Source organism: Oleomonas cavernae, assembly GCF_003590945.1.
In the GTDB taxonomy this organism is placed as follows: Bacteria; Pseudomonadota; Alphaproteobacteria; order Zavarziniales; family Zavarziniaceae; genus Zavarzinia; species Zavarzinia cavernae.
The window spans coordinates 1-55785 of sequence record NZ_QYUK01000008.1; the positions used below are offsets into that span (position 1 = coordinate 1).

A 55785-nucleotide genomic window follows, 5' to 3' on the forward strand; every position below is an offset into this window, starting at 1 on the left:
GCAGCATCGCCAGGACGTCGCACGGTCCTATTGCGAGATCGAGCAGGCCCGCCTGCTGACGCTCAAGGCCGCCGACCACATGGACCGCTTCGGCAACAAGGGTGCCGCGACCTGATCGCGGCGATCAAGATCGTGGCACCCCAGATGGCTCAGACGGTGACCGACCGGGCGATTCAGGCCCATGGCGGCATGGGGGTGAGCGCCGATACGCCGATCGCCGGCTTCTTCACCCTGAACCGGTTCCTGCGCATCGCCGACGGCCCCGACGAGGTGCACCTGTCCCAACTGGGCAAGCTCAAGATCGCGGAATACAACGCGCAGGGAAGGAACGACGGTCATGAAGGCGCTTTGCTATCACGGCGAAAAAGACATCCGCTGCGACCAGGTTAAGGACGCGGCCCCGATGGGGGTAACCGGTGCCGTGGTCAAGATGACCGCCTGCGGCATCTGCGGCAGCGACCTGCACATCTATCACGGCCACGGCTTCACGCCGGACCTGGGCTTCTGCGTCGGCCACGAGGCGGTGGGCGAAATCGCCGAGGTGGGCAGCGGGGTCAAGTCGCTGAAGGTCGGCGACCGGGTGATGGTCTCGGCCGCGGTCAATTTCGGCAGTTGCGGCAAGTGCCCGGCCTGCTTCGCCGGCCTGGCCGCCCAATGCCCGCAGCGCACGATCTCGTGCTACGGCCTGGGTCACGCCCTGCCCGGCTGCCAGTCGGAGGGCATCGCCGTGCCCAATGCCGACAGCAACGCCCTGAGAATCCCCGACGGCATCACCGACGACCAGGCCCTGATGCTGACGACAACCTGCCCACCGCCTATATGGGTTGCCTCAATGCCGATATCGGCCCGGGCAAGACGGTCGCCATCGTCGGCCTGGGCCCGATCGGCCTGCTGGCGATCGAATGCGCCTTCGCCCTGGGCGCCGCGAAGGTCTTCGCCATCGACCTGGTCGAGTCGCGGCGGGCCCGGGCGCAGCAACTGGGCGCCATCCCGGTCGACCCCACCGACCCCGTGGCCTTCGTGCGCGAGGCAACCAGCGGGGCCATGGTCCAATGTTCGGTCGAGGCGGTGGGATCGGACGCGACCATCCAGCTTGCCATCGCCCTGGCCGGCCAGGGCGCCAGCATCTCGGTCTTCGGCGTCAACCAGAACCAGGCGTTTAAGTATCCGCTGTGGACCGCCTTCAACAAGACCCTGACCTTCCGGGTGGCGGGCTGCTTCGTCCAGACCATGTGGCCGCAACTGATCCCGCTGGTCGCCGGCGGCCGCCTGAAGCCCGAACGGGTCATCACTCATCGCATGACCCTGGACCAGGGTGCGGACGCCTACCGCATTTTCGACGGCAAGCTGGACGGCGCGTTGAAGATGGTCCTGGCGGCGTAAGAAAATCCCTCTCCGCCGCGTGCGGGGGAGAGGAGGGGCCCGGCGCGAAGCGACGGGAGGGTGAGGTGGTCGGCGGTACGGACCGCGCCCTACGCCGACCGCCCTCCTCACCCAACCCTCTCCTCCTAGGAGGAGAGGGCTTTTTGATCGAGCGTGTTACACGAACTCGAAATCCGTGTTCGTGATGGTGAAGGCCGAGGCGGCTTGCAGCACGATCACGCTGTCGACATCGGACAGCAGCGTCAGCACCACCTCGGTCGTGCCGTTGCCGGTCACGGTGAAGTCGGACAGGTCGTCGGCCAGGTTGGTGCGCAGCTTGTCCGTGCCGCCCTGCCAGTCGGTCACGGTATCGCGGCCGAATTCGCGGGTGGTGAACTGGAAGCGGTCCAGGTCGGTGCCGCCGGTCAGCGTGTCGTTGCCGGCATCGCCGATCAGCGTGTCGCGGTTGGAACCGCCCGACAGGATGTCGTCGCCGGCCTCGCCGAACAGGCGGTCGTTGTTGCCGCCGCCGAACAGGCGGTCGACATCCTTGCCGCCATGCAGCACGTCGTCGCCGCCCTGGCCTTCCAAAGTATCGCGGGCATCGCCGCCCGTGATCTCGTTGACGCCGCCGTTGCCGCGCAGCCGGTTGGCATCGGTGCGCGAGCCGAGCAGGTTCTCGATTTCCTCCATGCTGTCGCCGACGGCGTCACCCGTCGCGGTCAGGGTCCCGTCGAGGGCAACCGTCACGCCGGTGGACTGGAGATAGCTGGCGATGTCGATGCCGTCGCCGCCGGCCATGCTGTCCGCGCCCTGGCCGCCGATCAGCGTATCGTCGCCCCCGTCGCCCGACAGGATGTCGTTGCCGGCACGCCCGTCGATCACATCGTCGTCGCTCAGGCCCTGGAAGTGGTTTGCCTCGTCGTTGCCGCTCAGGCGATCCTCGAGGGCCGTGCCATTGATGGCTGCGATCGACAGGAAACGGTCGCCCACCACGTCGCCAGTGTCCTGCGTGCGATCGAACAGGTCGAGCGTGATGGCATCGGCGGAGAGCGCATAGGTGACCACGTCGTCGCCCGGCCCGCCGTCGAAGACCTCCCGGCCCGCGCTGCCGATGAACGTGTCGCCGCTGCCCAGGCCCTGGAACGTGAGATCCTGGCCGTTGCCGATGAAGACATCGGAGAAGTTGGTGCCGCGGAACACCTCGATCGAGGAGAAGGTGTCGCCAACCGCGTCACCCCCGGTCAGGGACCCGCCGGGGCGCAGGTCGATCACCACACTGCGGATCGAATTCTCGTAGGAGGCGGTGTCGATGCCGTCCCCGCCCAGCAGCGCATCGGCACCGATGCCGCCGGTCAAGACGTCGTCCTTCAGGCCGCCCTCCAGCACATCGTCGAGGTTGCCGCCCACCAGTTCGTCGGCGCCATCGCCCCCGATCAGCGTCATCGCCAGGCCGTTGGCACCGCGGATGATATCGTCGGCGGTGCTGCCCGTGATCACCTCAATGCTGACGAAGCTATCGCCTTCCGCATCGCCCCGGTTCTGGGTGGGGTCGTTCAGGTCGACGACGATGCGCCCGGGTGCCGTCGAATAAGACGCGGTATCGCGCCCGGCCCCGCCGTTGAGCAGGTCGGATCCGGCGCCGCCCACCAGCGTGTCGTCGGCATCGTCGCCGAAGAGCTGGTCGTTCCAGCCGCCGCCGTCCAGCGTGTCGCTGGCGCCACCGCCGCGCAGGGTATCGTCGCCCAGCGGCCGAACAGGAAGTCGGCCCCGCCGGCACCCAGGAGTTCGTTGTTGCCGTCGTCGCCGAACATGATGTCCGCGCCGCCGGTGCCGATGAAGCGTTCGATACTGTCGAAGGTGTCGCCACCCGCGTCGCCGGTGTTGACCACAGGGTTGGCCAAGTCGAGGATGATGGGCGAGGACGAGGTTTCGTAGGAGACCGTATCGGTGCCGCTGCCGCCGGCAAAGCGGTCGGCGCCGGCGCCGCCAATCAGGGTGTCGTTGCCGTTCAGGCCGGAAAACTCGTTGGCGAAGGCGTTGCCGACCAGCCGGTCGGCGAAGGAGGAACCGATCAGGTTCTCGATGCTGGAGAGGGTGTCGCCCGCCGCCTCACCGCCGACGGTCTCGCCGGTGGCGAGGTTGACCTGCACCGGCTTCTCCGACAGGCGATAGCTAGCCGTATCGGTGCCTTTGCCGCCCAGCAACTGGTCGCCGCTGGTGCCGCCCATCAGGATGTCGTCGCCGTCGCCGCCGTCGAGCACATCCTCGCCGCCGATGCCGCGCAGGTCGTCATTGCCGCCGAAGCCGCGCAGGCGGTTGGCGTTGGCGTCGGCCAACACGAAGTCGCCGGCATCGGTGCCGTCGACATTCTCGACGCCGAAGATCGTGTCGCTGAGATTGGTGGCCGAAGCACTGCCGCCGTTGCCGAAGTCCTGCAGCGAGACGCTGACCGGCCCCGCGATGTCGCGGTAGCTGACCGTGTCGACACTCGTGCCGCCATCGATCAGGTTGATGCCGGTGCCGCCCGCGAGGATATCGTCGCCGGCCACGCCGAAGAGATTGTCGTTGCCGCCCCGCCCCTCGAAGACATTGTTGATGGCGTTGCTGTGGCCGCTGATCACGTCGTTGAAGCTGGAACCGATGATGTTCTCGATGCTGGTCAGGCGGTCGCCCGCGGCAAAGCCGCCGCTGCCCGCGGTGCCGTCGGTCGAGATGTTGATCGCCGCGTTCGAGGCCTGGTAGTCGGCGGTGTCGGTATTGCCGCCGCCGTCCAGCCGGTCGGCGCCGCCGCGGCCATCCAGGAAATCGTTGCCGTTCAGGCCTTTGAGAATGTTGGCGCCGTCGCCGCCGGTCAGCCCGTCGTCGAAGCGCGAACCGGTCAGGTTCTCGATGCTGATCAGGCTGTCGCCCAGTTCGTCGGAGGCGCCGGAAATGATGTTGATGTCGCCGAAGCGCAGGGTGACGAAGACGGCGCTTGGCGCGCTTTCATAGCTCGCCGTATCGCTGCCCGTGCCGCCGTCCAGCGTGTCGCCGCCGCCGCGTCCTTCGAGCACATCGTCACCGCCCTGGCCACGGATGGTCTGGCTGGCGTTGTTGCCGTGGAATTCGTCATTGCGCGAACCCAGTTCGAAGATTTCGGCGCTGTCGTAGCGGACGTCGAAAATGCGGTTGTCGGCGGGATCGTCGAAGGCAAAACCCGAGCGGCCCGTTTCCATGTCGACGAACACGCCCTTTACGCCCACGGGAACAAGGGCTCGGAGTCCGTCGGCTCGGCATCGCTGCTGCCGCTGATGTTGTAGCGCACCGTGTCCGTGCCGGTGCCGCCGCGGATGACTTCGTTGCCGGTGTCGTCGATCAGGATGTCGTTGCCCGAGCCGCCGTCCAGCGTGTCGTTGCCCTGGCCGCCCTGGAGCGTGTCGTCGTCGCCGTCGCCGAACAGGGTGTCGTCGCCACCGTCGCCGATCAGCGTGTCGTCGCCCGAGCCGCCGTGGAATTCGTCGTCGCCGCCGCTGCTCCAGGTGCTGAAGCCGTGCAGGAAGGCATTGAACGGGGTGCGGGCCGGGCCGCCGCTCCGCCGGCGTCATGCGCGGCGATGAAATCATCGCCGCCCAGCCGAAAACGACGTCGTCGCCGCCGCGGCCATAGATCTCGTCATCACCGCTGGTGACGCCGTCGGCGCTGTCGAGCGTGTTGCCGGAAGTCGTCCCACGAATGTCGGCCATTGCCGTCTCCTGTGTTCAGTGCAGACCTGAGTGAGGCCACGCAAACAAACCGGGCTTGCCGGACCGCAGGGGGCGTTGCCTGCCGCAAGCCGCGGCTGGCTACAACACACCGGATTGAACACATTCCCCAACGCGACCGCGTGAAACGCAGCGGCAAGCAACCGTAACAGCGAGGAACCGGGTCGGACAGTCCGCTCTAGCGTGGCGGCGCCTCTCAGCCCTCAGGAACAAGTCGTATCATGGCACCTGTGAGCCGCCTGTCCCCTGGGTAACAGGCTCGAAAACCTGTATCGGCACGTCGAAGCCGCGCAACTGGATGGTCTTGCCCGGGCGCAGCAGCCCGGCCGGGCACCGGGCGGCCGTGCCGGGCCCGACGCAGATCATCGTGCCCAGTTCCTTGTTCGCTGCCTCGAGCCTTGCGGCGGCATTCACCGTGTCGCCATAGGCGGTATAGTCGAGCTTCGAGCCCGTGCCGACATCGCCGACGATCACCTCGCCGGTCTCGACGCCGATCCGCGTATGGCCGAAGCCCAGGGCCGCCGGCACCTCCCGGCGGCGGAACGCCTCGCTCCAGGCGTGGAGCGCCAGGGCGCAGCGCACGGCGGCTTGCGCGTGCCCGGGCTGCTCCAGCGGGGCATTGAACAGGGCATGGATGGCGTCGCCGACGAACTTGTCGACCATGCCGCCATGGGCCACGACGATCTCGGACATGCCGCCGAAATAGGCGTCGAGCATGGCCACCAGCGTCTCCGGATCGGTGCCATGGGTCAGGCCGGTGAAGTTGGCGATATCGGTGAACATGGCCGTCACCTCGCGGCGCTGACCTTTGAGTTTCAGCAGGGAAGGATCACGGGCGATCATCGCGACGACGTGGGGCGAGAGATGCTGCTCGAAGCGCCGGCGAATGTGCCGCTCGCGCCGGTGCTGGAAGGCGAAGGCCAGGATCGCCGTGACCACATAGCCGGTTGCGGCCAGCACCAGGGCCAAAGCGGGCTCGATCAGAACGCCGCCGGCGGCGGCATTGACCACGAACACCGCGAAAGCCGCGATCGCCGCCAGCATGACGCCCGCACCGGCGAGCGGCGGCAGCAGCAAAGGGATGGCCACGCCGACCAGTCCGGCCAGACCCGCGACGATATAGGCGTAGCGCTGGAGCAGCGCCGATGTCCGCGGGACGAAGCCCTGCAGGATCTGCCGTGCGGCGGCGGCATGGATCATGACCGACGGGGTCAGCGACGCGCCCGCTGTCGCCCGCAGGCCCCCAGTTCCGGCGCCGAGCCCCCGATGAAGACGATCGCGCCGGCAAGTGCCGCCACAGGCCCGTTCGCCGCCAGCACGTCACGGGCCGGGATCGCCTTTATCGGCGGGGTCGCAGCCAATGGCGGCAGCCTGAGCATCGCATCGGCGGCCAGGGCGCCGGTGATGCTGCCGGTGGCAAACCGACCCTGCCCGCCGTCGAGTTTGTAGAGCGAAGCGCCCACCCCCACGCGCACGGCTTCGAGCGCGAGTCCAGGGCGGATTTCGTCGCCGACGCCGACGAACAGGGGTAACCGGCGGACGATCCCGTCGCTGTCGCCCGGCAGGGCCAGGCAACCGCTGCCAGTGGCGGCCGCCGCCAGCACCTCGGTCGGTGCATCGGCCCCCGCAAAGCGCCACATCCCGTCAAGGCCTGCGCGGCCGCGCACCAGGACGGGGGCGCCGCGCACCGTCTTGGCCGCCGTCGGCGTCAGGGCAAAGCCCAGCACCGTCGGCCTGCCTCCCAGGGCCTGGGCGAAGCGCCTGTCGTCGTCGTCGAGGCGATCCGCCAAAGCGGCGAGCGACGGGTCCTCGACCATCTGGCCCAGCCGGCGCGCCAGGGCCGCCGGCGAGCGCTGGTCCGGGTCGGCGAACAGAATGTCGATCGCGATCGCGACGGCACCGGCGGCAGCGGCCTTGTCGACGAGATCGGCCAGCAGCGAACGCCGCCAGGGCCAAGCGCCGATGGCACCGGTACTCGCCGCGTCGATATCGATCACCACCACCGGGGTGGACCCTGGCGCCGGTGTCGCCACAAGTTCCATCGCCAGGCCCAGCGTGAGATCCGTCGCCCGCTCCTCCAGGTTTTGCCGGACGTCCGGCAACAACAGGGTGAAGGCGACATAGACGACGAAGCAGGCCATGGCGCCTAGGGCGGCAGCCGCGATTCTCCCGCGCAGCAGCCTAATCATCGGCCGAGTCTGCGAATTGGGCGAGCATGGCGGGATCGCAGAACAGGCGATCGCTGGTGCGTTTGATGGCACCGGCATCCTCGAGCACGCCCAGCGCCATGTTCAGCTTGGACCGGCTGCTGCCGACGAGGCGTGCCAGCTCGCTTTGCGAGTAGCCGAGTTCGAGCGACAGGCGCCGCCCTGGCGGGGCGGTCCGCTGGCCGAGCAGGCCCAGGAGAAAGCGCGCCAGGCGCACCTCGATCTTGTGGAGCGCGATCCCCTCCAGTTGATCGGTGGTCGCCCGCAGGCGGCGGCACAGCAGGTGTATCACCGAGCGGGCCAGCCGGGGCGGGTCTCGAATAGATGGTCGAAATCGGCGGCGGAAATGCCGTAGGCCCGAACCGGCGAAATGGCGGTGGCATCGGCGGTCCGCGGGCCGCTGTCGAAGGCCGCGATCTCGCCGATCAACTCGCCGGGACCGGCGACCCGGAAGCTCAACTCGCGACCGGAAGCGGTGGTCAGGGCAAGGCGCACCAGCCCCTCGGCCAGGAGATAGGCCATGGAGCCGGGATCGCCGACGGCAAACAGCATGCGCCCGCTGTCGAAATGGACCTCCCGGAACGCCTTGGCGCAGATCGCCAGATCCTCGGGCTCGAGGGCGCCGAAGGCCTCGGTCGAGGCAAGCAAGGCTTCGACGAGATCTGCTTCAGCCATCGGCCCCCTCCCGAAACGCGGCAAGACACACGGCGCCGCTCACCGAAGTTGGGCCAGGGCCTCCTCGACCCGCTCGGGCGCCCAGACCTTGGGCGGCGACGGCGGGGCGCCGGGATAGGCGATGTCGGTGCCCTCGCCGGCCTTCAGTTCCACGCTGGTGCCGGCAGCCGTGACCACGACGTGGCCGCGGAGCAGCAGCACGCCGAAGCTTCCCCGGCTGGGGCCGGCGAAGAAATTGGTGCCGCGCACCGCGATCTGGCCGAAGTCGCTGTTGACCTTGATCGGCCGGGCAACGCTTTCGGGATCCTTGTCGAGCATCAGGGCCCCGGCCTCGAGCGAAATTTCCCCGCCCGCTTCGGCCAGGAAATCGTCGATCTTGACCCGGCCGTTCTCGCCGATGGCGATGGTGGTATCGCGGCCCAGGCGGATTTCGATCCGGGACTTGGCGCCCGTGGCCACCGCATCGCCGGTGAAGACGGAATCTTCCGGCGACAGCGGCCGCTGGACGGTTTCCCTGGTCGCCTCGGCACTCCCGCGAAGGTTGAGCACCAGGCCGGCGGCGGCCGTATCAGCGCGGGCAACGTCGCCGGCACCGATCGGCATCAGGCCGATCAGCAGACCGGCCAGGAGCCCTGATGCCGCCCAGGCGGCACGAAGGATTGCCATCCGAGATCTCCCCACCTCAATGCGCACGCCGCCCTGCCGGTGGCGCAACGACGGCGACACCATAGCGCGGTTGTGCCGGGGAAAGAATACAGGGCCGCGCCGCCTGTGATGCGGATCACAGCGGGACGCTACAGGCCCATCACCTTGGCCATGATGTTGCGTTGGATATCGTTCGACCCGGCATAGATCGAGCCGGCCCGGTCGTTGAGGTATTTGGCCATCACGGTCAGGGAATGGTCGGGGCCGATGGGCGCGGCATTGCCGCCCGGCGGCGCGTGGCCCGGGACCGGGCCGGCCGGGTTGATCGCATGGGGCTGGAACGGCGCCGTGTAATAGGCCGCAGCCTCGATCGCCAGTTCGGTCAGGCGCTGGCTCATCTCGGTGCCGCGGGTCTTCATGAGCGAGGCCTGCATGCCCGGGGTGCCGCCTTGGGAGAGAGCCGACATCACCCGATGCTCGGTATATTCGAGCGCCATGATCTCCACCGCGGCCTCGGCGAGTTTCCGGGCGAAGTTGCTGTCATCGATCAGCGCGGTGCCGTCGCCCGCCTGTTCCGCCCGGGCCATGGCGCGGATCTTGTCGAGGCGGACATGGAGCGAGGGGGCATAGGCATTGCCGCCGCGCTCGAATTCCAGCAGGTATTTGGCGACCGTCCAGCCGTCGCCGATGCGGCCCACCACATTGGCCCTGGGGACACGGACATCGGTGAAGAAGATCTGGTTCTGGACATGTTCGCCGGTGAGCATGATCAGCGGGCTGACCTCGATGCCCGGCGTGTCCATGTCGATCAGGATGAAGGTGATGCCGCGCTGGGGCGGGCCGCTCCTGTCGGTGCGCACCAGGCAGAAGATGCGGTTGGCATACTGGCCGTGAGTGGTCCAGATCTTCGAGCCGAAGCAGATGAAGTGGTCGCCGTCGTCGACGGCACTCATCTGCAGGGCGGCAAGATCGGAGCCGGCACCCGGCTCGGAATAGCCCTGGCACCAGAAATCTTCGCCTGAGAGGATGCGCGGCAGATAGAACGCCTTCTGTTCCGCGCTGCCGTGGCCGATCAGCACCGGCCCGCACATGCCAAGCCCCATGGGCGACAGGCCCGGCGCATTGGCCCGCGCCAATTCGATCGCGAAGATATAGCGCTGGATCACCGACCAGCCGCAGCCGCCGTATTCGACTGGCCAGGCCGGCGCGATCCAGCCTTGGGCGTGGAGGATGGTGTGCCATTCGCGCATGGTCTCGCGATCGGTATAGACGCTGGTCGACAGCCGCGCCGCCTCGCGCAGGCGATCGTTCAGCCTGGCATCGAGGAAGCCCCGCACCTCGTCACGGAAGGCCTCGTCCTTGGCACTCAGGGCAAGGTCCATGATCTCTCCTCCACTATTCTTGTCGTTGAATGGTACCGGGAGGGATGCCTCCCCCTCTACTCGGGTTTGTTCGGCTCTAGTTGGCCCCGGCGAAGATGCGCACGAAATTGGGCTGGCCGGTGGCCGCGGTCAGGCCGCCGTCGACGATCAGGTTGGCACCGGTGATGTAGCTCGCATCGTCGGAGGCCAGGAACAGGATCGCCGCCGCCTGCTCCTCCGGCATCGAGGGCCGGCCCAGCGGGATGAGCTGGCGGTAAGCCTCGCCGATGCGGTCGTCGGCCTGCAAGGGCGCGGTCAGCGGCGTGACGACATAGCCGGGCGAGATGCTGTTGGCGCGCACGCCCTCGCCCGCATGGTCGATGGCGATGGCGCGCGTCAGGTTGATCACCGCCGCCTTGGCGGCGTTGTAGGCGGCAAAGCCGTAGTCGGCCGCGGTCCCCGAAATCGACGCGGTGCTGACGATGGCGCCGCGCACCTGCGCCAGGTGCGGCAGGGCGGCACGGCAGGCGAAGAACACGGCATCGAGATCGACCGCCATCACCCGGCGCCATTCCTCGGTCGAGAGCATGTCGACCCGGCCGAACGAGCCGATGCCGGCGTTGTTGACCAGCACGTCGAGCCGGCCGAATTTCTCGACCGTCGAGGTGATCGCCTGGCCCACCTGCAATTCATTGCCGACATCGACCGCCAGCCCCACCGCCTTGCCGCCCGCCTCGCGGATCGCCGCCGCGGTTGCCGCCGCCGCCTCTGCGTTGAGATCGGCGACGACCACGCTGGCGCCTTCCCTGGCAAACCGGCGGGCCGCCGCGGCACCGATGCCGGAGGCCGCCCCGGTGATCAGGACGACCTTGTCTTCAAAGCGTGACATGTCACTTCACCTTCTGATGGGGAATTGGATTGGCGTAACGTTTTGCGTCCTTCCCCGCGACCGAAGCTGAAGCATGGGCATCAGGGGATGAGCGTTCGCCTGATGGTTTCCACCAGGGCCGTCCGCCCCTCGTCCAGGTCGAAGGCATTCCGGTCCACCAGCCACAGCAGGGTAAGGCCGCTCAGGGCGCTTTGAATCATCGCCGCCGCCGTGGCGGGGCTGAGGTTCGCGCGCATGGCGCCGCTGTCCTGCGCGAGGCTGAGATGCGTTTCCAGCCGGGCGCGGAAGCGGACATTGGCCTCGACGAAGAATTCCCGCACCTCGGGGATCACGCCCACCGACTCCGACATCAGCACATAGTAGGCCTGGACCGAGACGACCCGTTCGGGCGCCGCCTTCAACTCGGCCTCGGAGAAGATGCGGACATAGACATCGACGATGCGCAGGATGGCCTCCAGGCCGCTGATCCCGCCGGCCAGTTGGCCGTCCAGGACATCGTCCAGTTCCTGGTGCAGCACGGTGACCAGGGCGCGCACCAGCCCTTCCTTGGAGCCGAACTTCTGGGTGACCAGGCCGCGGCTGTAGCCGGCGCGCTGGCCGATCTGTTCCAGGGTGGTGGCGCCGTAGCCCCTGCGGGCGATCAGTTCCGCCGCAGCCTGCAGCAGCAGGCGGTCGGACTGAGCTCTTCGGTCGCTCTGCGAGCGGCGGGGACGGCGGGCGGAAGGGGCGCGGATCGGCATGGCTCGACCTTACATATTTGTTGACGCGTTAGCAATATGCGTGCTTCGTTGCCGGCAACGGCGCCGCCAAGGCGCCAGATCCGGGAGACGACAGGATGAGCAACCTCAAGACCGGGGGCGAACTGCTGGCCCGCACCCTGAAGGCCGCGGGCGTGAGCAAGATCTTCGCCCTGCACGGCGGGCATCTGGAAGCCTTTTATCGCGGCTGCATCGATCACGACCTGGAACTGGTCGACTTCCGTCACGAGGCCGCCGCCGGCCATGCCGCCGACGCCTATGCAAGGGTGACGGGCAAGCTGGGCGTGTGCGTGATCACGGCAGGCCCCGGCTTTGCCAATGCCATGTCGGCCATCGTCAACGCCAACCTCGACGCCTCGCCCACCTTGTTCATCATCGGCGCGCCACCCCTGCGCGAGGCCGAGACGAACCCGCTGCAAGGCGGCTTCGACCAGATCGCCATGGCGACGCCGGCGACCAAGTGGGCCCACCGCATCACCAACACCGAACGCATCCCCGACCTGACTGCCATGGCCATCCGCAAGGCGACCACCGGCCGGCCGGGCGCCGTGGTGCTGGAACTGCCGATCGACGTGCTGCACATGAGCGTCGAGGATGCCGACGCGACCCCGCCCAACGGCCTGCACGTCCGCCCCCGCCCCGCGCCGTCGCGGGCCGAAACGCAGGCCTGCCTGACCCTGCTCGCCGGCGCCGAGCGTCCGGTGATCATCGTCGGCGGGGGTGCCCGCTTCGCCGATTGCGGTGAGGCCCTGGCCCTGTTTGCCGAACGCAGCGGCATCCCGGTCTGTGCCAACAGCCGCGGCACGGGCCTGCTGCCCGCCGGCCACCCGCTGGACGCGGGCGATCCGGGCAACCTTGCCATCCTGCCGCTGATGGGCCGGCCGGCGCCCGATGTCGTGCTGCTGCTGGGCGCCCGGATGGGCCTTTACCTGGCCGGGCGAAGCGGCCAGGTCGTGCCCCATGAGGCCAAGGTGATCCAGGTCTACGGCGATGCCGGCGAGATCGGCCGCATTCGCGACATCGACGTGGCGGTGGCCGCCGACTGCGGCTCGTTCCTGGATGCCCTGCTGGAACACAGCCGGGGCACCTTCTGGTCGCAAACCGACGCCTGGGCGCAGGAGGTTACGAGCCTGAAGAGCTTCGGCGCCGCCATGTATCCCGAACAGGAGGGGCCGGGCGGCATCCATCCCTATCACGCCGCCGCGGCGGTGGTGGCGGCAGCAGGCAAGGATGCCATCTTCGCGCTCGACGGCGGTGAGGTGCCGAGCTGGGTCGCCGGCCATGTCCAGGCCACAGCACCGGGCCAGGTACTGACCCATGGCTATCTGGGCTGCCTCGGCATCGGGCCGGGCTTTGCCATCGGCGCCCAGGTGGCAGCACCCCAGGCCCGGGTGATCCACGTCACCGGCGACGGCGCCATGGGCTTCCACATCCAGGAGTTCGACACCATGATGCGCTGGGGCTTCCCCGTCGTCACCGTGGTGCTGAACAACCGGGTCTGGGGCATGTCGATCCATGGCCAGCAGATCATGTTCGGCGCCAACTATTCCCTGATCACCAGGCTGGGCTCGACCAGCTATGCCGCCATCGCCCGGGGCTTTGGCTGCCACGGCGAAACGGTCACCCGCCATGAAGACATCGCGCCGGCCATGGCGCGGGCCTTCGCCACCGGCAAGGCGGCCTGCGTCGAGATCATGACCGACCCGGATGTGGTTCACCCCTTGACCGTCAACATGCTGGGTGCGACGACAGCGGGGCGGCCGGAAATAATGATCCCGTATTACGAAAACATACCCGTTCGGGCCGCGGTGGGGAGCGAGACACCATGAAAGCCGTCGTGCGGCGCGGACAGCGCCTGATCTGTGACGAAATCCCCGACCTGACGCCGGGGGCCGGCCAGGTCCTGGTCAAGACCCTGGCCTGCGGCATCTGCGGCTCGGACCTTCATGCCCTGCACCATGCCGACAAGATGGCCGAGCTGGGCCGCCGCTCGGGTGCCGGCGATTTCATGGACCCCAGCCGCGACATCGTCTTCGGCCATGAATTCTGCGCCGAAATCCTGGACCACGGCCCCGGCAACGCCGGCACCTTGAAGGCCGGCACGCGGATCGTTTCCGTGCCCATGACTTTCGGCGCCACGGGCCTGGAACTGATCGGCTATTCCAACACCCTGCCCGGCGGCTTTGCCCAGCAGATGCTGCTGACCGAGGCGATGCTGCTGGAAGTGCCCAACGGCCTGCCCAGCACCCATGCCGCCCTGACCGAGCCGCTGGCCGTCGGCCTCCATGCCGTCAACCAGGCAGCACTTGACGATGCCGGCTGCGCCGTGGTCATCGGCTGCGGGCCGGTGGGCCTGGCCATCATCGCCTGCCTGAAGGCGCGCGGCTTCGGCCCCGTCATCGCCGCGGATTATTCGCCCATCCGCCGCGCGGTGGCCGAGAAGCTGGGGGCCGACAAGGTGGTGAACCCGGCCGAGGAGACCCCTTACGGCCGCTGGTCCGATTTCGGCATTCCCACCAGCCTGGCCGAACATGGCATGGCCCAGATGATGGGCCAGGTGCCGAAACGCGCGGTGATCTTCGAATGCGTCGGCGTGCCCGGCCTGCTGCAGCAGGTGATGGAGGGCGCGGCCCCGCTGTCCCAGATCGTGGTGGTGGGGGTGTGCATGGAAAGCGACAAGATCGAGCCGGCGCTGGCCATCAACAAGCAACTGGACCTGCGCTTCGTGCTGGGCTATTCGCCGATCGAATTCGCCCAGTCCCTGTCCCTGCTGGCGCAGGGCACGGTCGATGCCACGCCCTTCGTCACCGGCACGGTCGACCTGGCCGGCACGCCCGGCGCCTTCGAAACCCTTGCCAAGCCAGAAGCGCACATCAAGATCATCGTCCAACCCAATTGAAGGACCCGACATGGCCCATCAGATCGACATCACGAAAGACTTCGCCATGCCGGTCGAACGGCTGTTCGCCTATCTGGCGGAGCACGAGAACCTGTCCACGGTTTTCGCGCCCGCCAAGATCACCCGCCTGCGCGACGGCGACACCAGCCGCAACGGCACGGGCTCGGTCCGCCGGGTGCAGATGCCGGGCGCCGGCCCCCTGGAGGAAACCGTCACCGCCTATCAGGAAAACGCCCTGATCGAATACAAGATCACCAAGGGCGGGCCCTTGCGGAACCACCACGGCATCATGCGCTTCAGCAGCACCGGGACGGGCTCGAAGCTGCACTACACCATCGACTTCGAGGGCAAGTTCCCCCTGGTCGCCACCATCGTGCGCCTGATCCTGACCCGCGGCATCACCAAGGGCCTGGCCGCCATTCGGTGATTGCACAAGCGGGGTGCGTCCTTCGAGACGGCCCTTCGGGCCTCCTCAGGATGAGGAAAATCTCTTTGGCAAAAAGACTTTCCTCATCCTGAGGAGCCAGGCGAAGCATGGCGTCTCGAAGGACGCATAACGTCTCACCAAGATCAAGCCGTGCGCTTCGACCGGTCGGCCGCATTGGTGGCCGCGATGGCTTCCCGGGCTTTGCGCCAGTCGTCGTCGCCCCACTGGCGCAAGGCATTGAAGTTGGCGCCGCTGGCCAGATAGGCGCCGCCGTCGATGGCAATGGTCTGGCCATTCACATACTCGGACCCCGGCGCCAGCAGATAGACAGCCAGATTGGCCAGTTCCGGCATCATGCCCACCCGGCCCATGGGGTTGCCCTTCATGTCCGAGAAGGACTCGCCGCCCGCGGTGGGGTTCAGGCGCTTGGACATGCCCTCGGTCGGGAAGGGCCCGGGCGCGATCGCGTTGAAGCGGATGCCCTTGTCGCCCCATTCGACGGCCAGGGACTGGGTCATGGCGTTGACGCCCGCCTTGGACATGGCCGAGGGTACGGTGAAGGGCGAGCCGTTCCACACCCAGGTCGCCACGATCGAGACCACCGAGGCCGTGGTGCCTTCGGCGATCCAGCGCTTGCCGCATTCGAGCGTGGTGAGGAACGAGCCGCGAAACACGATGTTGGAGATCGCGTCGAAACCGCGCGGCGAGAGGTCCTGCGTCCGGCTGATGAAATTGCCGGCGGCATTGTTGACGAGGCCGGTCAAGGGGCCGCCGTCGGCCCATATGTGCTCGACCATCTCGGCAATCGCTTCATGCGAGCGGATGTCGCACGGGATGCCCACGACCTTGCCGCCATGGGCCGCCATCAGTTCCGCCGCCGTCTCGTCCAGCAGGCCGCCGCGCCGGCCGCAGATATAGACCTCCGCCCCCAGGATCAGGCAGGCCTCGGCCATCACCTTGCCCAGGCCCGAACCGCCGCCGGTGATCAGGATGCGCTGGCCCTTGAGCAGGCCCGGTTTGTAGAGCAGGTCATCCGGCGTCATGTTTCTCTCCCCCAACGATGCGATCTATACGATCTTGCTGTCTTTCTTGCCCCAATAGGCGTCGCGGATCAGGCGCTTGTAAAGCTTGCCGGTGGGGTGGCGCGGCAATTCGGCCATGAAGTCGATCCGGCGCGGCGTCTTCACATGGGAGAGATTGGCCCGCACGAAGGCCATGAGTTCGTCGGCCAGCGGCTTGTCGGCGTCGCGCCAATCGGCCGGCTGGATCACGGCCACCACCTTCTCGCCCATTTCCTCGTCAGGCGCGCCCACCACCGCCGCGTCGGCGACCTTGGGATGGGTGATCAGCAGGTTCTCGATCTCCTGCGGGTAGATGTTCACGCCGCCCGAGATGATCATGAAGCTCTTGCGGTCGGTCAGGTACAGGAAGCCCTCCTCGTCGACCCAGCCGACATCGCCCAGCGCGGTCCAGCCGTGCTTGTTCCTGGCCTCCGCCGTCTTGGCCGGATCGTTGTGATACTCGAATGCCGGGCCGCCCTCGAAATAGATCGTGCCCTCGGTGCGCGGGCCGACCGGTTCGCCGTCCTCGTCGCAGATGCGCAGGGTGCCCAGCACGGCACGGCCGACCGAGCCCTTGTGGGCCAGCCAGTCGTGCGGGCCGATGGCGGTCAGGCCGTTGCCCTCGGTGCCGCCGTAATATTCATGGATGACCGGCCCCCACCAGGCCAGCATCTGCTCCTTGACCGGGACCGGACAGGGTGCCGCCGCATGGATCGCGACCTTCAGAGAGGAAATGTCGTATTTGGCGCGGATCGCGTCGGGCATCTTCAGCATGCGCACGAAATGCGTCGGCACGAACTGGGCGCTGTCGATCTTGTATTTCTCGATCAGGGCCAGGGCGTGTTCGGGATCGAACTTCTCCATCACCACGACCGTGCCGCCCAGCTTCTGCACCGTCATGCACCAGCGCAAGGGTGCCGCATGGTAGAGCGGCGCCGGCGACAGGTAGACCGTCCCGTCGGGCAGGCCGAACACCGCCTTGGCCAGCATCACCAGGGCGTGGGGGCCTCGATCGGCTGGCCCGACAAGGGCCCCTTCACCCCCTTGGGCCGCCCCGTGGTGCCCGAGGAATAGAGCATGTCGGCACCGGTGGTCTCGCCGGCGATCGGCGTGGTCGGCAGGCCTTCGACGGCCGCATCGTAACTCTCGTAGGCACCGCCGGTGTCGCCGATAACCAGGATCCTGACGCCCGGCAGCCTGTCCTTCAGTTCATCGAGGACCGGCCGCAGGGAAGCGCCGGCGACCAGGACCTTGGCCCCGCAATCCTTGACGATATACTCGACCTCGCTGGTGCTGAGCTTGGACGAGATGCAGGTGAGATAGAGGCCCGAGCGATTGGCCGCCCAGGCGACATCGAAATAGCGCGCCGTGTTCTCCATGAACACCGCGACGACGTCGCCCACCTCGAGCCCCAGCGAGCGGAACAGGTGCGCGCCCTGGTTCGACCGCGCATCCAGCTCGCGGTAGGTTACCACCTCGCCCGACGCCGCCATGATGCAGGCGGCACGGTCTGGATGATTCTGGGCATGGATATAGGGGTGCATGCGCTGGGTTTCCTCTTAATTCCCACTCTTTATCCGTCATGGCCGGGCGAAGTCCCGGCCATCCACGTCGGCAAGCTGCCTAATCTGTCGACGGACTTGGCTCGTCCCGACGTGGATGACCGGGACAAGCCCGGTCATGACGAAAAGACAGACAAATGGCTCGTTGCTCAGGCCAGTTCGAAGCGCAGCGGCAGTTTCTTGGGGCCGTTGACGAACCAGGACTGCGACATGGTCGGCTCGCCGTCGAAGGCGACCGATTTCAGGCGCGGCAACAGTTCCTCGAACAGGATGCGCATTTCCATCTTGGCCAGGTGCTGGCCCAAGCACAGGTGCGCGCCGTAACCAAAGGCGATGTGCTTGTTGGGCTTGCGGTCGACCTGGAAGCTGTAGGGATTCTCGAACACCGCCTCGTCTCGGTTGCCCGAGGCGTAGCACAGCATCAGCCAGTCACCTTGTGCGATCTTGCGGCCCGCAAGTTCGGTGTCGGCGGCGGCCGAGCGCATGAAATGCTTCACTGGCGTGGTCCAGCGGATCGCCTCGTCGACGAAGGTGGGGATCAGCGACGGGTCGGCCTTCAGCTTGGCCCATTGATCGGGATTCTCGCACAAAGCCCACATGCCGCCGGCGGTCGACGACGAGGTGGTGTCGTGCCCGGCGGTCGCCACGATGATGTAATAGCTCATCGCCGCCTGGTCCGAGATCGGTTCGCCGTCGACCTGGGCATTGGCGATGACGCTGGCCAGGTCGTCGCGCGGGTTGGCCCGGCGATCGGCGGAAATCGCCCCGAAATAGGCGCTGAAATCCTCGACCACGGCCATCATCGACAGCACGAAGGCACCTGGATCGCTGAGCGCCGCGCGCGCCGTGTCGGGGTCCTGGGGCCCGAAGATTTCCTGCGTCAGCTTCAGCATGCGCGGCTCGTCCTGCTCCGGCACGCCGAGGATTTCCATGACCACGTGCAAGGGATAGCCGAGCGCGAAGTCGGCGACGAAATCGCAGCGCCCGCCCATGCCGGCCAACCGGTCGACCGCGGCCCGGGCGATGCCGCGGATCTTGTCTTCGAGCTTGCGCAAGCTGGCCGGCATGAACCAGCCCTGGGTCAGGGCGCGGTACTTGGGATGATCGGGCGCGTCCATGTGCACCAGGGTGCGCAGCAGTTGCGGGCTGCCGCCCATGATCTCGCGGACGCGGGCATCGCCGAACTGGTCGACCATGGTCGACGAGCGGTTGCCATAGGGGAACAACTCGTTCTGGCGCCCCACTTCCTGCAGGTCGGCGTGCCTGGTCACCACCCAGAAGGGATCGAAGCCTTCGATCTCGGCCACGCCCAGCGGGTTGTTGGCCCGCAGCCAGCGATAGGTGTCGTGCAGCCGATGGTCGGCATAGGCGGCGGGATCGACCAGCACCTTGCCAATGTCGACGGGAATCCGTGTGTCGGTTGTTGTCATGTCCTGGCCTCTCCCTTGTGCCGTGCGGCTTGTTCGCAGCCGCTGCCGACATCGACCTTATTCGCTGTTTTACGAGACCGGCCCCGTCTTTGGTCTGGGGCGGCCGGATGATGCCGATGACAGGTTTACCGGCTGACCGGCGGTGCCTCGACCGCCTCCCAATGATCCGGTCACGGTGTTTGTTGTGTTCTCTAATGTGATGTTTTAAATAGTAGCTTAAACAGGGCGACGCAAGCCTGTTGTGGGAGGAATGAACATGGAAATCACCGCGGCCGTGGCACGGTCAGGCGAAGCGGACTTCGTCATCCAGCAGGTCGAGTTGGACGCCCCGCGCGAGGACGAGATCCTGGTGCGCATCGTCGGCGTCGGCCTGTGCCATACCGACCTGGTGGCGCGCGACGGCGCCTTCGGGCTCGCCTATCCGGCAGTCTTCGGCCACGAAGGCTCGGGCGTGGTGGACCAAGTCGGCACCAAGGTGAAGAAGGTGAAGAAGGGCGACCGCGTCGCCATCACTTTCCGCTCGTGCGGGGAATGCGCGCGCTGCAAGCGCGGCGAGCCGGCCTATTGCCACACCCTGCCGCTGCTGAATTTCGCCGGCATGCGCCCCGACGGCAGCAAAGCCATCCGTTCGGGCGACGAGCCGGTGACCAGCAACTTCTTCGGCCAGTCGTCCTTTGCCACCTACGCCCTCACCTACGAGCGCAATGTGGTGAAGGTGCCGGGCGGCGTGCCCCTGGAACTAGTCGGCCCGCTGGGCTGCGGCATCCAGACCGGGGCCGGCGGCATCATGCGCTCGCTGGCCTGCGAGGCCGGCTCCACCCTGCTGATCACCGGCGGCGGGGCCGTGGGCCTCAGCGCCGTGATGGGCGCCGCGATCCAGCAATGCGCCACCATCATCGTGGTCGAACCCCATGCCGTGCGCCGGCAACTGGCGCTGGAGCTGGGCGCCACCCATGTGATCGATCCGATTGCATCGCCGGACCTGGCCGTGGCCGTGCGCGCCATCGTCGAGATCGGCGTCGACTATGCCTTCGACACCACCGGCCGGCCCGATACCCTGCAGGCGATCATGGGCTGCCTCGGCCCCCATGGGACGCTGGGCATCGTCGGCGTGCCGCCGCCCGGCACCCCGGTCCCGGGCGACCTGACCAGCGTCATCACCTTCGGCCACATCATCAAGGGCATCATCGAGGGTGACAGCGATCCCGATGTTTTCATCCCCGAAATGATCGCGCATTATCTGGCGGGCCGCCTGCCCTTCGACAGGCTGATCCGCACCTATCCCCTGACCGAGATCAACAAGGCCATTGCCGACCAGCATCACGGCGACTGCGTCAAGGTCGTGCTGCTGACCGGCCAGACAGAAAACTGAAGGGAGAGAGCCGATGAATTTCGATGCCGACTACACCATGACGATCGATGGCCAGGGCGTTGCCGGGGCCAGCACGTTCCCCGTCATCAACCCCGCCAACGAGCAGGTCATCGCCCAGGCGCCGGACTGCTCGCGCGAACAGCTCGATCTGGCCGTCGCCGCCGCCCGCAAGGCCTTCCCGAAATGGCGCGCCACCCCGTTCGAGGAGCGCCGCGCCCTGCTCCAGGCCATGGCCGGGGCGATCTTCGCCAATCTCGACGGGCTGAAGCGCCTGCTCACCCTGGAGCAGGGCAAGCCCTTCGCCGACGCGGAATTCGAGGTTGGCGGCGCCGGCTTCTTCCTGCAGGGCACCGCCACCATGGACCTGCCGGTCACCGTGAACGAGGACAGCGCCGAGCGGCGCAGCGAAACCCGTCATGTTCCCATCGGCGTGGTCGGCGCGATCTCGCCCTGGAACTTCCCCGTCATCCTGGCGATCTTCAAGCTGGGCCCGGCCCTGTTCGCCGGCAACACGGTGGTGCTGAAGCCCTCGCCCTTCACGCCCCTGACCACGCTGAAACTGGGCGAGATCCTGCGCGACGTCCTCCCCCCCGGCGTGCTCAACGTCGTCACCGGCGGCGATGCCCTGGGGCCCTGGATGACCGAGCACAAGGGGATCGACAAAGTCTCCTTCACCGGCTCGACCCAGACCGGCCGCCGGGTGATGCAAAGCGCCTCGGCCTCGCTCAAGCGGGTGACCCTGGAGCTGGGCGGCAACGACGCCGCCATCGTGCTGCCGGACGTCGACGTGAACAAGGTGGCGCCGGAGCTGTTCTGGGCCGCCTTCCGCAACAACGGCCAGATCTGCATCGCCTCCAAGCGCACCTATGTCCACAAGGATGTCTACGAGCCCCTGTCCAAGGCGATCGTCGACTATGCCCGGACGATCAAGGTGGGCGACGGCTCCGAGCAGGGCACCCTGATCGGCCCGATCCAGAACAAGCAGCAGTACCAGCGGGTGAAGGACCTGATCGCCGACAGCAAGGCCCAGGGCCACAAGTTCCTGCTGGGCGGCGAGGATCATGACGGCCCGGGCTACTTCGTGCCCTTGACCATCCTGGACAATCCGCCTGAGGATGCGCGCATCGTCAACGAGGAGCAGTTCGGCCCGATCATGCCGCTCCTGAAAGTCGACTCGATCGAGGAAGCGATCGCCAAGGCCAATGCCAGCGAATACGGCCTGGGCGGCTCGGTCTGGTCGGCCGACACGCAAAAGGCGCTGGCGGTGGGCGAACAGCTTGAGACCGGCACGGTGTGGATCAACGAGACCCAGCACCTCAGCCCGACAGCGGCCTTTGCCGGTCACAAGCAGTCAGGCGTCGGCGTCGAGAACGGCGTGGAGGGGCTGCTCGAATACACCAACGCCCAGACGATCGTTGTCAAGAAAGCCACGGCCGCCTGACAGGTGGCACCTCCCTCTCCGCCGCTTGCGGGGGAGAGGGAAGGGGCCCATCGCGTCAGCGATGGGAAGGGTGAGGTGGCCGGCGGGACGGATCGAGTTCTATGCCGACCACCCTCCTCACCCAACCCTCTCCTCCCAGGAGGAGAGGGCTTTCTGGTTACATCCGCTCGATGATCGTGGCCGGGGCCATGCCGCCGGCCGCGCACAGGGTGGCCATGCCGGTGCTGAGATCCCGGCGTTCCAGCTCGTCGAGCAGGGTGCCGAGGATGATCGCGCCGGTCGCGCCGATCGGATGGCCCAGGGCCATGGCACCGCCGTTGACGTTCACGATCGCCGGATCCAGCCCCAGGTCGCGCATGAATTTCAGCGGGACGACCGCGAAAGCCTCGTTGATCTCGAACAGGTCGATGTCCTTGATGCTCATGCCGGCCAGGGCCAGCGCCTTCTGGGCCGCCGGCACCGGCGCGTTCAGCATCAGCTCCGGGCTGTTGCCCGCCGTCGCCACCGCGCGGATGCGGGCCCGCGGCTTCAGGCCGTGGGCCTTGGCATAGTCGGGCGAGGCCAGCACCAGGGCGCCGGCACCGTCGACCACGCCGGACGAATTGCCGGCATGGTGAATGTGCTCGATCCGGACATCGGCATAGGACCGCTCGACCAGCGCCTTGTAGCTGGTGCCTTCCTCGTCCAGCGGCCGGTCATAGACCGCGGCGAAGGCGGCCTTGAGCTGGGACAGGCCCTCCAGCGTGGTGCCGGGGCGCGGGAATTCCTCGTGGTCGAGGGCCAGGCGGCCGTCGTCGTGATAGACGGGGATCAGGCTCTTGCTGAAGTAGCCGTGTTTGATCGCCTGCTCGGCGCGGCGCTGGCTTTCCAGCGCCAGCTTGTCGGTGTCTTCGCGGCTGAAGCCCTCCAGCGTCGCGATCAGGTCGGCGCAGATGCCCTGGTGCGGCTGGGGATGGATCTCGCGCAGGTGGGCGTTGTCGCTGTCGATGAACGGCTTGCCGCCCAGGGTGGAGCCATGGGACATGGACTCGACGCCGCCGGCGACCACCAGATTCTGCATGCCCGACATGATGCCCATCGCGGCGAGGTTCACCGCGGTCAGGCCCGAACCACAAAAGCGATCCAGCGAAAAGCCCACCGCCGCATTGTCCCAGCCGGCATCGAGCGAGGCCATGCGGGCGATACAGGCGCCCTGCTTGCCGGCCTGGGTGCCGCAGCCGGCGATGACGTCGTCGATGTCGCGGCTGTCGAGATTGTTGCGCTCGCCCAGGGCTTTGAGCACCGTCGAGAGGATGCGCTGCGGGTGCACCTCCGACAGGGCCCCCTTGCCCACCTTGCCCACGCCGCGCGGCGTGCGAGCCGCATCGATGATCCAGGCCTCTTGCATCAATCTCTCCTGCCGTTTTCCCGAGGAAGGGTTCTTAGTGCCGTAATTTAAATACGTATTTAAATTATTGCCGACCGGCTTGCAAGGCACCTCTGCCCTGCATTGGTTGACGCAGGCGCCGGCTGCCCCTAGGAAAGGCACCGAGAAAAGGAGTAGACCCAAAATGTCGAGTGAGATCCGCGAGCTGGCCCTCAATGCCCGCGCCTGGCCCTTCGAGGAGGCGCGCAAGCTGCTGGCGCGGATCGAGAAACAGCCCAAAATCCTCGACAAGGGCTATGTCCTGTTCGAGACCGGCTATGGCCCCTCGGGCCTGCCGCATATCGGCACTTTCGGCGAGGTTTCGCGCACCACCATGGTGCGCCACGCCTTCACCTTGCTGTCCGACATCAAGACCCGGCTGTTTTCCTTCTCGGACGACATGGACGGCCTGCGCAAGGTGCCCGACAACATCCCCAACAAGGAGATGGTCCGCGCGCACCTGGGCAAGCCGCTGACCCAGGTGCCCGATCCGTTCGAGAAGTTCGAGAGTTTCGGCCACCACAACAACGCCATGCTGCGCTCGTTCCTCGACCGCTTCGGCTTCGAGTACGAGTTCCAGTCGGCGACCGACTGGTACAAGTCGGGCCGCTTCGATGCCGCCATCATCGAGGTGCTGCAGCACTACGACGCGATCATGGCGATCATGCTCCCCACCCTGGGCGAGGAGCGGCAGCAGAGCTATTCACCGATCCTGCCGATCAGCCCCAAGAGCGGCCGCGTCCTCCAGGTGCCGATCCTGGAGCGCAGGCTGGATGCCGGCACGGTGGTGTTCGAGGACGAGGACGGCACCCTGACCGAGGTGCCGGTGACCGGCGGCCATTGCAAGCTGCAATGGAAGGCCGACTGGGCCCTGCGCTGGCATGCCCTGGGCGTCGACTACGAGATGAACGGCAAGGACCTGATCCCCACCCGCAAGCTGTCGGGCGAGATCTGCCAGGTGCTGGGCAGCAACATGCCCGAGGGCTTCTCCTACGAGTTGTTCCTCGACGACAAGGGCCAGAAGATCAGCAAGTCCAAGGGCAACGGCCTGACCATCGAGGAATGGCTGACCTATGCCAGCCCCGAGAGCCTGTCGCTCTACATGTACCTGCAGCCGCGCACGGCCAAGCGCCTGTACTTCGACGTGATCCCGCGCCACGTCGACGAGTACCTGGACCACCTTGCCGCCTATCCGGGGCAGGAGCAGGCCAAGCAGCTTGAGAACCCGGTGTTCCACATCCATTCGGGCAAGCCGCCGGTGGGCCGCCTGCCCGTCACCTTCGGCCTGCTGCTGAATCTCGTCGGCGTCGCCAATTCGGAAGACAAAGCCGTGCTGTGGGGCTTCATCCAGCGCTATGCGCCGGGCGCCACGCCGGAAAACCAGCCGATCCTGGATCATTTGGTGGGTGGCGCGGTCGCCTATTTCCGCGACTTCGTGAAGCCGACGCGGGTCAACCGCCTGCCCAACGACGTCGAGCGGGCGGCCTTGAGTGAACTGGCCGACTACCTCGAAAGCAACCCCGCCGATCGCAGCGCCGAGGGCCTGCAGAACGAGGTCTTCGAGATCGGCAAGCGGCACCCCTTCCCGTCGCTGCGCGACTGGTTCAAGGGCTGCTACGAGGTGCTGTTCGGGGTCTCCCAGGGGCCGCGCATGGGCTCGTTCATCGCCCTGTTCGGGGTCGAGAATACGGCAAAGCTGATCCGCCAGGGCCTGGCCGGGGAACTGGTCAGCGCGCCGGCGGCGGCGTGAGCACGATATACAAAATCCTGGATGCGGCGGCCTGGGAGACATTCCAGGCCGCCGGTTCCTTTGCCGGCGCGCCGGTCGATCTGGCCGACGGCTATATTCATTTTTCGGCCGGCCATCAGGTGGCGGGGACGCTGGAGAAGCACTTCGCCGGGCGCGTCGATCTATGGCTGGTCGCGATCCATCCCGGCCTGCTAGGCGATGCATTGAAGTGGGAAGTATCGCGCGGCGGCGACTTGTTTCCCCACCTCTATGCCGCGCTGCCCCTGTCGGCCGTGATCACGGCGGCACCGTTGGTCCTGGGTGCTGATGGCCGCCATATCGCCTCATGGCCATTGCCCGGCGAGGACCGAAACGGTGCCTCGGCCTGATCGGCCAGGGCGGCGCTGACACGCCGCGCCACCCGCAGCAGCAATTCGCCGACCCGCGCCGTATCGGCATCGTCGGCCGGCGCCGCGATCGCCGCCACCACCTGCTCGGCCGGGCCGAAGACGGGGGCGGCGACCCGCAAGGCCCCCAGCGCACCGGCCCCGGCATGGACGGTGAAGCCGACCCGGCGCTGGACCCGCAGGGCATGGCGGAAAGCGCTCCAGTTCTCGCCCAGGCCGGCCTTGGCAATGGCGTGGCCGGCAACGTCATGGAAGCGGCGCAGCCGCCGCAGGCTGTCATGGGCCAGCAACATGCGCGCCGCGGCGCAGTCGAGCAGCCCGGTCGACAGGCCGCGCAGAAGGTCGGGCGGTATTGCGGTACCCGGCAGGGTCTCGACATGGGTGACCACGACCCGGTCGCGGAACGGCTCGACCACCGCGACGACGCCCACCTGGCGGGCCAGTTCGGTCAGGTGCGGCCGGGCCGCCGCCAGCAGCGGGTCGTGCTGGCGGATCAGGCGGTCGAGGCCGATCACCGCCGGCCCCAGCGTATAGGCGCCGTCGGGGCCGGAGGCGACCAGCCCGGCCGCGGCCAGGCTCTTGAAATAGCGATAGATGGTCGAACGGGAATAGCCGGTCCTGGCGATTGCCTGTTCGACCGTCCAGTGCGGCCGGTCGCTGGCGAACAGGTCCAGAAGGCGCAACATCCGATCGAGACTGCTCATCCCACGCTCCCGCAAAGGCGGCGAGGCGCGGGCGAGCGCCTCATCCTTCCTGTGATACGTGGTTGCGCAGCAATCCGATCTGTTCGATCTCAACTTCCACGCTGTCGCCCGGAATCAGCCAGGGTGGCAGGGTGCGTCCGGCGGCGACGCCGGCCGGCGTGCCGGTCGCAATGACATCGCCCGGCCGCAGGGTGGTGAAGGACGACAGATAGGCGATCAGGGCCGGGATCTTGAAGATCATGTCGGCGGTGCGGCCACGTTGCCGTTCCACCCCGCCGACCCGGGTCACCAGGGTCAAGGCATGGGGATCGGCGACCTCGTCGGCGGTGACCAGCCAGGGGCCGAAGCCGCCGGTGCCGGGGAAGTTCTTGCCCGGGATGAACTGGCTGGTGTGGCGCTGGAAATCGCGCACCGAGGCATCCTGGAAACAGGCATAGCCCGCGACATGCGCCATGGCATCGGCGGCCCGGACATGCCGGGCCGTGCGGCCGATGACCACGGCGAGTTCGCCTTCGTAATCGAAATCCTTGGAATTGCCGGGGCGCACCAGGGCCCCACCATGGCCGACCAGGGTGTCGGCAAAACGGGTGAAGACGGTGGGATAGGGCGGCGGCGCGCGGCCCATTTCGGCCGCATGGTCGGCATAGTTCACGCCGATGCACAGGATCTTGTCAGGCACCGGCACCGGGGGCAGCAAGGTCACCTCGTCCAGGGCGAGATCGGCGCTGGTCCGGGCGACCTCGGCCGCCGCCAGCCCCAGGGCATGGGCGAGGCAATCCTTGATCGTCGCGCCATCGGGCCCCAGTCGCGCCGAAAGATCGACGATGCCGCCATCCTTGACCGCGCCATATCCCTGGCGTTGCCCCTGGACGAAACTGACCAATTTCATGCGAGAATCCTTAGAACAGCCCTCAGCCCCTCATGCAGCAAAGCCCATGACGCTGCCCATCGTCCACCACGCAGGTTTCGCCCCTGCCCTGCCCCAGGGGCATCGCTTCCCCATGGCCAAGTTCGCCGCCCTGTTCGCGGAACTGGAGCGGCTGGGCCTGACACCGCCCGGCGCCGTGCACACCCCAGACCTGATAACCCACGAAAACCTGCTGCGGGTCCACGCGCAGGATTACGTCGATGCCGTTATCGCCCGGGCGGTGCCGGCGGCGGTGGAGCGGCGCATCGGCCTGCCCATCGATGACGGCGTCGTCCGGCGCGCCCTGCTGGCCAGCGGCGCCACCCTGCTGACCGCCAGGCTGGCGCTGGCCCACGGCCTCGCCTGCAACACCGCCGGCGGCAGCCATCATGCCCGGCCGGACGGTGGTGCCGGTTTCTGTGTCTTCAACGATGTCGCCGTCGCCATTCGCACGCTGCAGGCCGAAGGGCGGATCGCCCGTGCCCTGGTGGTCGACCTCGACGTTCACCAGGGCGACGGCACGGCCCTGATCTTCCAGGACGATCCCTCGGTCTTCACCCTCTCGATCCACTGCGGCGCCAATTTTCCGGTGCGCAAGGAGCGCAGCGACCTCGACATCGACTTGGCGCCGGGCACCGGCGACGGCCCCTATCTCGCGGCCGTCGGCCATGGCCTGGCGGCGGCGCTGGCAGCGGGGCCTTACGACCTCGTGTTCTACAATGCCGGGGTCGATATCCACGAGGACGACCGCCTGGGCCATCTGGCGGTCAGCGATGCCGGTATCGCCGCCCGCGACCGGATGGTGATCGAGGCGATCCGCGGCCGGGGCCTGGCGCTGGCCGGCGTCATCGGCGGCGGCTATACGACCGACGTGGAAGCCCTGGCCCGGCGCCACGCCATCCTGCACCGCACCGCCGCCCGTGAGACGCGCCGCATTGCAGCGAAAGATAATCGGCAAGCGGCCGTCACTGATTGATCGCGCTCAAGGCGGCACAGGTGTAAATGTAATTCCTCTCTGCGGAACTTTAGTGGCGCTCGGGCTTTTTCCGACAAGAACGACGCACCAGATCGTTCGCGACAAAGGAGACAGCAATGCAGGCCAGGCCTTTGATCGCAGTCGTCGGCGCCGGTATTGCCGGCCAGACGGCGGCGGCGGTCCTCTCGGGCGCCGGTGCGCTCGTGACCGTCTATGACAAAGGCCGCGGCGCGGGCGGACGATTGGCGACCCGCCGCGACAGCGGCCTGCAATGGGACCACGGCGCACAATATTTCACCGCGCGCGACCCGGCCCTGAAGGCCTTGCTGGCCAGTCTGACCGCCAAGGGGCTGGTCGCCCCGTGGCGCGGCAACATCGGCACCCTGGGGCCGGCCGGCTTCGTGCCCGGCAGCGGCGCCGAGACCCGCTTCGTCGGTACCCCGCGGATGAGCGCCCTGGTCCGCGCACTGGGCAGCGGCGCCACGGTCTACAATATCGAAATCCGTGACATTGCCACCCGCGGCTCGATGCTGACCCTGACCGATCGCCATGGCGAGCACTTTGGCCCCTACGACGCGGTGGTGGTTGCGACCCCCGCGCCGCAGGCCGTCCCCCTCCTGGCCCTGGTGCCTCCCCTGGCCTCGCGCGCCGCCGGGGTCGACACGGTGCCTTGCTGGGCCTTGATGCTGGCCTTCGATCGGCCTTTGGGGCTGCCGTTCGATGGCGCCTTCGTCGACCCTGCCCTGGCCCAGGGCATGATCGGCTGGATCGCCTGCGACAGCGGCAAGCCGGGCCGCCCGGCCATCGCGGGCGAAACCTGGGTCGTGCATGCGTCGCCGGAATGGAGCGAGGCCCATGTCGAGGCACCGCCCGACGTAGTGGCGCCGCTGCTGCTGGCAGGCTTCGCCGCGGTGACCGGCAGCAGCGCCACCCCGCACACCACCCTCACGCACTGCTGGCGCTACGCCATGACCACCAGGCCCGCCGGCCTCAATCACCTGCTCGATTCGTCGCGGCCGATCGGCGCCTGTGGCGACTGGTGCCTGGGCGCCCGCATCGAAGGCGCCTTTCTGTCGGGCAACAGCCTGGGCGCCGCCCTGGTCGAACGCCTGGGCCTGGCGCCCGCTCACGCCTCCAGTTCGGCGTCCCAGTAGAGAAAGTCGTTCCAGGAATGATGCAGGTAGTTGGGCGGGAACGAGCGCCCGTTCTGCTGCAACTGATTGACCGACGGCACGAAGGGCTTCTGGCGCAGGTGCATGCCGGTTTCCCGCAGCAGGCGCCCGCCCTTGTGCAGGTTGCAGGGCGAACAGGCGGTGGTGACGTTTTCCCAGGTCGTGCGCCCGCCCTTGGAGCGCGGCAGGACATGGTCGAAGGTCAGGTCGTCGCCATCACCGCAATACTGGCAGGCGAAGCGGTCCCGCAGGAAGACGTTGAACCGGGTGAAGGCGGGATACTTGGCGGGTTGCACATAGGTCTTGAGGCAGACCACCGAGGGCAGCTTCATCTCGTAGGTCGGGCTGTGAACCGTGCGCTCGTATTCCGAGAGGATGTTCACCCGCCCGAGGAAGACCGCCTTGATGGCATCCTGCCAGGACCACAGGCTCAAGGGGAAGTAGCTCAAAGGCCGGTAGTCCGCGTTCAGCACGAGCGCGGGACATGCCTCTACCGGATGGGACATCGCGTTCATCGAAGGCCTCGCCTACCGCACCTGCCGCGTTACCAGTACCGCACAAACTATAGGCAATTGTGACAAGCATTGCGGTCTGGTGCCAGCAAAATACTACATGCGGTATGACGCGGTTATGACGCCCCCGTATTTCCCTTGCTTTTTAGATCAGCGATCGAGCAGCACGCGGCACAGGAATTCGCCGCCCAGGGCCAGCCCCTCGGGTCCGATGCCGTGCGGAAGCCCCTTCTCGACATGCCATTGCACACCGATCTCGGCGGCCTTGAGTGCGGCCACGGCACGATGCAGGGCGGCGACCGGCACCACGGTGTCGCTGTCGCCATGGATCAGCAGCACCGGCGGGCGGGCGGTCAATTCGGCCTCCAGGATCGGGCCGACCCCGGCCAGCGCGCCCGAATAGCCAAGGATCCCGGCCGCGGCCCGGGGCCGGCGCAGGCCGACGTGAAGGGCCATCATGCAGCCCTGGCTGAAGCCGACCAGGGCCAGGTTCTCGTCGGTCAGGCCCGCCTTGGCCAATTCGTCGTCGAGAAAGGCATCCAGCACCGGCGCTGCCCGGCGGGCACCGGCCAGGCGTTCCTCCTCGCTGAAATTGGTCAGCGAGAACCACTGGCGGCCGAAGCCGGCCATGGTGCAGGGCTCGGGGGCGTCGGGGGCGACGAACAGGGCATCGGGCAGCATGCGCTGGAGGTGCGGGGCAAGGCCGATCAGATCCTCACCGTCCGCCCCAAAGCCATGGCACAGCACGATGAGTTGCCGGGCCGGGCGCCCGCCGCTGGGGCCAGGCGCGGTCCGTCGATCTTGATCATGGGGAGATACTCCTAACGCGCGTCGCGGGTGCCATAATCATGCTTTCGAATCGCCGCGGGAAAAACCCGTAATGCTCCCGCCTTTGATCGTGACGCGCTTCGCCCCCAGCCCGACGGGGGACTTCACCTGGGCCACGCCTATGCCGCCTGGATCGCGCACGACGCGGCACGCGCCGCCGGCGGCCGCTTCCTGCTGCGGCTCGAGGATATCGACCAGACCCGCTGCCGGCCGGCCTTCGAGGCCGCGATCATCGACGACCTGACCTGGCTGGGCCTCCGCTGGGACGGCCCGATTCGCCGGCAGTCCGAGCATTTCGCCGACTATCGCGCCGCCCTCGACCGGCTTGCGGCCCGGGGGGTGATCTACCCTTGCTTCTGCACCCGCACCGAGATTGCCGCGGAAGTGGCCGCCAGTCCCAGCGCGCCGCAAGGCCCGGCGGGCGCGCTCTACCCGGCACCTGCCGGCACCTCTCCCCCGCCCGCCGGGCCGAGCGCCTGGCCGAGGGCAAGGACCACGCCCTGCGGCTGGACGTCGCCCGGGCCCAGGCGCTGGCAGGCCATGAGCTGACCTGGATCGACCAGAAGGCAGGGGTCCAGGCCGCCCGGCCCCAGGACCTGGGCGACGTCGTCCTGGCCCGCAAGGAAACCCCGACCAGCTATCACCTGGCGGCGACGGTCGACGACGCCCTGCAGGGCGTCACTCTGGTCACCCGGGCGGTCGACCTGTTCCCGGCCACCCACATCCACCGCCTGCTCCAAGCCTTGCTCGACCTGCCCACCCCCGACTATCGCCACCACGGCCTGGTGGTGGGCGACGACGGTGCCCGCCTGGCCAAGCGCGACCGCGCCCTGACCCTGGCCGCCATGCGCGAAGCCGGCGCCACGCCGGCGCAGTTGCGCAAAAGGCTGGGCTTGCATGAAGCGCCAATTGAACTAGACTAACAGGACTTAGTTTAGCGAGAACGCAATGCGGACGGTCAACATCCACGAGGCGAAAACCCATCTTTCGCGCCTGATCGAACAGGCGGCGAGGGGCGAGTCATTTGTCATCGCCAAAGCGGGCAAACCCATGGTGAAGGTCATGGCGATCGACGCGCCGGAGGCCCGCGCGATGAAACGGGTGGGCTTCCTGGCCGGCGAGATTGCCGTTCCCGACGATTTCGACCAGATGGGTCGCGATGAAATCGAGCAATTGTTCGACGGTCAGGCATGAAACTGCTGTTCGACACCCAGTTGCTGCTATGGGCGGCCGGGCAGCCGGACAAGCTTTCCGATGCGGCCCGAGAACTGATCGAAGCCCCCCAGACCGAACCCATGTTCAGTGCCGCCAGCCTGTGGGAGATCGTCATCAAGCATGGTTTGGGGCGGTCGGATTTCCGGGTCGAGCCACATCAATTCCGTCGCGGCCTGCTCGACAACGGCTACCTCGAACTTGCCGTGGACGGTCGGCACGCCTTGGCGTTGATGGATCTGCCGCCCCTGCACAAGGACCCGTTCGATCGCATCCTGCTCGCCCAGGCGATTGCCGAAGGGATCCCTCTCGTCACAGCCGACGCGGTGCTGGCGGCCTATCCGGGGCCGGTGCAGCGGGTCTGACACAGCCTCTCGACGGCGCCGGCCGCCTCCCCTACCTTGCCGGGCATAAGAGGAGAGGATGCGTCGATGAAACGCCAGAAGATGGTCGAGTACGGTGCCCCGCTGTGCGAAGTGGTCGAACCCGACCCGGTGCCCCAGGGTAGCGAGGTTCTGGTGCGCGTCACGCGCTGCGGCGTCTGTCATTCCGATGTGCATATTCACGAGGGCTTCTTCGATTTAGGCGGCGGCAATCGCGCCGACATCCGCGCCAACCGCAAGCTGCCCTTCACCCTGGGCCATGAGATCGTCGGCACCGTCGTCGCCACCGGCCCGGCGGCCGAGGGGGTGGCGGTCGGCGATGCCCGCGTGGTCTATCCCTGGATCGGCTGCGGCGCCTGCCCGACCTGCGCCCGGGGCTGGAACACCTGTGCCCCAAGAGCCGGCACCTGGGCGTCAACGTCGAAGGCGGCTTTGGCGATACGGTGCTGGTGCCGCACCCGCGCTATGTGCTGGATTACGCCGGGATCGACGAGAATCGCGCCGGGCCGCTGGCCTGCTCGGGCCTGACCGCGTTTTCCGCGCTGCACAAGATTCCGCCAGCCGGCGCGGGCGATCCCCTGCTGATCATCGGCGCCGGCGGCGTCGGGCTGATGGCGATCCAGATGGCCAAGGCGCTCTACCCGCAAGCACCGCTGATCGTGGCCGAGATCGATCCGGTGAAAGCCGAGGCGGCCCTGGCCGCCGGCGCCGCCGCCGTCCTCGATCCGCGCGAGAAAGAGAGCCTGACCCGCCTGCAGCGCGAATTCGGCGGCGTCCACGCGGCCTTCGATTTCGTCGGCGCCGAGTCCACCTTGCAGCTTGCCGTCAAGGCCCTGCGCCGGGGCGGCAGCGCGGTGGTGGTCGGCCTGTTCGGCGGCGCCTTCACTCTGCCCATCCCGATGTTCCCGTGGAACGGCATCGCCGTGATGGGATCCTATGTCGGCAGCCTGGCCGAGCTTACCCAACTGCTGGCCTTGGTTCAGTCGGGCAAGGTCGCCGCCATTCCGGTCACCCTGCGGCCCATGGCGCAGGCCAGCGACGCCTTGGCCGACCTCAAGGCCGGCAAGGTGGTCGGCCGGACAGTGCTGACGGTGTGACGTGGCTCACTGATCGGCCATCGTGATAGCGCTACTGCTGAAACCGACCTTGTCGGCGAGGCACACACGGTTAACATGTGCCGCGGAGCCGATGATCGAGTCGGCATCCCAAACAGGAGGGGAATTCCCATGCGTCGTCTTGTTCTCGCTGGAGTCGCCATCGTGGGCCTCGCAGCCCTTTCGGCTTGCGGCAACAGCACCTGTGACGATTTGAAGGCCCAGGCCACCAAATTGGCCGAGGACGCCCAGAAGCTGACCGCCGATACCACCGCGGCCGGCACCGATGCGACAAAGCTCGCCGAAATCCAGAAGCGTGCCCAGGAGCTGGCCACCAAGGGCACGGATCTCAGCGCCAAGATCGTCGCCGAGAAGTGCAGCTGAGCCACTTCAACGCCAATTCGTGAACAAGGCCCACCTCGCGGTGGGCCTTGTTTCGTTCAGGCAGCCACGGGCAGCGGCTGCCGGCTTCTGATCATCAGGGAAATGACCGCCGCCGCCAGGCCCGTCAGCCCGGCCAGGACGAAGGCCTCGAGATAGTTGCCCTGGATGGTGCGCATATAGCCGGCGAAGAACGCCGCGCTGGCCGCCCCCAGTTGATGACCGGCCACCACCCAGCCGAACACCACCGGGGCATCCACTTCGCCAAAGGCCTCCGTCGTCAGCCGCAGGGTCGGCGGCACCGTGGCGATCCAGTCCAGGCCATAGAACACCGCGAAGATCGACAGGCTGTAGAACGAGAAATCCGAGAACGGCAGGTAGATCAGCGACAGGCCGCGCAGGCCGTAATAGACGAACAGCAGCTTGCGCGGGTCGTAGCGGTCGGTCAGCCAGCCCGACAGGGTGGTGCCGACCAGATCGAAAATCCCCATCACCGCCAGCAGGCCCGCCGCCTGGACCTCCGGGATGCCCTGGTCGCCGCACAGGGCGATCAGGTGCGTGCCGATCAGGCCGTTGGTGGTGAAGCCGCAGATGAAGAAGGTCGCGAACAGGTACCAGAACACCCGCCGCTTCATGGCCCGGCGCAGCACGCCGAAGGTGCGCGACAGCAGGCTGCCGGCGGCCGGCGGCACCGCGGCTTCGTCGGCCTCGGCGCCATAGGGGCGAACGCCGATGTCACGCGGCCGTTCCGGGACCAGGAACCAGGCCAGCGGGATCAGGACCGCCGAAGCGATCGCCACCGCCAGGACCACCGGTTCCCAGCCGCCGGCCTGGGCCAGGGCGGCCAGGGCCGGCAGGAAGATCAAGGTGCCGGTCGCCGTGCTGGCGGTCAGCAGGCCCATCATCAGCCCGCGATTCTTGACAAACCAGCGGTTGACGATGGTCGCCCCCAGGACAATGGCGACACAGCCCGAGCCCAGCCCCGAGAGCACGCCCCAGGTCAGGACCAGGTGCCAGGGCTCGGTCATCAGCAGGCTGGAGGCGGTCGATGCCGACATCAGCGCCAGGGCGCAGACCAGGGTCCGGCGCACGCCGAAGCTGGCCATCAGGGCCGCGGCGAAGGGCCCGACGAAACCGTAGATGAAGATGCCGATGGCCGCCGAAAGCGAGATCGTGTCCCGGCTCCAGCCGAACGCCTGTTCCAGGGGCAGGATCAGCACACCGGGCGCGGAACGCAGGCCCGCCGCCGCCAGGAGGCAGAGGAAGATCACCCCGATCACGACAAAAGCGTAGTTCTGGCCAAACGGCCGCCGACGGATTATATTCATGTGACTGACCGGTACGTAGCAGACGGTCACGATCTATACGTACCGGTCAGTCACATCGTCAAGCGGTTTGGTGAGCAGGGCAGCATGGTAAAATCGTCAATGCCGGTACCGGCCGTACCGCCCCAGCGGGCGGCGGACCGGATTCGCGCCATGGCGCGCGAGCTGTTCTATCGCCAGGGCATCCGCGCCGTCGGCGTCGACGAGATCGTCAATCGCGCCGGTGTCACCAAGCCCAGCCTGTATCGCAGCTTCGCCTCCAAGGACGAGTTGGCGGCCGCCTATCTCCAGGACTACGACCGCGAATTCTGGGAGCGTTTCGACGATGCCGTCGCCGCCCGGCCGGGCGACCCGCGGGCGCAGCTTGCGCTTTTTTTCGAAGGTGTGGGGACGCGGGCCGCCTGCCCGGCCTATCGCGGCTGCGGCCTGACCAATGCCGCCGTCGAATATCCCGAACCCGATCACCCCGCCCGCCTGGTGGCCGAGGCCAACAAGCGCGAATTGCGCCGGCGCCTGCGGGAAATGGCGGCGCAGATAGGCGCGCCGTCGCCCGATACCTTGGGCGACGGCCTCCACCTGCTGCTCGAAGGCGCCTATGTCACCGGACAGTTGTTCGGCGACGGCGACGGGCCGGCCGGCGCCCTGGCGGAAGCCGCTGACCGCCTGATCGAGGCCAGCCTTACGCCGCGCGCACCAGGCCGATAACCGACCCCTTGAGGTAGAAGGTTTCCGGTCGTTCGATGAACTGACCGGTGCGACTGCCATCGGTTCCCGGGTACGGGTGATAGGGCTCCATCGCCGTGACCGTGCGCTTGGACGCGTCCTGGTCGAAGATCACGTTCATGTGCGTGCCGCCCAGCAGGGGGTAGGTGAAGACGATGATCACTGGCCGGTCGCCCAGCAGCAGGGGCGAGTTGGCGAACATCGAGGTCGGCGAATAGGCCGACTTCATCATGAAGCGCGCCTCCTTCGCCATGCTGTTCATGAAGGTGTTGTGCGGCATGCCGCCGTCGTCGTCGCAGTATTTGGTGTACTGGACGATCAGGTCCGTCTGGGTCAATTGCGGCCGCCCGCCCCCCAGCGCCTTCAACCACCAGGACGTGCTGGCGGCCCAGCACGCCATGTTGTCGAACTGACCGACAGGCTTGGTGTCTTTCCAATTGGCCACGATTTCCCCCCGAACGCATTGCGCCGACGATCAGGACACCACGAAACGCGGCAGGGGAAAATGACCGTCGTCACAAGTAGCCCTCTCCGCCTCCCAGGAGGAGAGGGCTTGCGGTGTGCGTCAGGCGGCGATCGGCAGGGTGTCGATCAGGTCGACGATGTCGGCCATGATGTCGGTCATCTGGTAGTCCTTGGGGGTATAGACGCGGGCGACGCCCGAGGCCTTCAGCTTGGCCTCGTCTTCCGGCGGGATGATGCCGCCGACCACGACCGGCACGTCGACCAGGCCCACCTCGCGCATCTTCTCCATGACGTCGGCCACCAGGGCGACATGGCTGCCCGAGAGGATCGACAGGCCGATGACATGCACGCCTTCTTCCAGGGCGGCATTGACGATCTGCGCCGGGGTCGAGCGGATGCCCTCGTAGACCACTTCCATGCCGGCATCGCGGGCGCGCACGGCTATCTGCTCGGCACCGTTGGAATGGCCGTCCAGGCCGGGCTTGCCGACCAGGAATTTCAGCCGCCGGCCCAGCTTGGCCGAGACCGCGTCGACCTTGAGGCGCACGGCATCGAGATCGCCCGCCGGCGCCGAGGCCGCCCGGGCGACACCCGTGGGCGCACGATATTCGCCGAAGACCTCGCGCAAGGTGGCCCCCCACTCGCCGGTGGTGACGCCCGCATGGGCGGCGGCGATGGAGGGTTCCATGATGTTGCGGCCTTCGACCGCGGCCCGGCGCAGCTCGGCCAGGGCAGCCTTCACCTTGGCGTCGTCGCGGCTGGCGCGCCAGGCCTTCAGGCTTTCGATCTGGTCATGCTCGGCCTTGTCGTCGACCACCAGGATCGAGCCGGCGTCGCCGCCCGAGAGCGGGCTGGGCGCCGTCTCGATGAACTTGTTCACGCCGACCACGGTCATCTCGCCCGATTCGATGGCGGCGAAACGCTTGGCGTTGCTCTCGACCAGGCGCTGCTTCATGTAGGAGGCTTCGACCGCCGGGATGGCGCCGCCCATGGCCTCGATCCGGGCCAGTTCCTCGCTCGCCTGCGCCTTGAGTTCGGCGACCTTGCGGCCGATCTCGGTCGAGCCGTTGAAGATGTCGCCGAATTCCAGGAGGTCGGTTTCGAAGGCCAGGATCTGCTGGCAGCGCAGCGACCACTGCTGGTCCCACGGGCGCGGCAGGCCCAGCGCCTCGTTCCAGGCCGGCAACTGCACCGAGCGGGCACGGGCATCCTTGGACAGGGTAACCGCCAGCATCTCCAGGAGGATGCGGTAGACGTTGTTCTCCGGCTGCTGCTCGGTCAAGCCAAGGCTGTTCACCTGCACGCCGTAGCGGAAGCGGCGGAAGCGCTCGTCGGTGACGCCGTAGCGATCGAGCGTGATCTCGTCCCACAGTTCGGTGAAGGCGCGCATCTTGCACACTTCCGTGAGGAAGCGGATGCCGGCATTGACGAAGAACGAGATGCGTCCCACCACCTTGGGGAAGTCGGCGGCGGGCACCTGGCCTGCCTGTTTCACCGCGTCGAGCACCGAGGTCGCGGTGGCCAGGGCATAGGCCAGTTCCTGCACCGGCGTGGCACCCGCTTCCTGCAAATGATAGGAGCAGACGTTCATCGGGTTCCACTTGGGCACTTCCTTGTAGGTGAAGGAAATGACGTCGGCGATCAGGCGCATCGAGGGCTGGGGCGGGAAGATGTAGGTCCCGCGCGACAGATATTCCTTGATGATGTCGTTCTGGGTCGTGCCTTGCAGGTCCGAGCGCTTGACCCCCTGCTCCTCGGCCGCGGCGATATAGAGCGCCAGCAGCCAGGCCGCCGTCGCATTGATCGTCATCGAGGTGTTCATGCGGCCCAGCGGGATGCTGTCGAACAGGGTGCGCATGTCGCCCAGGTGGCTGATCGGCACGCCGACCTTGCCCACCTCGCCCCGCGCCAGCACATGGTCGGCGTCATAGCCGGTCTGGGTCGGCAGGTCGAAGGCTACTGACAGTCCTGTTTGTCCGCGCGCCAGGTTTGTGCGATAAAGAGCATTGGACGCGGCAGCCGACGAATGTCCTGAATAGGTGCGGATCAGCCAGGGCTCGTCCCGCGACACTTTGGCCGCCCCGGTTTCGGCTGCTTCACGCTTCATGTCACCCATCGCTGAAATCCCCAGTCTCGCAACTTTGTGGCTCGAAAAGCGCCGTTTCCAAGGTGGACGTTGCTCTTTCGACCCATGTTCAATGCCATATTATTCAATTAGCATGTTGTGCGACGCAAAATAAACTTGCAACTGATCAACGCCCGATCCAAAACTCCGCCCCTATCCGGAGTCTCGGCAGAAGGCAGAAAAACCGAGAGCACAACCGGCAAGCGGGAAGAAAAATCAGCCCGACGACACAACCCGACGGAGCGTGAGGAATTTTAGCGATGGCGGTGAGCACGACGAGCCAGGTCCAGACGACCGCGGACACCCGGCCGATCAAGGATCTGTACGAAGTAGGCGAGATTCCGCCGCTGGGTCATGTCCCCGCGAGCATGTACGCCTGGGTCATCCGGCGCGACCGCCAGGGCCCGCCCGAACAGGCGATGCAGCTTGAAGTGATGCCCACGCCCGAAATCGGCGAAGACGAAGTGCTGCTGTTCGTGATGGCCGCCGGCGTCAATTACAACGGCGTCTGGGCCGGCCTCGGCATCCCCGTGTCGACCTTCGACGTACACAAGAAGAACTACCACATCACCGGCTCCGACGCCTCGGGCATCGTCTGGAAGGTCGGCGCCAAGGTGAAGCGCTGGAAGGTCGGCGACGAGGTCGTGGTTCACTGCAACCAGGATGACGGCGACGACGAGGAATGCAATGGCGGCGACCCGATGTTCTCGCCCAGCCAGCGCATCTACGGCTACGAGACGGCCGACGGCTCCTTCGCCCAGTTCACCGTGATCCAGGCGCGCCAGTTGATGGCCCGCCCGCGCCACCTGACCTGGGAAGAAAGCGCCTGCTACACGCTGACGCTGGCCACCGCCTACCGCATGCTGTTCGGCCATCGCCCGCACATCCTGCGCCCGGGCCACAACGTCCTGGTCTGGGGCGCCTCGGGCGGCCTGGGCTCGATGGCGATCCAGCTCATCTCGATCTCGGGCGCCAATCCGATCGGCATCATTTCCGACGAGTCCAAGCGCGAGTTCGTGATGTCGCTGGGCGCCAAGGGCGTGATCAACCGCAACGACTTCAAGTGTTGGGGGCAGTTGCCCAAGGTCAATTCGCCCGAATATGACGCCTTCATGAAAGAGGCGCGCAAGTTCGGCAAGGCGATCTGGGACATCACCGGCAAGGGCAACGACGTCGACTTCGTCTTCGAGCATCCCGGCGAAGCAACCTTCCCCGTCTCCACCTTCGTGGTGAAGCGCGGCGGCATGGTGGTGTTCTGCGCCGGCACGTCGGGCTTCAACATCACCTTCGACGCGCGCTTCGTGTGGATGCGCCAGAAGCGCATCCAGGGCAGCCACTTCGCCAACCTGATGCAGGCGAGCCAGGCCAACCAGCTCGTCATCGAACGGCGCCTCGACCCGTGCATGTCGGAAGTGTTCTCGTGGGCCGATATTCCCCGTGCGCACACCAAGATGTGGAAGAACCAGCACAAGCCCGGCAACATGGCGGTTCTCGTGTCCGCCAAGTACCCCGGCCTGCGCACGATCGAAGACGCGATCGAGGCCGGCCAGTCGGCCTGACCCGATCCGCTGATACAAGTCTAGGAGCGAGAAGATGAGTTTGGCCGCCACTGCTGCAACCCCTGCCGACATCGTCATCACCGACCTGTTGGGCAAAGGGGCCCAAGCGGTGGAGGCGGCCGATCGTCTTCTCGCCCATGCCAAAAGCGCCGTGCTCGACAAGGTCGCGGTGAACGGCAAGGTCTCTGCCGCCAAGCTCGAAGCCGAACAGTTCGCGGCCCACGGCCTGGCCTGGCTCGCCACCTATGTGGAAAGCCTGCGCCAGCTCCTGCACTGGGCGGAGACGCTGAAGGTCGACGGCAAGCTCAGCCGGCTCGAGACCCTGATCCTCCAGGCGGGCTTTGGCGAATACTGCGCCCAGATCGAGGGCGGCATTCCCATGAGCCAGGGCGAAGTGGTTCGCCCCGCCGACTACGGCCTGACCGACGAGCAGGTCGGCGTCTACCTGGCCGACGCGGGCGTTGCCGCCTTCATCCATGCCGGCAATACCGCGGCCGTGCGGGCCGAAATCGCCGATGGCATCAAGGACGGCCTGGCCTCGGGCTTCGGCGACTTGGGGCTGGACGAGACCATGGCGATGGTGCGCGACAGCTTCCGCCGCTTCGCCGAGGACAAGGTCATCCCCTTCGCCCACGAATGGCACCTGAAGGACGAGTTCATCCCCCTGTCGGTGATCTCGGAACTAGCCGAGCTGGGCGTCTTCGGCCTGACCCTGCCCGAGGAATTCGGCGGCCACGGCCTGGGCAAGACCGCCATGTGCGTGGTGACCGAGGAGCTCTCGCGCGGTTACATCGGCGTCGGGTCCCTGGGCACCCGCGCGGAGATCTTTTGCGAGCTCGTCATGGCCGGCGGCACCCAGGACCAGAAGGAAAAGTGGCTGCCCCTGATCGCCAGCGGCGAATTGCTGCCGACCGCGGTCTTCACCGAACCCAACACCGGTTCCGACCTCGGCTCGCTGCGCACCCGCGCGGTGAAGGACGGCGACGTCTACAAGGTGACCGGCAACAAGACCTGGATCACCCACGCGGCCCGCGCCGACGTCATGACCCTGCTGGCCCGCACCGACACGACCGAGCCGGGTTACAAGGGCCTGTCGATGTTCCTGGCCGAGAAGCAGCGCGGCGACGACGCCAGGCCCTTCCCGACACCGGGCATGACCGGCGGCGAGATCAAGGTGCTGGGCTACCGCGGCATGAAGGAATACGAGATCGGCTTCGACGGTTTCGAGGTGAAGGCGCAAAACCTGCTGGGCCAGCAGGAAGGCCAGGGCTTCAAGCAGTTGATGACCACCTTCGAATCCGCCCGCATCCAGACCGCGGCACGTGCCGTCGGCGTCGCCCAGGCGGCGCTGGAACTGGGCCTGCGCTATGCCCTCGACCGGGTGCAGTTCGGCAAGCCGATCTATGCCTTCCCGCGCGTCTTCGGCAAGCTGGCCTGGGCCGCGGTCGAAATCATGATCGCCCGCCAGATCACCTTCTTTGCCGCGCGCGAGAAGGATGCCGAGCGGCGCTGCGACCTGGAAGCCGGCATGGCCAAGCTCTTGGCGGCCCGCGTCGCCTGGGCGACCGCCGACAACGCCCTGCAGATCCATGGCGGCAATGGTTACGCCGAGGAATACCCGATCAGCCGCGTGCTGTGCGATGCCCGCATCCTGAACGTCTTCGAGGGTGCCGCCGAAATCCAGGCCAACGTCATCGCCCGCCGCCTGCTGGAAGGCGGCAACTGACCAAATCTCCCTCTCCGACGCCACACGACGGAGTGGGAAATTCTACATCGTCATCCCGGCGCAGGCCGGGATCCATTCTGGGGCAACGCGCGACGTCGCAATGGATCCCGGCCTGCGCCGGGATGACGGATGTGGGGCCTTGGTAGCCCTCTCCGCCCTTCAGGGGGGAGAGGGTTGGGTGAGGTGGGTCGACGGCGCAGGGCGCGCTCTTCCCAACCACCACCTCACCCTTCCCATCGCTGACGCGATGGGCCCCTTCCCTCTCCCCCGCAAGCGGCGGAGAGGGAGAACGACGGCGAAGCTGCTGACGCTCGGCCGACCGCAGGGGCCCACCACGTCCTTTCCGGGCGACGTGATCATCGATACACTGCAAGGACGCACCGTGACGGGATCATCGACATGTTCCTTGCGCTTGCCGCAATCCTCGCCGCGCTTGCCATAGCGCCGGCGGTCGAGATTGCGAAAGCGCTTCGCTGGCGCGATTGGCCCCGTGCCCGGCGATGGACGCTGTACGGTACCCCCCTCGTTGCCGGGGCACTCGTCGCCGCATGGTTCGGCATTCACGATCCGGTATCGCCACATCACAATAATGGCTTTGGGCCGGAGTGGTCCTGCCATGACCCGGGTACGGGGGAGCCGGTCTGCATCAAGCAGACACCGGCCGCGCCGTAAGTCACCCTTCCCGTCGCATGGCGGGAAGGGTGTTGTCACTCAAACCGGTGCGACGGTCGCCAGGGCCATGCCGGCCTTGATGAACATCCAGATCACCACGGCCGCGCCGCCCAGCCACACCAGGGTGCGCAAGGGGGCGATGCCGGCGAGATAGATCACGGTGTAGACCAGGCGAATGGCGATGAAGATCATCGCCCACTGGTCGAGCCAGGCCCGGTCGATACCGGCGATCAGGCACAGGATGACGGCGGCGGCAAAGCCCGGCAGGGCTTCGAAGTGGTTGTTCTGCGCCCAGTAGGCGCGCAGCCGCCAGCCGGTCTGGGTCGCCGCCCAGTCGCGCGGCCTGGCATTGTCATAGGAACCGACGGACGAGAATTTAGACAGGCCCATGGTCACCGGCGGCAACAGCACGGCGATCAGGATACAGAGTACGGCGATAGACATTTGGGTTAGCCCCCTCGTTGTTTTTTGCGCAACGAGTGACAAATAGCAGGCCGGCCGCAGCCGGCAAGAGGCATCGAGGGCTCACAGGCCGAATGTCCGCCCGGGCAAGGTGCCCACCGTCTCGAGCGTGAACGAGCCCTTGGGGCCGCGTAGCGTCGCGGAAAGCTGGGGTTCGCCGGCCGTCACCACCACCTCGATGCCCAGCGCGCCGAGCAGCCGTCTCACATCGTCGGATTTCGGGCTGCGCAGGGAAAACGACACCAGCGAGAGCCCGGCCGGCGCCACCAGGGAGGGATGGGGCGAGCCCTGCCAGTCGATCAGGAAAGGCACCAGCACACCGAACGGATGCCCGCCGATTCCCAGGATCGACCAGGTGAGGCGCACCCCGTCGGGCCGTGTCCGTTCCATGGCGACCGCGCCGGGGCTGGCCAGGCCCAGGGCGGGCAGGCGTGTGGCACGGTCCGGCAGGTCGGTGCCGGTCGCGGCCCAACCGATCAGGCCGGGCCGGTCATAGGCCTCGATCAGCCCGCCCAGGGTTCCGGCCCTGTCCTGCGCCGGGTCCGGTGCCAGGATTTCGAGATACAGCCCCGGTCCCAGGGCGGCCAGGGCGTTGCGCGTGCCAAAGCCCGGATGGCGGCCGCCGACCGCAGCCCGAACCCCGGACAGGGCCTCGAGCGCGTCGATGCCGGCGCCAAGATCGCCCGCAGCCCAGATCAGATGGTCCAAGCGGTCGGCTCTCATGGTTGTCCTCCACGCCAGCGTTTGAAGCGGCCGATCAGCATCAGGTCGTTCTGCATGACCGCGACATCGAGCGGCGAACGGCCGGTCAGGCGCCCGGGCCGGCGCGGATCGGCCCCGGCCGTCACCAGCATCAAGGCGATCTCGCGCGCACCGAAATTCACCGCCCGCATCAGGGCCGTATCGAAGGGCAGCCCGGATTCGGCGTCGAGGTCGACGCCGGGCACCTTGAGCAATTGCTCGACGGCCTTGATCCGGCCGGTTGCCGCCGCCCGGATCAAGGCGCTATCGCTGCCCTCGTAGCGCCGCCCCTCCAGATAGGTCACGGCGAAACACAGCCGCCCGTTGACATCGGCGCCGTCAGCGATCGCCGCCGCGATGCCCGCCGCGCTGTCGTCCCACACCGCCTTGAACAGGGCCCTGGTGGCCAGCCCCCTTGCCACGCGCGCGGCCGAGCCGTGGAGGCCTTCGGCCTTCAGTTGCGCCACCTCGCCCTCGGCCCCCCAGGCCATCAGCAGGTCGATCAGCGCCTCGTTGCCGAAGGCTACGCGGCCGGCCGCCAGCAGCGCATGCTCGCCCCCCTCGCCCGCCGCCATCACCGGCACTTCGAAGACCAGCAGGCGGCGCACCGCATCGATCGCGCCGGCCCCGGCCGCGGCGCACAGGGCCTTGCCGCCCAGGACGGACAGATCGGCACCAGCCCGGATCAGCGGCTCGAAGGCACTGGGCCGGTTACCCCTGGCCGCCGCGATGAACAGATTGTCGAGGCTGGCCAGGTCGAGCGTTTCGAGGTCCGGTGGCAGGTCCATCGGCTTCAGCCGGTCGGCGATCGCGTGCTGGCCGGCCCTGGCGGCGCGGCCGGCGGCGGTGAAACCTTGCGGATCGCGGAGATGGCGATCGGCGCGGGCATCCAGCAGATGATCGAGCGCCATCGACTGGCCGTTCACCGCGGCATGGAACAGCGGCGGCCAACCCAGGGCATCCGGGGCATTGGGATCGCAATCGCCCAGGGCCCGCAACACGGCGATGGAACCCTGCGCGGCTGCGGCGCCGTAGACTTCGGCCTCCATCTCCGCGAAGGGGGCGCCACGGGCGATCAGCTTCTGCATCAGGTTGCCGCGGTTGGTCCGTGCCGCCGCCAGCAGGGCGTGATCGAGGCGGTCGCCCATGGCCACGCCGGCATCGATCAATTTCAGCGCCTGCTCGTCGAAGCCGTTGACGACCCGGGCGATCACCTCGCCCGTGGTGCCGGGCACCGCATCCTCGATCGCCTGACGGCGCTGGGCGGCCAGCGCCTGTTGGCGCTCGGCGATATCAAAGGGAACCGGGGTCGCCATCGCCTGCCTCCCGGGCCAGGATCGCGGCCAGCCCCTCGCGATAGGTCGGGTAGGCCAAGCGCACGCCCAGTTCCCGGTGCAGGCGCTGGTTGGAGACGCGCTTGGACTCGGTCCAGAAGCTGCGCCCCATCGGGCTCAGTTCCGCGGCCTCGAAGGGCACGCGGGGCGGCGGATCCATGCCGATCAGCGCGGCCGCATATTCGATCACTTCCCACGGCGGTGCCGGCTCGTCGTCGCAGACATTGTAGGCACGGCCCGGCGCCGGCCGATCGATCGAGGCTTCCAGCACGGCGGCGATATCGTCGACATGGATGCGGCTGAAGATCTGGCCGGGCTTGACCACGCAGCGGGCGGTACCGGCGCGCAGCCCGACCATCGGGTTGCGCCCCGGGCCGTAGATCCCCGCCAGGCGGAACAGGTGCTCCGGCAGGCCGGTGCCTGCCCAGGCCGCCTCGGCCGCGACACGGCGCGCGCCCCGATCCGTGCCGGGATCGAGCGGCGAGTCCTCGTCGACCCAATTCCCGCCACGATCGCCGTATACGCCGGTGGTCGAAAGATAGCCGGCCCATTCGATGCCGCCGAGCAGCAACAGGTCATCCCCATGCAGATCGATCACCGGATCGCCGCCGCCATCGGGCGGCACCGAGGACAGAATATGGCTCGCCCCCGCCAGCGCCCCGGCAAAATCGGCCAGCGGCCGGCCCCGGTCGAAAAGGTGGACATCGAAGCCTCGGGCCTGCAAGGCCGGCACCTTGTCGGGCGTGCGCACCGTGCCGGCGATGGCAAAGCCGCGCGCGCGCAACCGGCCGGCCAGGGCCAGCGCACTGTAGCCGAGGCCGAAGCAGAACAGACGGGGGCCGTTGGATTTCATGCGCGGTCTTGCATCAGGCGAAGCGACGAAGGACTGTAGGCGCCATGCAGCCACTGAAACAAGTAACGCGCGCCGCCGCCGTGCTGGCCCTGATGCTGGCGGCCACGCCCGCCCTGGCCATGACCTACAGCGAATGCGTCGCCATGATCGACAAGGCGCCGGGCGATGCCTATTCCGCCGCCCTGGCCTGGACCAAGACCACGGACGATCCCGCGGCCCAGCATTGCACGGTGCTGGCCGAGGTGGCGCTGAAGCGTTACGGCGCCGCGGCCGACCGCCTCAACCGCCTGATCGACCAGATCGGGGACCAGCATGAGTCGGCGGCGCTGCTGGGCCAGCTCGGCAATGTGCGGATGCTGGACGGCAAGCCGGACCTGGCCGTCCGGGCCTTCGACCGGGCCTTGAGCGTGACGCCCAACGATGCCCAGTTGCTGGCCGACCGCGCCCGCGCCCACGCCGCCCTGCGCCACTGGCCGCAGGCGGTGCGCGACCTCGATGCCGCAACCCAGATCGAGAACGACGACCCCGAGCTGATGCTGCTGTTCGCCACCGCCCTGCGCGAGCTGGGCAAGCTGCCGGAAGCCCGGACCGCGGCCGACAAGGCCCTGGCGCTCGCCCCCAAGGATCCCGCCATCCTGCTGGAACGCGGCCGCATCCGCCTGCTCGCCGGCGACCGCGACGGCGCCAAGGCCGACTGGCAGGCGGCCCTGGCCGTCGCCCCCAAGGGCGATATCCGCGATGCGATCGCCGCCAGCCTCAAGACGCTCGAGACCAGGACGAAATAGGGGCCGCTCTCCACTTTCGTCATCCCGGACTTGATCCGGGATCCATCGTGACATGAGGCCCTGTGCACCAGGACCAAGTGCTCGCGCGGTATCGGCATGGATCCCGGATCAAGTCCGGGATGACGCCAGGGGTGGGGAACGGCGGTGTCCAATGTCACAAATCCAGTTCCCAGGTCTGGCCGACCAGATCCTGGCCGAAGCTGCGGTGGTGTTCGGTCTCGGTCAGGCGGAAGCCGGCGTCGACGTAAAGCTTGCGGGCGGCGTGGAGGATGTCGTTGGTCCATAGCCTGACCCGGGCGTAACCGGCATCGCGGGCAAACGCCAAGCATTCGGCGACCAGGGTGCGGCCCAGGCCGTGGCCGCGGGCGGCGGGATCGACCAGCAGCATGCGCAGCTTGGCGACCGCATCGCTGTCTTTGACCAGAAAGATGCAGCCGACGCGCTCGCCGGCCAATTCGGCGATCCAGCAGCGTTCTTTCACGGGGTCGAATTGCTGGATGAAGCGCGCGGCAATCTCGGCCACGAAAGCCTCGAAGGTTTCGTCCCAGCCGTATTCCTGGGCATAGAGCGCCCCATGGCGACCGATGACCCAGCCCATGTCGCCCGGCCGATGCGGACGCAGGGTCATCACCGGGCGGCGCGCGGCCCCCGGCGGCGCCAGCAATTGCTGGATCGACACCATCGCCTGCACCAACCTTGCCTGGTCCTGTGGCGCCAGGGGCTGTAGCAGGTCGGCGGCGGCCTGCTGGGACCGCCGGTCGAGCGCGGCGAATGCCGCCTGCCCCTCCCCGGTCAGCACCACATGCGCGCGCCGGCGATCGGCCGGCGCGGGCTCGCGCCGGATCAGGCCGCGCCGCTCGAACTGTTTCAGCATGCGGCTGAGATAGCCGGCATCGATATTCAGGCGCTCTTTCAGATCGACGGCACTGATCTCGCCGCCTTGCGCCAGTTCGTAGAGGACGCGCGCCTCGGTCAGGGAAAAATCGCTGCCCAGCAAGCTTTCGCCCAGGATGCCGCCGGCACGGGTGTAGAAGCGATTGAAGCGCCGAACCTCGCCGGCCAGATCGGTCATGAACGACTCCTCATTGATTGCTGAATTCAACCAAATTAGTTGATTTTGTCAATCAATAGGGCGATGCCATTCCTCGCGAACCTCCCCATCAAGCTCGGCCGACAATCGCTGATCGGCGGCGGCAAGAGGATCGGGCGACAGGCGGCGATAGGCCCACACAGCCATGCCGCGCACCAGGGGGCTTTCGTCGTCGAGCAGGCGCTCGACCGCCGGCAACAGCGACACGTTGCCCGAATTGCCGATGGCGATCGCCACGTTGCGCAGGAAGCGGTCGCGGCCGATGCGCTTGATCGGCGTGCCGGCGAAGCGGGTGCGGAAGGCGGCATCGTCCAGGGTGGCGAGGTCGGCCAGGGCCGGTGCGGTCAGGTCCAGGCGCTCGGCCAGCTTAGTATCGTGGCTGGCTTGCGCCCATTTGTTCCAGGGGCACACCGCTAGGCAATCGTCGCAGCCGTAGATGCGGTTGCCCATCGCGACGCGGAATTCGGGCGGGATCACGCCGCCGTATTCGATGCTGAGATAGGCAAGGCACCGCCTGGCATCCAGGCGATAGGGGGCGGGAAAGGCATTGGTCGGGCAGATGTCGAGGCAGCGGCGGCAGGTGCCACAATGATCTTCCTCGGACCGGTCGGCCGGCAGGGGCGCGGTGGTGAACAGGGCACCCAGGAACAGCCACGAGCCGAACTCCCGGCTGACCAGGTTGGTGTGCTTGCCCTGCCAGCCCAGGCCTGCCGCCTGGGCCAAGGGTTTTTCCATCACCGGCGCGGTATCGACGAAGACCTTCACGTCGCAATGCAGGCGGCTGGCGGTCCATTGCGCCAGCATCTTCAGCCGCCCCTTCATGACGTCGTGATAGTCCTTCATCCGGGCATAGGCGGCGATCAGGCCACGGTCGCGCGCCTCCAGCAGCGCCAGGGAATCGGATTCCGGGCCGTAGTTCTGGGCAACCATCACGATCGCGCGGGTCTGTGCCCACAGCACGCGGGGGTCGGCCCGCCGTGCCGCGGTCTCGGCGAGCCAGGCCATCTCGCCCTGGTGCCCCTCGGCCAGCCAGCGGTGCAGGTCGCCGTCGCGCCCGGTTCGCGCCAGGGCATCGGGCGTGGTCACGCCGATACGGTCGAAGCCCAGCCGGCGCGCCTCGGCCTCGAGGGCGTCGCGCGGGGACTTGGGCGTCATCGGCGTGGTCAGAAATCGAGGTCGGCGTAGTGCGGCGGGGGCGGCATGCCGGCGACATGGTCGGCCAGCAGCGGCCGGAAACTGGGCCGCGACTTCACCCGCACATACCAGTCCTTGGCACGGGGATGGGCGTCCCAGGGGACGTCGCCCAGATAGTCGACGCAAGAGATGTGCGAAGCCGCCGTGATGTCGGCCAGGCCGAATTCGTCGCCCCCCAGCCAGCGCCGCCGCTCGGCCAGGTGGGCGATATAGTCGAGGTGATAGTTGATGTTTTGCTTGCCCAGCCGGATCGCCCCGGAGTCCGGGTTGCCGAGATTGTAGAAGCGCCGGTTCACCTTCTCGAACACCAGGTTCAAGGTCACCTCGACATAGAACTTGCCGTCGAACCAGGCTGCTAGCCGCCGCGTCTCGGCCCGGCTGGCGGGATCGAAGCCCAGCATGCGGCGATCGGGATAGATCTCGTCCAGATATTCGACGATCGCCCAACTGTCGACGATAGTCAGGCCGTTGGCATCGACCAGCACCGGCACCTGGCCCGCCGGATTCAGTGCCAGATATTCCGGCCGGCGTTCCCAGACCCGTTCGACCTTGAGGTCGAAATCGAGGCCCTTTTCCTTGAGCACAAGGCGGACCTTCCGCGAGAAGGGCGACAGAGGCAGATGATAGACGACGCGCATGGCGGCGACTTTAGGGGCCGGCTTTCTGCGCGACAAGTGTCGTTAGCACGGGCGTCAAGCAGTTCAGGCAGATAATGAAGCCGGCCAGGTCCGTAAAGGCTGCCGCCTGCTCAACCACCGGTCGCCCCTGCTCGATCAGGGCGGCATCGATCATCAGATTGTCGCCCAGGCCGAAACGCTCGACTTCCAGCCCGTCGCGATCGTATTTCCCCTGCGTCAACGGGGCGCCGTTCCAGGCGATCACCCGGTCGAAATAGCGGTCGGCCACATTGCGATAGGCGGCGGCCGGCTTGCCCAGGCCTAAGGCAAAGCCCAGTTCCCAGACGGTGCCGGCATCGGCGCTGGGGCCGCGAAACGGTGTCAGATTGGCGATAATGGCGTCGGCCCGCCGGATCAGGGCGACATTGGCGGCGAAGATCGCCGGCCCGGTCGGCTCGACCGCGCCGTCGAGCGGGAACAGGCCGGTCCAGCCACGTTCGCTGCACAGGCGTTGCTTGGCCCGGCCGAGGTCGAGGGCGTCGGGATGGAAGACTTCCGGGCCGGCGAGATAGATGGTGGGGGCCATTTTCGCGGTTCCGAGGTTCCCCTCCTCACCCAACCCTCTCCTCCGAGGAGGAGAGGGCTTTGTCGCCCCCCTCCGCCCTTCAGGGGGGAGGGGTTGGGGGAGGTGGGTGCTTCAGGTTACGCCCGCTTGGCCACCGCTTCGTCCGACAGCGGATGGGCCAGGCGGCTGATCATCTCCTTGGGGCAGATCTGCCAGAAGCGATCGATCTCGCGGTCCCAGTCCGACAGCAGGCGCTGGGCGATGGGCGAGCCGGTCTCGGCATGGTGGCGCACCACCAGGTCCTTCAGCACCTGCGCCCAATGGCTGGAGGCAAGGCGCTGATAGACCACCGACTCCTCGTTGATGCGCAGGGGAAGTCGTCATGTGCATCGTAGACGAAGGCCATGCCGCCCGACATGCCGGCGCCGAAATTGTCGCCGACCGCGCCCAGGATCACCGCGGTGCCCCCGGTCATGTATTCGACGCCGTTGGAGCCGCAGCCTTCGATCACCGTGGTGGCGCCCGAGTTGCGCACGGCAAAGCGCTCGCCCGCCTGGCCCGAGGCGAACAGATAGCCGGCCGTGGCACCGTACAGCACCGTGTTGCCGATGATCGTGTTCTCGTGCGGGACCAGCGAGGTCGAGGTCATCGGCCGCACCACGATGGTGCCGCCCGACAGGCCCTTGCCGACATAGTCGTTGGCATCGCCGAACACCTGCAGGGTGACGCCCTGCACCGCGAAGGCCCCCAGCGACTGGCCGGCGGAGCCGCGCAGGCGCACGGTGATGTGGCCATGGTCGAGGCCGGTCATGCCGAACTTGCGCACGACATGGGACGACAGCCGGGTGCCGATGGCACGCTGCGTGTTGCGCACCGTATAGGTGAGCTGCATCTTCTCGCCACGCTCGAAGACCGCTTCCGCGTCCTTCACCATCTGGGCATCCAGGGTGTCGGGCACTTCGTTGCGGCCTTGAACCACGCAATGGCGGGCATAGGGGCCTGAGTCCGGCGTGACCAGCAGCGGGTTCAAGTCGAGGTCGTCGAGGTGATGATGGCCGCGGCTGACCTGGCGCAGCAGGTCGGTCCGGCCCACCGCCTCGTCGAGCGAGCGCAGGCCCAGGGAGGCCAGGATCTCGCGCACTTCCTCGGCGATGAACGAGAACAGGTTGACCACTTTCTCCGGCGTGCCGTCGAACTTGTCGCGCATCGCCGGGTCCTGGGTGCAGACACCGACCGGGCAGGTGTTGGACTGGCACTGGCGCACCATGATGCAACCCATGGCGACCAGGCTGGCCGTGCCGACACCATATTCCTCGGCCCCCATCAGGGCGGCCATGACCACGTCGCGGCCGGTCTTGATGCCGCCGTCCGTGCGCAGCTTCACCGAATGGCGCAGGCGGTTCAGGGTCAGCACCTGGTTGGCCTCGGTCAGGCCCATTTCCCAGGGCAGGCCGGCATATTTGATCGAGGTCTGGGGCGAGGCGCCAGTGCCGCCGACATGGCCCGAGATCAGGATCACGTCCGCCTTGGCCTTGGCCACGCCGGCCGCGATCGTACCGATGCCCGAACCCGAGACCAGCTTCACGCAGACCTGCGCGGTCGGGTTGATCTGCTTCAGGTCGTAGATGAGCTGGGCCAGATCCTCGATCGAGTAGATGTCGTGATGCGGCGGCGGCGAGATCAGCATGACGCCGGGCGTCGAATGGCGCAGGCGGGCAATCTCGACCGTCACCTTGAAGCCGGGCAACTGCCCGCCCTCGCCAGGCTTGGCACCCTGGGCGACCTTGATTTCCAGCTCGCGGGCATTGTTGAGGTACAGCGCGGTGACGCCGAAGCGTCCCGAGGCCACCTGCTTGATGGGCGAATTGGCATTGTCGCCGTTGGCGCGCGGGCGGAAGCGTTCCTCGCCCTCGCCGCCCTCGCCCGAGTCGGCCTTGGCGCCGATCCGGTTCATGGCGATGGTCAGGGTCTCGTGCGCCTCGGGCGACAAGGCCCCCAGCGACATACCGGGCGTCACGAAGCGCTTGCGGATCGAGGTGATGGATTCCACCTCCTCGATCGGCACCGGGCGGCCGGCCGGCTTGAATTCCAGCAGGTCGCGCAAGGAAACCGGCGGCCTGGCATGGAGCGCCTGGGCATATTTGCGGTACAGCGAATAGCTGTCGGTGCCGACCGCCTGCTGCAGCAGGTGGATCAGGTTGCCTTCCCAGGCGTGCAATTCGCCGTTGCGGCGATAGCGGTAGAGGCCGCCCACGGGCAGGGACGCCACTTCCGGGTCATAGGCCCGGGCATGGAGTTCCAGCACCTTCTTCTGGATGCCGGGCAGGCCGATGCCCGAGATGCGCGACATCATGCCGGGGAAGAATTCCGCGACCAGGGCACGGCTCAGGCCCACCGCCTCGAAATTGTAACCGCCGCGATAGCTGGAGACCACCGAGATACCCATCTTGGACATGATCTTCAGGAGGCCCTGGTTGATCGACTCCTTGAAGCGGGCGATGCACACCTCGAGCGACAGGCCGGGGAACAGGCCCCGGGCGTGACGGTCGCCGATGCAGGCCTCGGCCAGATAGGCGTTGACCGTGGTCGCCCCGCAGCCGATCAGGACCGCGAAGGTATGGGTATCCAGGCATTCCGCCGCCCGCACGTTGAGCGAGGTGAAGGTGCGCAGGCCCCGGCGCACCAGGTGGCTGTGCACGCCGCCCACGGCAAGGATCATCGGGATCGCGGCCCGTTCGGCCGAAATCTTCTCGTCGGTCAGGATCAGGTGGCCATAGCCCTGGCGCACCGCGTCTTCCGCTTCCTGGCGGATGCGGGCCACGGCCTGGCGCAGGCCGTCGCTGCCGCTGTCGACGGCAAAGGTGCAGTCGATCTCGGCCAGCGAATCGCCCATGAACTTCTTCAGTTCCTCGAGCTCGCCGGCGCTGACCACCGGGCTTTCGAGCACCAGCACATTGGCCTGGCTCGAATCCTGGACCAGCACGTTCTTCAGGTTGCCGAAGCGCGTCTTCAGGCTCATCACCCGATGCTCGCGCAAGGGATCGATGGGCGGGTTGGTGACCTGGCTGAAGTTCTGGCGGAAATAGTGGTGCAGCGGCCGGTGCTTTTCCGACAGCACGGCCAGCGGCGTGTCGTCGCCCATCGAGCCGATGGCTTCCTTGCCCTCGTCGACCATGGGCTGAAGGATCAGCTCCATGTCCTCGTGGCTCAGGCCCGCGGCAAGCTGGCGGACGCGCAGCGCCTTGGTATCGAAGGGCTTGGGCTCGCCCTTGGCCGGCCTGATCTTTTCGTCGAGCTCGACGATCGACTTGGTCCATTCGACATAAGGATGCTGGGCCGCCAGCGTGTCCTTCAGCTCGCGATCGTGATAGAGCCGGCCCTCGCCCAGGTCGACGGCGATCATCTGGCCGGGGCCCAGGCGGCCCTTCTCGACCACATTGGTCTCGGGCAGCAGGACCATGCCGGTCTCGGAACCGATGACGAGGAGGCCGTCACGGGTGATCGTGTAACGCATGGGGCGCAGGCCGTTGCGGTCCAGGCCGCCGACGATCCAGCGCCCGTCGGTCATAGCCAGCGCCGCCGGGCCGTCCCAGGGTTCCATCACCGAGTTGGCATAGGCATACATGGCGCGGTGCGATTCCGGCATGGTCGACTTCTTCGACCAGGCTTCCGGCACCAGGAAGGTCTTGGCCAGGGGCGCCGAACGGCCGGCGCGCACCAGCACCTCGAAGACGTTGTCGAGCGCGGCCGAATCCGAACCGCCGGGCTGGATCACCGGCTTGATGTCGTCGGAATACTCGCCGAAAGCCTCCGAGACCATGCGGATCTCGTGGCTCTTCATCCAGTTGATGTTGCCCTTCCAGGTATTGATCTCGCCGTTATGGGCCAGCATGCGGAAGGGCTGGGCCAGCTTCCACTTGGGGAAGGTGTTGGTCGAATAGCGCTGGTGATAGATCGCGAAGGACGAGACGAAGCGGTCGTCGACCAGGTCGGGATAGAAGGTCGACAGGTCCGCCGCCAGGAACATGCCCTTGTAGATGATCGAGCGGCACGACAGCGAGCACAGGTAGAAATCGGTCGAGATATTGGCTTCCAGCGCGCGCTTCTCGATGCGGCGGCGGATGATGAACAGCTTGCGTTCGAACTCGTCGTCCGAGAGCCCTTCCGGGTGCTCGATCATGATCTGCTCGATCTCGGGCCGGGTCGCATTGGCTTTCTCGCCGATCACCGTGACGTCCACGGGCACCTGGCGCCAGCCATAGATGTAGAAGTCGAAGTTCAGGATTTCCTGCTCGACGATGGTCCGGCAGGCTTCCTGCTGGCCAAAATCGGTGCGCGGCAGGAACACCTGGCCGACCGCCAGGCCGCGGTCGCTGGGCTCGTGGCCGGTCGAGCGGACGTGATCGGTGAAGAAATCCTGCGGGATCTCGATGTGGATGCCGGCGCCATCGCCGGTCTTGCCGTCGGCATCGACCGCACCCCGGTGCCAGACTGCCTTCAGGGCCTCGATGCCGGCACGCACGACCTCGCGCCGCGGCTTGCCGTCGATGGCGGCAACCAGGCCGACGCCGCAGCTATCGCGCTCGTCGGACGGCACATAGAGGCCTTGGGCCTCGAGACGTTCGGTTTCCTTGCGCCAATGGGCGACGAAATCCGAACCGCTTTCAATCTTGTGTGCCATGGATCGTCCCTCCGCTGTCCGTCAGGAGGCCTTGGCCAGGCGGGCATCCGCCTTGGCCTTCAAATACAGGTGCATCTGGTCGGCCACGTCGCGGCCGTCGCGGATCGCCCAGACCACCAGGCTGGCGCCGCGCACGATGTCGCCGGCGGCGAAGACGCCGTCCAGGTTGGTCATCATGGTCTTGAAGTCGACCTTCACCGTGCCCCAGCGCGACACCGAGAGTTCCGGCGCGCCGAACAGGGTCGGCAGTTCCTCAGGATCGAAGCCCAGGGCCTTGATCACCAGGTCGGCCGGCATGTTGTAGGACGAGCCTTCGATCACTTCCGGCGCCTGGCGGCCGCTGGAATCGGCCAGGCCCAATCGCATGCGATGGGCCTTGACGCCGCTGACCTTGCCGTCGCCCAGGAATGCCTGGGGTGCCGACAGCCAGACGAACTCGACGCCCTCCTCCTCGGCATTCTTCACCTCGCGCATGGAGCCCGGCATGTTGTCCTTGTCGCGGCGGTAGAGGCACTTCACGGACTTGGCGCCCTGGCGCACGGCGGTGCGCACGCAGTCCATCGCCGTGTCGCCGCCGCCGATGACCACCACATGCTTGCCCTTGGCGTCGAGATCGCCTGAGTCGAACTCGGGCACCTTGTCGCCCATGCCGACCTTGTTGGAGGCGGTGAGATAGGTCATCGCCGGCACCACACCGTCGAGGGCGGCGCCCGGCACCGCGACGTCGCGCGCCTTGTAGACGCCGGTCGCGATCAGGAGGGCATCGTGGCGCGCGCGCAATTCGTCCAGCTTCACCTGGTCGCCGACGGCGACGTTCAGGTGGAAGGTCACGCCCTGGTCTTCCAGCAGCTTGGCGCGGCGGCTCACCACATGCTTTTCCAGCTTGAAGCCGGGAATGCCATAGATCAGCAGGCCGCCGACGCGGTCGTAGCGGTCGTAGACATGGACCTCGTAGCCCTTGGCGCGGAGTTGTTCCGCCGCCGCCAGGCCGCCGGGGCCGGCGCCGATGATGCCGACCGACAGGCCCAGTTCGGCGCGCGGGGTGCGCGGCTTCACCCAGCCCTGTTCCCAGGCCGTCTCGGTCAGGAACTTCTCGACCGAGCCGATGGTGACCGACTCGAAATCCTTCTCGATCACGCAATTGCCTTCGCACAGGCGATCCTGCGGGCAGATGCGGCCGCACACTTCCGGCATCGAATTGGTCGCCTGGGACAGCTCGTAGGCTTCCTGCAGGCGGCCTTCGGCGGTCAGCTTCAGCCAGTCGGGAATGTTGTTCGAGAGCGGGCAATGGATCTGGCAGAACGGGATGCCGCATTGCGAGCACCG

Annotated in this window: 53 protein-coding genes and 5 pseudogenes (1 of these 58 only partly in view); 24 read left to right on the forward strand and 34 right to left on the reverse strand. The window is 67.2% G+C overall.

Translation table 11 applies throughout. The features are described 5' to 3' along the window. The first annotated feature begins 30 nt into the window (after positions 1 to 30). From D3874_RS29800 to D3874_RS28960, 3 genes and pseudogenes are all read left to right on the forward strand, one after another. A complete protein-coding gene (locus D3874_RS29800) occupies positions 31 to 390 on the forward strand; it encodes an acyl-CoA dehydrogenase family protein (protein WP_408899952.1) in 360 nt (119 codons plus the stop codon). Positions 391 to 430: 40 nt separating this feature from the next. Further along, positions 431 to 703, forward strand: a pseudogene (locus tag D3874_RS31775) (alcohol dehydrogenase catalytic domain-containing protein); the annotation flags it as partial. Between the two features lie 116 nt (positions 704 to 819). Next, positions 820 to 1383, forward strand: coding sequence for a zinc-binding dehydrogenase (locus D3874_RS28960; protein ID WP_199698857.1), 564 nt, complete (start codon positions 820 to 822; stop codon positions 1381 to 1383). 156 nt (positions 1384 to 1539) lie between these two features. Here D3874_RS28960 and D3874_RS00190 read toward each other — a convergent pair whose 3' ends face one another. The 12 genes and pseudogenes from D3874_RS00190 to D3874_RS00235 form a co-directional block, all read right to left on the reverse strand. Then, positions 1540 to 3012 (reverse strand): calcium-binding protein, encoded by a 1473-nt coding sequence (locus tag D3874_RS00190; RefSeq protein ID WP_119775166.1) that lies wholly within the window; start codon positions 3010 to 3012, stop codon positions 1540 to 1542. Continuing rightward, positions 2919 to 4607 carry a calcium-binding protein gene (locus D3874_RS28270; RefSeq protein WP_233559770.1) on the reverse strand — a complete coding sequence of 563 codons (1689 nt, stop codon included), beginning with the start codon at positions 4605 to 4607 and terminating at the stop codon, positions 2919 to 2921. The genes D3874_RS00190 and D3874_RS28270 overlap by 94 nt, the downstream gene beginning before the upstream one ends. Next, positions 4598 to 4900 carry a calcium-binding protein gene (locus D3874_RS31780; protein ID WP_408899953.1) on the reverse strand — a complete coding sequence of 101 codons (303 nt, stop codon included), beginning with the start codon at positions 4898 to 4900 and terminating at the stop codon, positions 4598 to 4600. Before D3874_RS31780 ends, D3874_RS28270 begins: the two co-directional genes overlap by 10 nt. Before the next feature lie 73 nt (positions 4901 to 4973). After that, a pseudogene (locus D3874_RS31785) lies at positions 4974 to 5087 on the reverse strand (hypothetical protein); the annotation flags it as partial. A 237-nt stretch (positions 5088 to 5324) separates the two neighbouring features. After that, positions 5325 to 6305 carry an adenylate/guanylate cyclase domain-containing protein gene (locus D3874_RS00205; protein ID WP_119775168.1) on the reverse strand — a complete coding sequence of 327 codons (981 nt, stop codon included), beginning with the start codon at positions 6303 to 6305 and terminating at the stop codon, positions 5325 to 5327. Positions 6306 to 6316: 11 nt separating this feature from the next. After that, the gene (locus D3874_RS00210) at positions 6317 to 7294 is read right to left on the reverse strand and encodes a CHASE2 domain-containing protein (protein WP_158595750.1); all 978 of its coding nucleotides are present in this window, start codon (positions 7292 to 7294) and stop codon (positions 6317 to 6319) included. After that, entirely contained in the window at positions 7287 to 7604 is a 318-nt protein-coding gene (locus tag D3874_RS28275; RefSeq protein WP_158595751.1) for a helix-turn-helix domain-containing protein, read from the reverse strand. Before D3874_RS28275 ends, D3874_RS00210 begins: the two co-directional genes overlap by 8 nt. Continuing rightward, a complete protein-coding gene (locus D3874_RS28280) occupies positions 7601 to 7987 on the reverse strand; it encodes a Crp/Fnr family transcriptional regulator (protein ID WP_158595752.1) in 387 nt (128 codons plus the stop codon). The genes D3874_RS28275 and D3874_RS28280 overlap by 4 nt, the downstream gene beginning before the upstream one ends. A 39-nt stretch (positions 7988 to 8026) precedes the next feature. Beyond that, positions 8027 to 8653, reverse strand: coding sequence for a FecR family protein (locus D3874_RS00220; RefSeq protein ID WP_158595753.1), 627 nt, complete (start codon positions 8651 to 8653; stop codon positions 8027 to 8029). Positions 8654 to 8781: 128 nt separating this feature from the next. Then, positions 8782 to 10014 carry an acyl-CoA dehydrogenase family protein gene (locus tag D3874_RS00225; protein ID WP_119775177.1) on the reverse strand — a complete coding sequence of 411 codons (1233 nt, stop codon included), beginning with the start codon at positions 10012 to 10014 and terminating at the stop codon, positions 8782 to 8784. A gap of 76 nt (positions 10015 to 10090) precedes the next feature. Further along, positions 10091 to 10882 carry a meso-2,3-butanediol dehydrogenase gene (locus tag D3874_RS00230; protein ID WP_119775180.1) on the reverse strand — a complete coding sequence of 264 codons (792 nt, stop codon included), beginning with the start codon at positions 10880 to 10882 and terminating at the stop codon, positions 10091 to 10093. Between the two features lie 80 nt (positions 10883 to 10962). Then, positions 10963 to 11622, reverse strand: coding sequence for a TetR/AcrR family transcriptional regulator (locus D3874_RS00235; protein WP_119775182.1), 660 nt, complete (start codon positions 11620 to 11622; stop codon positions 10963 to 10965). A 95-nt stretch (positions 11623 to 11717) separates the two neighbouring features. Here D3874_RS00235 and D3874_RS00240 point away from each other — a divergent pair, with 95 nt between their 5' ends. Genes D3874_RS00240 through D3874_RS00250 form a run of 3 tightly spaced genes read left to right on the forward strand, consistent with a single transcriptional unit; the run spans position 11718 to position 14966 of the window. Beyond that, a complete protein-coding gene (locus tag D3874_RS00240) occupies positions 11718 to 13469 on the forward strand; it encodes a thiamine pyrophosphate-binding protein (RefSeq protein WP_119775184.1) in 1752 nt (583 codons plus the stop codon). Continuing rightward, a complete protein-coding gene (locus D3874_RS00245; RefSeq protein WP_119775186.1) occupies positions 13466 to 14539 on the forward strand; it encodes a zinc-binding dehydrogenase in 1074 nt (357 codons plus the stop codon). The genes D3874_RS00240 and D3874_RS00245 overlap by 4 nt, the downstream gene beginning before the upstream one ends. A gap of 10 nt (positions 14540 to 14549) precedes the next feature. Further along, positions 14550 to 14966, forward strand: a complete 417-nt coding sequence (locus tag D3874_RS00250; protein ID WP_119775188.1) for an SRPBCC family protein — start codon at positions 14550 to 14552, stop codon at positions 14964 to 14966. A 143-nt stretch (positions 14967 to 15109) separates the two neighbouring features. On the opposite strand, the gene D3874_RS00255 is transcribed toward D3874_RS00250, so the two are convergent. The 4 genes from D3874_RS00255 to D3874_RS00265 all read right to left on the reverse strand — a co-directional run bounded on the left by D3874_RS00255 (position 15110) and on the right by D3874_RS00265 (position 19019). Next, complete coding sequence (locus D3874_RS00255; RefSeq protein WP_119775190.1) at positions 15110 to 16009, reverse strand: SDR family oxidoreductase; 900 nt, start codon at positions 16007 to 16009, stop codon at positions 15110 to 15112. Between the two features lie 24 nt (positions 16010 to 16033). Further along, positions 16034 to 17017, reverse strand: coding sequence for an AMP-binding protein (locus tag D3874_RS31010; RefSeq protein ID WP_274380561.1), 984 nt, complete (start codon positions 17015 to 17017; stop codon positions 16034 to 16036). Continuing rightward, complete coding sequence (locus D3874_RS31015) at positions 17017 to 17571, reverse strand: AMP-binding protein (protein WP_199698859.1); 555 nt, start codon at positions 17569 to 17571, stop codon at positions 17017 to 17019. The genes D3874_RS31010 and D3874_RS31015 overlap by 1 nt, the downstream gene beginning before the upstream one ends. A gap of 167 nt (positions 17572 to 17738) precedes the next feature. Then, positions 17739 to 19019, reverse strand: a complete 1281-nt coding sequence (locus D3874_RS00265) for a cytochrome P450 (RefSeq protein WP_119775192.1) — start codon at positions 19017 to 19019, stop codon at positions 17739 to 17741. 256 nt (positions 19020 to 19275) lie between these two features. Between D3874_RS00265 and D3874_RS00270 the strand changes: the two genes are divergently transcribed. Next, positions 19276 to 20391: an NAD(P)-dependent alcohol dehydrogenase gene (locus tag D3874_RS00270; protein ID WP_119775194.1), complete on the forward strand. Its 1116-nt coding sequence runs from the start codon at positions 19276 to 19278 to the stop codon at positions 20389 to 20391. A gap of 13 nt (positions 20392 to 20404) precedes the next feature. Further along, positions 20405 to 21832: an aldehyde dehydrogenase family protein gene (locus D3874_RS00275; RefSeq protein WP_119775197.1), complete on the forward strand. Its 1428-nt coding sequence runs from the start codon at positions 20405 to 20407 to the stop codon at positions 21830 to 21832. A 157-nt stretch (positions 21833 to 21989) separates the two neighbouring features. Here the strand turns inward: D3874_RS00275 and D3874_RS00280 are convergent, their stop codons facing one another. Then, a complete protein-coding gene (locus D3874_RS00280) occupies positions 21990 to 23219 on the reverse strand; it encodes an acetyl-CoA C-acetyltransferase (RefSeq protein ID WP_119775199.1) in 1230 nt (409 codons plus the stop codon). A 163-nt stretch (positions 23220 to 23382) separates the two neighbouring features. Between D3874_RS00280 and D3874_RS00285 the strand changes: the two genes are divergently transcribed. Next, positions 23383 to 24987, forward strand: a complete 1605-nt coding sequence (locus D3874_RS00285) for a lysine--tRNA ligase (protein WP_119775201.1) — start codon at positions 23383 to 23385, stop codon at positions 24985 to 24987. After that, positions 24984 to 25208, forward strand: a pseudogene (locus D3874_RS31450) (DUF952 domain-containing protein); the annotation flags it as partial. The gene D3874_RS00285 and the pseudogene D3874_RS31450, both read left to right, overlap by 4 nt. A gap of 26 nt (positions 25209 to 25234) precedes the next feature. On the opposite strand, the gene D3874_RS00295 reads toward D3874_RS31450, so the two are convergent. Beyond that, the gene (locus D3874_RS00295; RefSeq protein WP_119775206.1) at positions 25235 to 26077 is read right to left on the reverse strand and encodes a helix-turn-helix domain-containing protein; all 843 of its coding nucleotides are present in this window, start codon (positions 26075 to 26077) and stop codon (positions 25235 to 25237) included. A gap of 40 nt (positions 26078 to 26117) precedes the next feature. Next, on the reverse strand, positions 26118 to 26966 hold the full coding sequence (locus tag D3874_RS00300; protein WP_119775208.1) for a fumarylacetoacetate hydrolase family protein: 849 nt from the start codon (positions 26964 to 26966) through the stop codon (positions 26118 to 26120). 46 nt (positions 26967 to 27012) lie between these two features. Between D3874_RS00300 and D3874_RS00305 the strand changes: the two genes are divergently transcribed. Further along, the gene (locus D3874_RS00305) at positions 27013 to 27960 is read left to right on the forward strand and encodes a histone deacetylase family protein (RefSeq protein WP_119775210.1); all 948 of its coding nucleotides are present in this window, start codon (positions 27013 to 27015) and stop codon (positions 27958 to 27960) included. A gap of 116 nt (positions 27961 to 28076) precedes the next feature. Next, positions 28077 to 29114: an NAD(P)/FAD-dependent oxidoreductase gene (locus D3874_RS00310; RefSeq protein WP_119775212.1), complete on the forward strand. Its 1038-nt coding sequence runs from the start codon at positions 28077 to 28079 to the stop codon at positions 29112 to 29114. Here the strand turns inward: D3874_RS00310 and D3874_RS00315 are convergent. Both D3874_RS00315 and D3874_RS00320 read right to left on the reverse strand, forming a co-directional pair. Next, positions 29087 to 29647, reverse strand: a complete 561-nt coding sequence (locus D3874_RS00315) for an HNH endonuclease (RefSeq protein WP_119775214.1) — start codon at positions 29645 to 29647, stop codon at positions 29087 to 29089. The two genes, D3874_RS00310 and D3874_RS00315, sit on opposite strands and share 28 nt — an antisense overlap. A 147-nt stretch (positions 29648 to 29794) precedes the next feature. Then, positions 29795 to 30391 (reverse strand): alpha/beta hydrolase, encoded by a 597-nt coding sequence (locus tag D3874_RS00320; RefSeq protein WP_233559771.1) that lies wholly within the window; start codon positions 30389 to 30391, stop codon positions 29795 to 29797. A gap of 213 nt (positions 30392 to 30604) precedes the next feature. Here D3874_RS00320 and D3874_RS32345 point away from each other — a divergent pair. From D3874_RS32345 to D3874_RS00350, 7 genes and pseudogenes are all read left to right on the forward strand, one after another. Then, a pseudogene (locus D3874_RS32345) lies at positions 30605 to 30796 on the forward strand (glutamate--tRNA ligase family protein); the annotation flags it as partial. 26 nt (positions 30797 to 30822) lie between these two features. After that, complete coding sequence (locus tag D3874_RS00325) at positions 30823 to 31395, forward strand: glutamate--tRNA ligase family protein (RefSeq protein WP_338016674.1); 573 nt, start codon at positions 30823 to 30825, stop codon at positions 31393 to 31395. Positions 31396 to 31420: 25 nt separating this feature from the next. Further along, a complete protein-coding gene (locus tag D3874_RS00330; protein WP_119775219.1) occupies positions 31421 to 31666 on the forward strand; it encodes a type II toxin-antitoxin system Phd/YefM family antitoxin in 246 nt (81 codons plus the stop codon). Beyond that, entirely contained in the window at positions 31663 to 32049 is a 387-nt protein-coding gene (locus tag D3874_RS00335; protein WP_119775221.1) for a type II toxin-antitoxin system VapC family toxin, read from the forward strand. Before D3874_RS00330 ends, D3874_RS00335 begins: the two co-directional genes overlap by 4 nt. 66 nt (positions 32050 to 32115) lie before the next feature. Continuing rightward, positions 32116 to 32595, forward strand: coding sequence for an alcohol dehydrogenase catalytic domain-containing protein (locus tag D3874_RS00340; RefSeq protein ID WP_119775223.1), 480 nt, complete (start codon positions 32116 to 32118; stop codon positions 32593 to 32595). Continuing rightward, positions 32511 to 33164 carry a zinc-binding dehydrogenase gene (locus tag D3874_RS00345; RefSeq protein ID WP_147385466.1) on the forward strand — a complete coding sequence of 218 codons (654 nt, stop codon included), beginning with the start codon at positions 32511 to 32513 and terminating at the stop codon, positions 33162 to 33164. The genes D3874_RS00340 and D3874_RS00345 overlap by 85 nt, the downstream gene beginning before the upstream one ends. 129 nt (positions 33165 to 33293) lie before the next feature. Then, positions 33294 to 33545 (forward strand): hypothetical protein, encoded by a 252-nt coding sequence (locus D3874_RS00350; RefSeq protein ID WP_147385467.1) that lies wholly within the window; start codon positions 33294 to 33296, stop codon positions 33543 to 33545. Positions 33546 to 33601: 56 nt separating this feature from the next. On the opposite strand, the gene D3874_RS00355 is transcribed toward D3874_RS00350, so the two are convergent. Then, positions 33602 to 34870, reverse strand: a complete 1269-nt coding sequence (locus tag D3874_RS00355) for an MFS transporter (RefSeq protein ID WP_119775230.1) — start codon at positions 34868 to 34870, stop codon at positions 33602 to 33604. A gap of 84 nt (positions 34871 to 34954) precedes the next feature. On the opposite strand from D3874_RS00355, the gene D3874_RS00360 reads away from it, so the two are divergent. After that, the gene (locus D3874_RS00360; RefSeq protein WP_119775233.1) at positions 34955 to 35572 is read left to right on the forward strand and encodes a TetR/AcrR family transcriptional regulator; all 618 of its coding nucleotides are present in this window, start codon (positions 34955 to 34957) and stop codon (positions 35570 to 35572) included. Here the strand turns inward: D3874_RS00360 and D3874_RS00365 are convergent. Together D3874_RS00365 and D3874_RS00370 are read right to left on the reverse strand one after the other, a co-directional pair. Further along, entirely contained in the window at positions 35547 to 36035 is a 489-nt protein-coding gene (locus tag D3874_RS00365; RefSeq protein ID WP_119775236.1) for a hypothetical protein, read from the reverse strand. The genes D3874_RS00360 and D3874_RS00365 overlap by 26 nt on opposite strands. Positions 36036 to 36155: 120 nt before the next feature. Next, a complete protein-coding gene (locus D3874_RS00370; protein WP_119776610.1) occupies positions 36156 to 38162 on the reverse strand; it encodes a protein meaA in 2007 nt (668 codons plus the stop codon). 278 nt (positions 38163 to 38440) lie between these two features. Here D3874_RS00370 and ccrA point away from each other — a divergent pair, with 278 nt between their 5' ends. From ccrA to D3874_RS27770, 3 genes are all read left to right on the forward strand, one after another. After that, the gene (ccrA, locus tag D3874_RS00375) at positions 38441 to 39739 is read left to right on the forward strand and encodes a crotonyl-CoA carboxylase/reductase (RefSeq protein WP_119775239.1); all 1299 of its coding nucleotides are present in this window, start codon (positions 38441 to 38443) and stop codon (positions 39737 to 39739) included. Positions 39740 to 39773: 34 nt separating this feature from the next. After that, positions 39774 to 41465, forward strand: a complete 1692-nt coding sequence (locus tag D3874_RS00380; protein WP_119775242.1) for an acyl-CoA dehydrogenase family protein — start codon at positions 39774 to 39776, stop codon at positions 41463 to 41465. A gap of 399 nt (positions 41466 to 41864) precedes the next feature. Next, a complete protein-coding gene (locus D3874_RS27770) occupies positions 41865 to 42137 on the forward strand; it encodes a hypothetical protein (protein ID WP_147385468.1) in 273 nt (90 codons plus the stop codon). 39 nt (positions 42138 to 42176) lie between these two features. Here the strand turns inward: D3874_RS27770 and D3874_RS00385 are convergent, their stop codons facing one another. The 4 genes from D3874_RS00385 to D3874_RS00400 form a co-directional block, all read right to left on the reverse strand. Continuing rightward, a complete protein-coding gene (locus D3874_RS00385) occupies positions 42177 to 42581 on the reverse strand; it encodes an MAPEG family protein (RefSeq protein ID WP_119775245.1) in 405 nt (134 codons plus the stop codon). A gap of 81 nt (positions 42582 to 42662) precedes the next feature. Further along, on the reverse strand, positions 42663 to 43322 hold the full coding sequence (locus tag D3874_RS00390; protein ID WP_119775247.1) for a VOC family protein: 660 nt from the start codon (positions 43320 to 43322) through the stop codon (positions 42663 to 42665). Continuing rightward, complete coding sequence (locus D3874_RS00395; RefSeq protein WP_119775250.1) at positions 43319 to 44656, reverse strand: ankyrin repeat domain-containing protein; 1338 nt, start codon at positions 44654 to 44656, stop codon at positions 43319 to 43321. Before D3874_RS00395 ends, D3874_RS00390 begins: the two co-directional genes overlap by 4 nt. Beyond that, positions 44634 to 45527: an SDR family oxidoreductase gene (locus tag D3874_RS00400; RefSeq protein WP_119775253.1), complete on the reverse strand. Its 894-nt coding sequence runs from the start codon at positions 45525 to 45527 to the stop codon at positions 44634 to 44636. The genes D3874_RS00395 and D3874_RS00400 overlap by 23 nt, the downstream gene beginning before the upstream one ends. 44 nt (positions 45528 to 45571) lie before the next feature. Here D3874_RS00400 and D3874_RS00405 point away from each other — a divergent pair, with 44 nt between their 5' ends. Then, positions 45572 to 46312 (forward strand): tetratricopeptide repeat protein, encoded by a 741-nt coding sequence (locus tag D3874_RS00405; protein WP_119775256.1) that lies wholly within the window; start codon positions 45572 to 45574, stop codon positions 46310 to 46312. 154 nt (positions 46313 to 46466) lie between these two features. On the opposite strand, the gene D3874_RS00410 is transcribed toward D3874_RS00405, so the two are convergent. From D3874_RS00410 to D3874_RS00435, 6 genes and pseudogenes are all read right to left on the reverse strand, one after another. After that, positions 46467 to 47384 (reverse strand): bifunctional helix-turn-helix transcriptional regulator/GNAT family N-acetyltransferase, encoded by a 918-nt coding sequence (locus tag D3874_RS00410; protein WP_119775259.1) that lies wholly within the window; start codon positions 47382 to 47384, stop codon positions 46467 to 46469. Between the two features lie 48 nt (positions 47385 to 47432). After that, entirely contained in the window at positions 47433 to 48557 is a 1125-nt protein-coding gene (gene queG, locus D3874_RS00415) for a tRNA epoxyqueuosine(34) reductase QueG (protein ID WP_119775262.1), read from the reverse strand. Positions 48558 to 48565: 8 nt separating this feature from the next. Continuing rightward, positions 48566 to 49234, reverse strand: a complete 669-nt coding sequence (locus D3874_RS00420; protein WP_119775265.1) for a glutathione S-transferase family protein — start codon at positions 49232 to 49234, stop codon at positions 48566 to 48568. A gap of 10 nt (positions 49235 to 49244) precedes the next feature. Then, a complete protein-coding gene (locus D3874_RS00425; protein WP_119775268.1) occupies positions 49245 to 49799 on the reverse strand; it encodes a nucleoside 2-deoxyribosyltransferase in 555 nt (184 codons plus the stop codon). Between the two features lie 116 nt (positions 49800 to 49915). Then, positions 49916 to 54459, reverse strand: a pseudogene (gene gltB, locus D3874_RS00430) (glutamate synthase large subunit). 21 nt (positions 54460 to 54480) lie between these two features. Next, positions 54481 to 55785, reverse strand: partial view of an NAD(P)-dependent oxidoreductase gene (locus D3874_RS00435; RefSeq protein WP_119775271.1) — the 3' portion only. 138 nt of this gene lie beyond the right edge of the window; only the last 1305 of its 1443 coding nucleotides appear in the window; the start codon falls outside the window, past its right edge; the stop codon is at positions 54481 to 54483.

What these genes read in the sequence shown, in the direction of transcription:
- D3874_RS00230 (WP_119775180.1), bottom strand. Translation starts at nt 10,882, where the DNA reads ATGTCACGCTTTGAAGACAAGGTCGTCCTGATCACCGGGGCGGCCTCC.
- D3874_RS00405 (WP_119775256.1), top strand. Translation starts at nt 45,572, where the DNA reads ATGCAGCCACTGAAACAAGTAACGCGCGCCGCCGCCGTGCTGGCCCTG.
- D3874_RS00275 (WP_119775197.1), top strand. Translation starts at nt 20,405, where the DNA reads ATGAATTTCGATGCCGACTACACCATGACGATCGATGGCCAGGGCGTT.
- D3874_RS00410 (WP_119775259.1), bottom strand. Translation starts at nt 47,384, where the DNA reads ATGACCGATCTGGCCGGCGAGGTTCGGCGCTTCAATCGCTTCTACACC.
- D3874_RS00400 (WP_119775253.1), bottom strand. Translation starts at nt 45,527, where the DNA reads ATGAAATCCAACGGCCCCCGTCTGTTCTGCTTCGGCCTCGGCTACAGT.
- D3874_RS00295 (WP_119775206.1), bottom strand. Translation starts at nt 26,077, where the DNA reads ATGAGCAGTCTCGATCGGATGTTGCGCCTTCTGGACCTGTTCGCCAGC.
- D3874_RS00380 (WP_119775242.1), top strand. Translation starts at nt 39,774, where the DNA reads ATGAGTTTGGCCGCCACTGCTGCAACCCCTGCCGACATCGTCATCACC.
- D3874_RS00285 (WP_119775201.1), top strand. Translation starts at nt 23,383, where the DNA reads ATGTCGAGTGAGATCCGCGAGCTGGCCCTCAATGCCCGCGCCTGGCCC.
- D3874_RS00305 (WP_119775210.1), top strand. Translation starts at nt 27,013, where the DNA reads ATGACGCTGCCCATCGTCCACCACGCAGGTTTCGCCCCTGCCCTGCCC.
- D3874_RS00235 (WP_119775182.1), bottom strand. Translation starts at nt 11,622, where the DNA reads ATGCCGATCCGCGCCCCTTCCGCCCGCCGTCCCCGCCGCTCGCAGAGC.
- D3874_RS27770 (WP_147385468.1), top strand. Translation starts at nt 41,865, where the DNA reads ATGTTCCTTGCGCTTGCCGCAATCCTCGCCGCGCTTGCCATAGCGCCG.
- D3874_RS00395 (WP_119775250.1), bottom strand. Translation starts at nt 44,656, where the DNA reads ATGGCGACCCCGGTTCCCTTTGATATCGCCGAGCGCCAACAGGCGCTG.
- D3874_RS00300 (WP_119775208.1), bottom strand. Translation starts at nt 26,966, where the DNA reads ATGAAATTGGTCAGTTTCGTCCAGGGGCAACGCCAGGGATATGGCGCG.
- D3874_RS00265 (WP_119775192.1), bottom strand. Translation starts at nt 19,019, where the DNA reads ATGACAACAACCGACACACGGATTCCCGTCGACATTGGCAAGGTGCTG.
- D3874_RS00210 (WP_158595750.1), bottom strand. Translation starts at nt 7,294, where the DNA reads ATGATTAGGCTGCTGCGCGGGAGAATCGCGGCTGCCGCCCTAGGCGCC.
- D3874_RS00340 (WP_119775223.1), top strand. Translation starts at nt 32,116, where the DNA reads ATGAAACGCCAGAAGATGGTCGAGTACGGTGCCCCGCTGTGCGAAGTG.
- D3874_RS00315 (WP_119775214.1), bottom strand. Translation starts at nt 29,647, where the DNA reads ATGAACGCGATGTCCCATCCGGTAGAGGCATGTCCCGCGCTCGTGCTG.
- D3874_RS00310 (WP_119775212.1), top strand. Translation starts at nt 28,077, where the DNA reads ATGCAGGCCAGGCCTTTGATCGCAGTCGTCGGCGCCGGTATTGCCGGC.
- D3874_RS28280 (WP_158595752.1), bottom strand. Translation starts at nt 7,987, where the DNA reads ATGGCTGAAGCAGATCTCGTCGAAGCCTTGCTTGCCTCGACCGAGGCC.
- D3874_RS00250 (WP_119775188.1), top strand. Translation starts at nt 14,550, where the DNA reads ATGGCCCATCAGATCGACATCACGAAAGACTTCGCCATGCCGGTCGAA.
- D3874_RS00355 (WP_119775230.1), bottom strand. Translation starts at nt 34,870, where the DNA reads ATGAATATAATCCGTCGGCGGCCGTTTGGCCAGAACTACGCTTTTGTC.
- D3874_RS00420 (WP_119775265.1), bottom strand. Translation starts at nt 49,234, where the DNA reads ATGCGCGTCGTCTATCATCTGCCTCTGTCGCCCTTCTCGCGGAAGGTC.
- D3874_RS00240 (WP_119775184.1), top strand. Translation starts at nt 11,718, where the DNA reads ATGAGCAACCTCAAGACCGGGGGCGAACTGCTGGCCCGCACCCTGAAG.
- D3874_RS00280 (WP_119775199.1), bottom strand. Translation starts at nt 23,219, where the DNA reads ATGCAAGAGGCCTGGATCATCGATGCGGCTCGCACGCCGCGCGGCGTG.
- D3874_RS31010 (WP_274380561.1), bottom strand. Translation starts at nt 17,017, where the DNA reads ATGCTGGCCAAGGCGGTGTTCGGCCTGCCCGACGGGACGGTCTACCTG.
- D3874_RS00270 (WP_119775194.1), top strand. Translation starts at nt 19,276, where the DNA reads ATGGAAATCACCGCGGCCGTGGCACGGTCAGGCGAAGCGGACTTCGTC.
- D3874_RS00205 (WP_119775168.1), bottom strand. Translation starts at nt 6,305, where the DNA reads ATGATCCATGCCGCCGCCGCACGGCAGATCCTGCAGGGCTTCGTCCCG.
- D3874_RS00245 (WP_119775186.1), top strand. Translation starts at nt 13,466, where the DNA reads ATGAAAGCCGTCGTGCGGCGCGGACAGCGCCTGATCTGTGACGAAATC.
- D3874_RS00350 (WP_147385467.1), top strand. Translation starts at nt 33,294, where the DNA reads ATGCGTCGTCTTGTTCTCGCTGGAGTCGCCATCGTGGGCCTCGCAGCC.
- D3874_RS28960 (WP_199698857.1), top strand. Translation starts at nt 820, where the DNA reads ATGGGTTGCCTCAATGCCGATATCGGCCCGGGCAAGACGGTCGCCATC.
- D3874_RS31015 (WP_199698859.1), bottom strand. Translation starts at nt 17,571, where the DNA reads ATGCACCCCTATATCCATGCCCAGAATCATCCAGACCGTGCCGCCTGC.
- D3874_RS00390 (WP_119775247.1), bottom strand. Translation starts at nt 43,322, where the DNA reads ATGAGAGCCGACCGCTTGGACCATCTGATCTGGGCTGCGGGCGATCTT.
- D3874_RS00255 (WP_119775190.1), bottom strand. Translation starts at nt 16,009, where the DNA reads ATGACGCCGGATGACCTGCTCTACAAACCGGGCCTGCTCAAGGGCCAG.
- D3874_RS00360 (WP_119775233.1), top strand. Translation starts at nt 34,955, where the DNA reads ATGGTAAAATCGTCAATGCCGGTACCGGCCGTACCGCCCCAGCGGGCG.
- D3874_RS00330 (WP_119775219.1), top strand. Translation starts at nt 31,421, where the DNA reads ATGCGGACGGTCAACATCCACGAGGCGAAAACCCATCTTTCGCGCCTG.
- ccrA (WP_119775239.1), top strand. Translation starts at nt 38,441, where the DNA reads ATGGCGGTGAGCACGACGAGCCAGGTCCAGACGACCGCGGACACCCGG.
- D3874_RS00335 (WP_119775221.1), top strand. Translation starts at nt 31,663, where the DNA reads ATGAAACTGCTGTTCGACACCCAGTTGCTGCTATGGGCGGCCGGGCAG.
- queG (WP_119775262.1), bottom strand. Translation starts at nt 48,557, where the DNA reads ATGACGCCCAAGTCCCCGCGCGACGCCCTCGAGGCCGAGGCGCGCCGG.
- D3874_RS00225 (WP_119775177.1), bottom strand. Translation starts at nt 10,014, where the DNA reads ATGGACCTTGCCCTGAGTGCCAAGGACGAGGCCTTCCGTGACGAGGTG.
- D3874_RS00370 (WP_119776610.1), bottom strand. Translation starts at nt 38,162, where the DNA reads ATGAAGCGTGAAGCAGCCGAAACCGGGGCGGCCAAAGTGTCGCGGGAC.
- D3874_RS00220 (WP_158595753.1), bottom strand. Translation starts at nt 8,653, where the DNA reads ATGGCAATCCTTCGTGCCGCCTGGGCGGCATCAGGGCTCCTGGCCGGT.
- D3874_RS00385 (WP_119775245.1), bottom strand. Translation starts at nt 42,581, where the DNA reads ATGTCTATCGCCGTACTCTGTATCCTGATCGCCGTGCTGTTGCCGCCG.
- D3874_RS00425 (WP_119775268.1), bottom strand. Translation starts at nt 49,799, where the DNA reads ATGGCCCCCACCATCTATCTCGCCGGCCCGGAAGTCTTCCATCCCGAC.